The sequence below is a fragment of the Kribbella antiqua genome, assembly GCF_004345665.1.
GTDB classification, from domain to species: Bacteria; Actinomycetota; Actinomycetes; order Propionibacteriales; family Kribbellaceae; genus Kribbella; species Kribbella antiqua.
On sequence record NZ_SLWR01000008.1, the window covers coordinates 391,951 to 441,048 of the forward strand.

A 49,098-nucleotide genomic window follows, 5' to 3' on the forward strand; every position below is an offset into this window, starting at 1 on the left:
ACGAGTTCGAGTTCGGGGTCGTGCGGGATCGACGGGTCGCCGTCGATGATGACGTGCGCCCGCGAGCGAGTGGCCTGCTCGGCGAAGTGATCGCGCTCCCAGCGCATCCACTCGAGCCAGTGGTCCCGCAACGCCTCGCCGTCGCGGGCGATGCCGCGCTCGAGGCGGATCTCGTTCGACGTCTCGATCCAGAGCCGCAGCGACTGCCAGCGGTCGGCGTCCTGGTCGCAGGAGGTGACACCTTCGACGATCAGGAGCTCGACTGTCACCGGTACGACGTGGAGTTCGGCGTACGCACCGAGATGCCAGTCGTAGCGCCGGTAGCGTCCTTCGCGGCCGTCGGCGATCCGCTGCAGCACGTGGTCGCGCAGCAGGCCGAATCCGCGGACGGCACCGGCCCAGCCGTCGTACAGGTCGTCCATGTGCAGGACGAGGGTGTGGAGTCCGCGGGCCTCGGCGCGGGCCGCGACGTTCGCGGCGAGGGTGGACTTGCCGGAGCCGGCGGGTCCGTCGATGCTGATCAGCCGGGTCCGGCCGAGCCGCGGTGCGGTCGCCTGGACGTGGTCCAGCAGGGAGTCGATGGTCAGCGGGGCAGTGGTACCGGTCTCAGTTGATTCCATGGCGCTTCAGGATGTCCTCGATCTCGTCGAACTCCGACGATTCCTGCTGCTTCGCCTTCGACCCCTTTGTCGGCTTGGCAGCTTTGGCGGGAGCGGCCGAGGCGGGTGCGGGACCCGTCGCGGTCAGCTCACCCGCGGGCGAGGCGGGCTTCTTCTTCGCTGTGTCTGGTTCCCCACGGCGGCCCCGGGCAATCCCGGAGACGACGTACAGCACGACGGAGACGCCGAACAGCGCGACGCCGGCCCACACGGTCGGGGAGAAGATCAGGTGCGTGACCCAGCTGACCGCGGAGCGTACGACGTCCCAGACCAGCTCCAGCAGACCGGTCAGGTACAGCGAGACCGGCAGCAGGGACCAGGCCACGCCACGCACCCCGGCCGCAGCCCCGCGGCGCCGCCAGGCGGCCCACGAGCCGATAAGCCCGAGCAGCGTCAGGCCCACACAGAAGGGCAGCAGCGTCAAATCGTTGAAGTCAGGCACATACCCAGGCTCGCACAGTCGCAGGAGGAACCAAGCCGGGATCAGCCCTGACCCCACCCTGAAACCCAACTCCGGGCGAGCTGCGGACCGCCAGGCCATCACAACGGGAGCGGGACCGGTCGGGCGAGCCTGACGGCGGCCTGACTGGCGCGATTGTGATGGGCTGGCGGTCCGGACCCCACCACTCACCAACCTCCGCCTTCACGTCGCGGGTGGGCTTGGGTGAGCGTGGGGTGCGTCGGTGCGGCCCGGTTGGTGAGTGGGGGAGGTCCGCAGGAGAGAATGCCTGCGTGCAACCAGAGCGGCGCCTTGCTTTCACCGGGTTCGACAACGACGACGGGTCGGCGGATCCCGCGCTGGCCCGGGCCCTCGCGGAGGGTGACGAGGGCGCGACGCTGGCCGCGCTGACCAAGGCGCGGCTGCTGGTGCCGGTGGTCGCGATGCTCGGCGAGATCGAGTACGACGAAAACGGCCTGGCCCACGACAAGACCTCGGACATGGCCGTTGCGCTACTGCAAGGGCAGGACGGCCGCAACGCCCTACTCGCCTTCACCAGCACCGAGAGCCTGGCCCGGTGGAGTCCCGAGGCCAGGCCCATGCCGGCCCAAACCCAGTTGGTCGCAACCGCCGCAGTCCAGGAAGGCGCGGCCGCCATCGTCCTCGACGTAGCCGGACCGGCCCCCGCCGTGATCGAAACAGAGGACGTACGCCGCCTAGCCGCCGGTCTCCAGGTCATCCGCCTGGAAGACGGCACCCACGCCTGGATCCAACCCGCCAACTGACCATCCCCGACCGGCTGATCCTCCGCTTTGCGGAAGATCACTGCCACGGAGCGCAAAGTTTGTTCCGGAAAGCGGGTGCGGTCAGCCCACCGGTGAGCTGAGGGCGTCCATGGGGGCGGGAGCGCATCGCGAGGCGGGCGGTGATTGCGGTGGTCGGGAGGACCAGAGCTCGCGGGGCGTGCCGTTGACGATCACCCGCACGCGATCACCCGGCTTCGACGAACCCACGAGCCGGTGAGCTGGACGGGTGCGTTCATCGGTCGGCCTCGCGGTGGTACGACTCGTGCTTCCACCAGACGAAGGCGACGATCGCACCGAGTCCGAGGTCGGAGAACAGCCACCATGGCCAGTCGAAGTTCCCGAAGGCAGCCATGGTCATCCAGACCACGAACTGCACGACGCAGCTGACCAGCCAGATGCCGGAGACGATCCGTAGGCCGGTAGTTAGGCGGCGGTCGGTGTCGCTGAGCTCGGCGTGGCCGGGCAACAGGACGGCGTTGAGGAAAGAGTTCATCGGAATCACCTGCTAATCACGGGAGTGTTGTGAAATAGCGTATGGATTGAACAGTTTCGGCGCCGGGAGTCCAGGACCCGTCTGTCCGGTGGTGCTAGCTCCCCTGTGTGTCGTCGTACGTACGCGAGGATGGAAGGTATGAGCGATGAGCTGCCGCCGGGGCTGGCGTTGTCGTGGGGTGTGCACCCAGTGCAGCGGCGCGGGCCCAAGCCGGCCCTGAGTGTCGAGCAGATCGTCGACACCGGGATCGAGTTCGGCGACAGCCAGGGGTTCGAGGCGATCTCACTGCAGAAGATCGCGGCTCACCTCGGCGTCAGCACCAACGCGATGTACCGGTACGTGCGCTCGAAGGACGAGCTGATCGTGCTCGTCCAGGACAAGGCGTTCGGCTTGCCACCTGAGCTGCCGGAAGGGTGGCGGGAGGCTGCGACCGCGTGGGTGCATGCTCAGGTCGAGCGATTCACTGAGCGTCCGTGGCTGCTCGACGTACCGATTCGTGGCGCGCCGGTGACGCCCAACTCGTTGCGGTGGGTCGAGGTCATGCTGCAGGCGCTGGAGAGCACCGGGCTGAGCATGCACGACAACCTCGGGTGCCTGCTGCTCCTGAACGGGTTCGCCCACAACTATGCGAGCCTGGTCCGCCAGCTCGGGGCCAGCGATGACATGGCTGTCCAGGCGGAGGCGGTCGGGCGGTTCCTCGTACCGCGGCTGATTGACGGCGACTACCCGATGCTCACCGCGCTCTACACCAACCAGGAGTACGAGGACGGCATCGACGACGACCTCGAGTTCGGACTGGCGCGCATCCTCGACGGAATCCAGGTCCTGATCGACTCCCACTGACCTCTTACGTCCGAAGAAGTGTGGCCGATAGGCCTCAGTTCTTCGGACGCAACGGGGGTTGCTAGGGCAAGGCGATCCTGACCGGGCCGTCGGCGCGGGCGGCGACCCATTGCAAGTGGAATTCGCTGCCTGGGGCAACTTCCGGACGCCGCTCCGGCTGCGTGCGGAGGTTGATCGGCGCGGTCAGCGTGCTGGCCGGCTGTCGCTCTATCCCGGTCGATCGACAGGAGGCGATCACGTCGGCGAGCGCTTGTGCAGCCGGCTTGCGCTGGTGGTCGACGGTGAACAACCCCAGGTCGTACTCACGGTCCGGAAAATCCAGCAGCCGACGGTCGATGTCATGCGACGACCACCAGGTCACACCCCACAACGCCGGATTCCCGAGCACCAACTCGACCGTACGGCGCGTGAACTCCGCCTGCAGCTCCACCGGGATATCGGGCCCCGGTACGCCGATCTCCTGCAGCCACACGGGTCGCGCCGGGTCGAGCGAGGTCGCCGCCGCCAGCTCGACCAGGTAGTCCGCGTGGCTGAGCGTGGCCGGCCCAAGAGGACCGTCCACTCGTGAGACCCCGTTGAAAACCCACGAGTGGACAGTGCTCAGATCACCCAGCTCCACGACGTCAACGGGGTGGAACGGGTGGTCGTCCTTGTACCAGGCGTCGTCGAACACCGAGTGCAACGCGAGTACGCCGGGCGCCGCCTTCTTCGCCGTGGCCAGCAGGTCCTGCGCCCAGCTCGTCGAACTCTCGAAGCTGGTCGAGCTGTCCGGCCAGAGGTTGTTCACCTCGTTCCCGAGCGTGATCGCGAAGACGTTCGGCTTCGACGCCACCGCGCGCGAGACGCCATCGACGTACGACGTCAATCCGTCGCGGACGGCCGGATCGGCGAAGAGGCTCGCCTTGTGCCAGGTCAGGACCCACGACGGCAGGAAGTCGAAGCTGGACAAGTGGCCCTGGATCAGGTCGACCGCGACACTCAGCCCGTGCTCGGCGGCGGCGTCGATGGTGTCCAGCAGGTCCTCGATCGCCCGGTCCCGGATGATCGCCCGGTTGGGCTGGATCCACGGCCAGATCGGGAACACCCGGACGTGGTCCAGACCCAGCCCGGCCAGGTCGGCGAAGTCCCGCCGGACCGCGGCGCCGTCGTAGTCGAGCCAGCTGTAGAACCAGCCGGCCGAGGGGACGTAGTTCGCGCCGAACCGGGGCCGGGCGGGATCGGAAGACATGCGCACGATGCTAAAACGGTTTAGGCCGCTACGCCAAACGACCCCCACGCCCCACCCCTCACCCCGGCCCTCCCACGTTTGGTGGGTCCACCAGTCAAATGGTGGGTTCGCCGCCTGCATTCGGGTGGGGAACCCACAAGCTGATGGGTGAACCCATCGAATGGGACGGTGGAGAGGGCGGGGGCGGAGGGGATCCCGCGGGTTGGGTGGGTCAGGCGGGGCGGGGTGGGGGAGCGGTGGACTCGCGGACCGTGAGGACTGGGTCCGGCGTACGGCGGTTGATCACCTGGGCGGGAGCGGCGATCGTCTCGAGCAGGACCTCGGCGGCCTGGCGGCCGAAGTCGAAGGTGTCCCGGGACAGTGCGGTGAGCGCCGGGTGCATCAGCTGGGTCAGGATCGAGTCGTCGAACGCCACGATCGACAGGTCGCCCGGCACCGAGACGCCCATCTCCATCGCGACCCCGAGCCCGGCCACGGCCATGACGTCAGAGTCGTAGACGATCGCGGTCGGCCGCTGCGCCTGGGACAGCAGCTTCCGGGTGATCGCGGCGCCTTCCGCGTCGCTGAAGTCCGTCGGCAGCGACGGCGAGTCGACCAGGCCCAACCGTGGTGCTGCGTCCCGGAGGGCCCGGATCCGGCGCTGGGTGTGCTGGAAGTTCGGCGTACCGGCGACGTGGGCGATTCTGCGGTGCCCGAGCGCGGCCAGGTATTCCACGATCGAGAGCATCGCCTCGCGGTCGTCGGCCCAGACCGACGGCAACGCGCCCTTCCCGCCGCGGCCGCCGATCACCACGGCCGGCAGCTCGAGCGCCTTCAGCTCATCGATCCGCGGGTCCTTGACGGTCAGGTCGACCAGGATCACGCCGTCCACCCGGTGCTCCGAGGCCCAGCGCCGGTACACCTCGATCTCGGCCGCGGTGTCCTCGACGATCAGCAGTTGCAGCGAGATCGACTCCGCGGACAGCCCCGACTGCACGCCGGACAGCAGGTGTGCGAAGAACGGCTCCACGCCGAGCGTCCGGGCCGGTCGCGCGATCACCATGCCGACCGAGTCCACCCGGGATGCGCCGAGTGCGCGGGCGGCGCTGTGCGGCCGCCAGCTCATCTGCTCGGCGATCCGCAGGATCCGCTCCCTGGTGGCATCGCTCACCCCGGGCCGTCCGTTCAGCGCGAACGACACCGCGCCCTTGGACACCCCCGCCCGGTTGGCGATGTCCGCGATCGTCGGTCTGACCACGTCGTACCTCCCCTTGCCCTTGACAGCGGATTCTACGATCCCGGATAGTGCAGGAGCTATACCGGTTTATCAAACCCAGGAGATTTCCATGCGTAGACGTCGTCTGGCACCGGTGGCAGCTCTTGCCGCCGCGGCACTCACTCTCGCCGGTTGCGGCCTCGGGTCGGACGGGTCCGGCAGCAGCGCCGCGACCCCGACCGTCGACGCGAACGCGAAGGTGACCGGTGAGGTCAGCTTCCAGACCTGGGCGCTGAAGCCGAAGTTCACCTCGTACGTCGAGAACCTGATCAAGGAGTTCGAGGCGAAGTACCCGGGTACGCACGTGACCTGGCTGGACCAGCCCGGCGACGGCTACGACAAGAAGGTGCTGAGCCAGGCCTCGGCCGGCCAGCTCCCGGACGTGGTGAACCTGCCGCCGGACTTCGCGCTCCCGCTGGCCAAGCAGCAGATGCTGCTCGACGTCGGCGCCGCCGATCCGAAGATCAAGGACGAGTACGTCGAGGGCGGCGTACAGGCGTATCAGTACCAGGGACTCAACGGCACGTTCGGCTACCCGTGGTACCTGAACACCGACATCGACTACTGGAACGCGACCAAGTTCGCCGCGGCCGGACTGGACGTGAAGAACCCGCCGAAGACCTTCGACGAGTTGCTCGCGGCCGCCAAGGTGATGCACGACAAGACCGGCGGCAAGGAGTACCTGATGAGCCGGCTGCCCGGCATCGGTGACTTCACCAACGCCGGAGTGAAGATCCTGTCCGACGACGGCAAGAAGTTCGTCTTCAACACCCCCGAGGCCGCCGCGCTGCTGGACAAGTACCGCGACGCCTACAAGGCCGGCTACCTGCCCCGCGACATCCTGACCCAGGAGTACCTGGGCAACTCCAAGCTCTTCACCCAGGGCAAGGTCGCCTGGACCACCGGCGGTGGCAACGCGATCCAGGACTTCGTCAAGGACAACCCGTCGCTGAAGGGCAAGGTCGTCCCGTCGCCCGCGCTGGACACCCCGCCGCTGTACGTGCAGGGCCTGTCGGTGTCGGCGAAGACGAAGAACCAGGCGGCCGCGATCGCGCTGGCCCGGTTCGTCACCAACGCCGAGAACCAGGCCGCGTTCGCCAAGATCGTGAACATCTTCCCGTCCACCAAGGCGTCGGCTCAGGACCCGTACTTCTCCAAGAGCGACGGTACGCCGGAGTCGGACGCGAAGGTACTGGCGTTCGAGTCGCTGGCCAAGGCGAAGGTGCTCACCCCGCCGATCATCAGCGGTGCGACGAACGACTTCATCGGCCAGCAGATCTCGCTCGCCATCTCCGGCAAGATCTCGTCGCAGAAGGCCCTTGACGCCGCGGTGGCCAAGGCCAACGAGCTGCTCACCCAGTAATGCGCTACAACCGTTGGTTCACCCCGTGGGTGCTGGTGATTCCAGCACTCGCCTGGTTGATGGTGTTCAACCTGTGGCCGTCGATCAACACCGTGATCCTGTCGTTCACCAACGCCAGGCCGATCGGCGGCGGTACCTTCGTCGGGCTGCGGAACTTCGAGCGCCTGCTGCATGACGATCAGCTGCGCTGGGCGTTGCTGAACAGCGTCATCTACATGGTGGTCTGCCTGCCGTTCCTGACCATCCTGCCGCTGCTGCTCGCCGTACTGGTGGAGAAGAAGTTGCCCGGCATCACCTTCTTCCGTACGGCGTTCTACACGCCCGTGGTGGCGTCGGCAGTGGTGGTGGCGCTGATCTGGCAGTGGATCCTGGACGACCGCGGTCTGGTCAACGGGCTGGCCGAGAAGCTCGGTGTCATCTCGGGGCCGTTGCCGTTCCTCAGCGACCAGTGGTTGTTGTTGCTGAGCGCAATCAGTCTGACGATCTGGAAGGGGCTCGGGTACTACATGATCATCTACCTGGCCGCCCTCGGGAACGTCGGCCGCGACCTGCACGAGGCAGCGGCGGTCGATGGCGCGGGGCCGTGCCGGCGGTTCGTGCACATCACGATTCCGGGAGTGCGCGGGACGATGATCCTGATCTCGATCCTGATCTCGGTGTCGGCGCTGCGGGTGTTCTCCGAGCTGTTCATCCTCAGTGGCGGCAAGGGCGGTCCGGGCGGCCGGGACAACTCGGTCGTGATGCTGATCCAGCAGTACAGCCAGGGTTTCGAGGGCAACCTCGGGTACGCGTCGGCGCTGTCGATCGTGCTGTTCTTCGTCACCGTCGTACCGATGCTGGTGCTGGCCAGGCTGAATCGTCGTGGAGCTGAAGCATGAACGAGCGGAGCGAGTTCATCATCAAGCACAGTGTGCCTCGTGTCTCATCCGCGCCCGGAGCGAAGCGAGGACGTGGATGAGCATAGTGACCGATCCGGCCCGGCCGGCCGTGGCTCCTGAAGCCCCTCCGGCTACACGGCGGAAGGGTTCTTTCGGGTTCAACACCATCTCGACGCGCGAGAAGGTGGTTCGTTACGTCCTGCTGGTGTTCGTGCTGCTGATCACCATCGGGCCGTTCCTGTGGCAGCTGTCCACGTCGCTGAAGGGATCCGGGGAGGACATCTACACCCGGATCCCGCGGCTGCTGCCGGCGCAACCGACGCTCGACCACTACGGCGCGGTGGCCGACACCATCCCGGTCTGGGACTATGCGAAGAACTCGCTGGTGGTCGCCGTACTGGTTGTCGGCGGCAACGTTCTCGGTGCGTCGCTGGCCGGGTTCGCGTTGTCCCGGTTGCAGTTCCGCGGCCGGCGGATCGTGCTCGGGCTCTTTCTCGCGACGCTCGTACTGCCCGGTGAGGTGACGATCATTTCGCAGTACGTCACCGTGCGGGAGTTCGGTCTTGCGAACACACTGTTCGGGGTCGCGCTGCCCGGCATGATCGGCGCGTTGAACGTGCTGCTGATGTACAACGCGTTCCGGGCGCTGCCGATCGAGGTCGACCAGGCCGCGATCGTGGACGGCGCGAACGCCTGGCAGCGGTTCGTCTACATCGGCCTGCCGTCGGTGCGGGGGACCATCAGCGTGGTCGCGATCTTCGCATTCATCGGCGCCTGGGACGACTTCCTCTGGCCGCTGATCGTGCTCACCGACCCGAACAAGTACACGCTGACCGTCGGCCTGCAGTACCTGTCCGGCACCTTCAGCAACAACCCGCGGCTGATTGCCGCGGGCACCATGATCGCGTTCGTACCGATCGTGATCGTGTTCGCGACCCTGCAACGCTTCTTCTTCAAGGGCGTGGAGGAGGGTGCCGTCAAGGGCTGACTGGTCGTGGCATCGATTGACAATCGATAGGTAGCAGTTGATAGTCGATTCATGTCTGTCGTGAATCGGGTGGTGTGGCCGCTCAGGGTCCTGCTGGTGATGCTGTTCGCCGGGCTGATGGTGGCACAGGTGATGAGCATGCCGGGTCAGTTCGCGTACATGGCTCGGGAGAACCCCGACCTGGCCTATCTGCGCTGGCCGCTGACGATCTGGTCGATCCTGGAACTGCTGTGCGTCCAGGTCGTCATCGTCTGCACGTGGAAGCTCCTCACCCTCGTCACGTCCGACCGCATCTTCAGCGAGCAGTCCTTCGCTTGGGTCGACGCGATCATCTGGGCCCTCGGTGCGGCCTGGGTGCTGTTCTTCGGGGTGTTCCTCTACCTCGGGTTCCTGGCGAACGACCCGGGCTTGCCGATCTTGATGTTCGGCATGGTGCTGGTCGGCGGCGTACTGGTGCTGCTGGTGGTCGTCCTGCGAGCCCTGCTCCGGCAGGCGACCACGCTGCACACCGACATGGAAGCAGTCATCTGATGCCCATCGTCGTACGCATCGACGTCGAACTGGCAAAGCGCAAAATGTCTGTAGGCGAGTTCGCCGAGAAAGTCGGCCTCACCCCCGCCAACATCGCCGTCCTCAAGAACGGCCGAGCCAAAGCCGTCCGCTTCACCACCCTCGAAGCCATGTGCCGAGTCCTCAACTGCCAACCCGGCGACCTCCTCGAATGGGTAGCCGACGAGTAGTGGCTTCCTTCGCGCTGGTCGCGGGCGGAGAATGGCAACAGTCGTCGTCGTTGGGGGGACCATGGGCGTCGGGTCTCAGTCGACCGTTGCAGGCCGAACCAAGTTGCTCGGTCAAGGCGTCGTGCGCGGCCTGAGCGCCTTCGTAGCTGGATTCCAAGCCACTGCCTGGGATCAGAAGGCGGATGCGGAGACCGACGCCTTCCTCCGCGAGGTCAGCGAGTTGCGCTCCCTGGCGGACGCGGACAGCCCGCGGATCGAAGCGCTGCTGAAGACCAGGCGAGAGTTTCTCCGCTCCCAGTTCGCGGTGCAGATGATCGCGAACCGGCTGACGCTGATCCTCGGCATCGCGGCCGTGTTCGTGCCTGGACTGGTCGTCGCACTCGAGGCTCCGCGAGGTGATGAGAACCCGGTCTGGGTCTTCGTCCTCATGCTGCTCGGGCTCTCGATCATCGCGACTTGGCCCGCCGTAGCTCTTGAGACGCTGACCGGCCGGGAGCGAGCCGGGCTGATCTGGATGGCGCTGGTGCTGTCGACGTACAGTGCGGTCGCCGTCGTGAACGTGGCGGCGCCGGACCGCAGCGATCCTGAGATCACAATCCGCTTCCCCTTCGTCGCTGCGGTCGCTGCCTGGACGGGGTTGGCCATCGTGATCGTCGCGCGCGTGTACGTCGTCGCCTGGAATCGAGCGGAGCTCAACCGGGTCTGGACGGAGCAGCGGGTCGAGGCGGCCGTGGTCATGAAACTGCTCCGCGTCCTTCAGATCCTCGAACACGCGACCGAGGCCGACGACAACGCCAGTCGGCCGATGAAGTCAACGGGTGCGGCCCGGGCGTTGCTGGCTGACGCGGCGCAGGCGGTGAACGACTATCTGCCCAGGCTGATCGACGGCCGTCGCGCGTACGGCGCCGACGCCAGGACGATCGCCCGCGAAGCGGCGGCGGCCCTCCTCGGCCTGAGATCCGCGGTCACGCTCCCGGGCGGCTGCGTCCGTGACGAGGACCTCCAACGGGTGAAGACTGCCGTCGAGGCCTGGGCCATCGGCAGCCTCGCCGATCTGCCGCGAGAGGCACCACCCGAGGGCGAGTCCATGGAGTACGAGCGCCGGCGCTCGGGCCTCCGTCACGTCACGCGCACCCTCGCGCTGGGCGCCGTACCGCTCGTCCTCATGGTTGTGGTGACGCTCCTGCCGCTCGAACTGTCAGGAGCCGTGTCCGACGCTCTCACCCCATTCGCCGTCACCTGGCTCCTGTTGTCCGTCGCCGCCGTCTTCGCCCCCGCGGACGTCAAGCTGGACAGCAAAACCCTCTTCAATCGCTGAAGGCGCCCCCCGGGGGAGTCACATCGGCGCCGCGTCGGGGCTCATAGGGGTGTGCGAACGACGTACCTGTTGAGGAGGACCTGATGCAGTTCGTGTTGGTGACGCGGCCGCGATGCCAACAGGTGGGATGTGGCGGTCGTCCCGGTCGGCGATCGTTTAGCGTCGGCGTGGCTCACGGGCTGATCGCGACCGTTTCGTCGTACGAACCAGAAGGATGACCGCGTCTGATGAAGACCACTTCGCAGCAAAACTACGTGGGCTACCTCTACGCGCACTTCAAGCGCGAGTCTCCCGATGGTGAGCAAATCTACTTCGCGTTGAGCGACGGCAACGACCCACTGCACTTCGACGATCTCAACGGCGGCAAGCCGGTCCTGTACTCCACCCTGGGCGAATGCGGCGTCCGCGACCCGCACATCGTGCGTTCCCCGGAGGGCGACCGGTTCTACCTGGTCGCGACCGACCTGCGCATTTACGCCAGCCGCGACTGGGAGCGGCACCAGCGGCGAGGCAGCCGCTCGATCATGGTCTGGGAGTCGGAGGATTTGGTGAATTGGGGCGACGGCAGACTCGTCGAGGTCGCGCCGCCCGAGGCCGGCAACACGTGGGCGCCGGAGGCGGTCTGGGATCCCGAACAGGATGCCTACCTCGTGCACTGGTCCTCGACGCTGTACGACAACCCGGAGCACGAGGGTGAGAGCTACAACCGGATCATGGCTGCGACCACCCGCGACTTCCGCGAGTTCTCCGAGCCGCGCGTCTGGATCGACCGAGGGTGGCAGACGATCGATGCCACGGTCATCGACCACGAGGGCGTCTTCTACCGCTTCCTGAAGGACGAACGCGGCCGTACCGGCGACGCACCGCACGGCAAGTCCATCTTCTCCGAAACCTCGACCTCGCTGACGGCCGCCGACTGGAAGCCGCTGGCCGAAGGCATCGGCCTCGGCCCAATCAGCCAGGGCGAGGGCCCACTGGTGTACAAGTCGAACACTGAGAACAAGTGGTTCCTCTGGATCGACGAGTTCACCCCGGACCGCCGCTACGTCCCCTTCGAAACAACCGACCTCACCACCGGCGAGTGGACCCCCTCCCAGGACTACCGCCTACCACCAGATCCCTGCCACGGCGTCGTACTCCCGATAACCGCCGAAGAGTACTCACGCCTCCGCACGACTTGGACCTGAGTCGCCGACCCAGAGGCGCGCCCGGAACGGCTTCAGATGTCAGGCTCTGATGATGTCTTGCGGTAGCGCGCGTGGGTGGGGAGTTACCTGTTGGCGGCGGAGGGGTGGACTGGGCCGGTGTACTTCTCGCCGGGGCCGGCGCCTGGGTCGTCGGGGATGGACGAGGATTCGCGGAAGGCGAGTTGGAGGGAGCGGAGGCCGTCCCTCAGAGGCGCGGCGTGGTGGTGGCCGAGGGAGGGGGCGGAGGCGTCCAGGAGGCCGGCCAGGGCGTCGATGAGGGAGCGGGCCTCGTCGAGGTCCTTGTGGTCGGGGAGGTCTTCGGCCAGGCCGAGGTTGACCGCGGCGGCGCTCATCAGGTGCAGGGCGGCGGTCGAGATGATCTCCACGCTGGGTACGTCGGCGATGTCGCGGGACACGGTCGACAGCGGGTCCGGCCGGGTGCCGTCGGAGGGGCCGGACTGCGAAGTGGAGAGTTCGTCGGTCATGCTGCTACTCTTGCATGGCGACCGACCCGGTCCGTTGGTGACCCCTGAGCGGAATACTCGAGGGTCACCGGTGGTTCAGGTCAAAGCGGAGGGCCACCTCCCACCCAGTCGATGAACAGTCGGCGGGTCCCGGTCACGCCGAAGCTCCGGAGCAGTCCGGTGCCGAGGCGAACGTACGGCGTCCCACCCGGAGGGGTTGGAGCGTCGTCGATCTGGGAATTGGGCCTTCGTGTGAATCGCACGAGGGCCTTTGTCGTTTCCAGGTCCAAGAGCGAGGTGGCACCGATACGAGCACAACCCAGGAGGACCCATCACCATTGAACTGCGCGTCAACGAGCGCATCCGCGTTCCCGAGGTGCGACTGGTCGGACCGAACGGTGAGCAGGTAGGCATCGTCCGGATCGAGGACGCACTTCGGCTGGCACAGGAGGCCGATCTCGACCTGGTCGAGGTCGCGGCGACCGCCCGGCCTCCGGTCTGCAAGCTGATGGATTTCGGCAAGTACAAGTACGAGACCGCGCAGAAGGCGCGCGAGTCCCGCCGGAACCAGTCCAACACGGTCATCAAAGAGATGAAGCTGCGGCCGAAGATCGACCCGCACGACTACGAGACCAAGAAGGGTCACGTCGTCCGGTTCCTGCGTGCCGGGGACAAGGTCAAGATCACCATCATGTTCCGCGGTCGTGAGCAGTCCCGGCCGGAGCTCGGCTTCCGGCTGCTGCAGCGGCTGGCCGAGGACGTCAGCGAGCTCGGCTTCGTCGAGTCCTCGCCGCGGCAGGACGGCCGGAACATGATCATGGTGCTCGGACCGCACAAGAAGAAGTCCGAGGCGCGCGTGGACGTGGAGGCCGAGAAGGCGAAGAAGCAGGCCGAGCGTGAGGCCGAGCAGCAGGCGGAGCGTGCGGAACGCGCCGAGCAGGTTCAGGCACACGAAGCCGAGCGCGCCGCCGGTTCCACGAAGAAGCCGAAGGGTCCGGCAGACAACCTCGACCCGGAGTGACGAACAGCTCCGGCGTTGAGACAACCAAAGCCGCCGGAGCACCGTCACACCGAAGATCGAGTCAACGAAGAAACTCAGGAGCACAACAGCTATGCCGAAGATGAAGACCCACTCGGGGATGAAGAAGCGCGTCCGCGTCACCGGCTCGGGCAAGATCCGCCGCGAGCAGACCGGCAAGCGTCACCTCGCCGAGGCGAAGCCGACCAAGCGCAAGCGCCGCCTGTCCGGCACCGTCGAGGTCGCGTCGACGCACGTGAAGAAGGCCAAGAAGCTTCTCGGCATCTGACGTCCCTTCAGGCCGCCGCCCCCATCCCGCCCTTCCCCGAACACCCCCGCCGAGTGGGCACCATCTCTCTTCGGCGCAGAAGCACAAGGAGTAACACCTCATGGCACGCGTGAAGCGGGCAGTCAACGCCCACAAGAAGCGCCGGGTCGTACTGGAGCAGGCCAGCGGTTACCGCGGCCAGCGCTCGCGGCTGTACCGCAAGGCCAAGGAGCAGGTCACCCACTCGCTCGTCTACGCCTACCGGGACCGCAAGGCGCGCAAGGGCGACTTCCGCAAGCTGTGGATCCAGCGCATCAACGCCGCGGTCCGCGCCGAGGACCTGACCTACAACCGGTTCATCCAGGGCCTGCGGCTGGCCGAGGTCGAGGTCGACCGGAAGATCCTCGCCGACCTGGCCGTCAACGACCCGGCCGCGTTCTCCGCGCTGGTTCAGGTGGCCAAGGCTGCCCTGCCGGCCGACGTGAACGCGCCGAAGACCGACGCGGCCTGAGCGACACCCCTGAAGTAAGCAAGCACCTCAAGTGGCGAGCCCTGGTCTGCTGACCGCGCAATCCGTGCGGATCAAGCAGGCCAAACGGCTCGCCACTCGTGCGTTCCGGCGCAAGTCCGGCCGCTTCCTGGTCGAAGGCCCGCAGGCCGTCCGGGAAGCCCTCGAGCACCGCGAGCTCGTCATCGAGGTGTACGCCGAACCCGACGTCGCCACGCGGCATCGCGACCTGCGCGACCTCGCGACGGTCGCCGGCGTCCGCTGGTTCGAGGTCGACCGCGCCGCGATCGAGGCCCTCAGCGAAACCGTCACCTCCCAAGGCGTCGTCGCGGTCTGCTCACTGGTCGACGTCACCTTGGATCAAGCAGTACGACGTACCGCCCGGCTGGTCGCGGTTGGCGTACAGGTCCGGGACCCCGGCAACGTCGGGACGCTCATTCGGACGGCGGACGCGGCCGGAGCCGATGCCGTCGTACTGTCGGCCGAGTCCGTCGACCCGCACAACCCGAAGGCGGTCCGGGCCAGCGTCGGCAGCATCTTCCACGTGCCGATCACCACCGACGTCGATATCACGGCCGCGACCAAGTCCTGGCGCGACCAAGGTCTGCAGGTACTCGCGGCCGACGGCTACGGCTCCACGGATCTCGACAGCTGCATCGACGACGGCACGCTGGCCCAGCCGACCGTCTGGCTCTTCGGCAACGAGGCGCACGGCCTCCCGGACGGGTACGACGCCATCGTCGACCGCTCGGTGAAAGTGCCGATCTACGGCCGGGCCGAGTCGCTCAACCTCGCGACCGCCGCCGCCATTTGTCTGTACGCGTCGGCGCGGGCGCAGCGGCGATGACGGACCTGCCGTTCGACCTGCCGGGGCGGTTCTGGCGAGGGAATCTGCACACGCATTCGAACCGCTCGGACGGAGCGTTGTCGCCTGCGGACACCGCCCGGATCTATCGGGAGGCTGGCTACGACTTCGTGGCGATCACCGACCACTTCCGGCCGGAATACGGCTTCCCGGTGACGGACACGCGGGAGTTGCGCGCCGACGGGTTCACCACGTTGGTCGGCGCCGAGTTGCATGCGCCGCGCACCGAGGCGGGACAGTCGTGGCACATCGTGGCGGTGGGGTTGCCGCTGGATTTCGCGGCGCCGGGGGAGACGGAGACCGGGCCCGAGCTGGCCCGGCGCGCGCGGACCGCAGGCGCGTTCATCGGGATGGCCCATCCGGCGGCGTCGCTGCTGACGGCGGCCGATGCCGAGAGCCTGGACGCGGCCCACTCGGTCGAGGTCTACAACGCGCTCGCCGACCGCGAGAACCGTGGCAACAGCTGGCACCTCACCGATGTCTTGCTGAACCGCGGTCACCGGCTGACGACGTACGCCGCCGACGACGCGCACCTGCAACCCCAGGACCCGCCGCCCTGCCAGGCCTGGGTCCAGGTCCGCGCCGAAACACTCGAACCGGACGCGCTCCTGACCGCGCTGAAGGCCGGCCACTTCTACTCCAGCACCGGCCCCGAGCTGTACGACGTACACACCGAAGACGACGTCGTCATCATCCGCTGCTCACCCGCCACAAAGATCCTGCTCACTGGCGGCACCCCCGGCGCAGAGGTTGCCCAAGGCACCGACCTCACCGAGTGCACCTTCCCCCTGACCATGTTCCACAACACCCACTGCCGCATCACCATCGAAGACGCCACCGGCCACCGCGCCTGGACGAACTCGATCTACTGACTACTTCCTAAGGCGGGCCTCGAGGCCCTCGAGGACGGTGTCGAGGCCGAAGGCGAAGGACTCGTTGTAGATGCTGGCCATGTCGCGGCCGGTGTAGCGCTCGACGGACTCACGCATCTCGGGGTGGTCCGCGATGACGGTTCGAGTCTGTTCCAGCACCTCGCCGGCCCAGTCGTCGACCGAATCGCCGCGCTTGCGGGCCTCCGTGCGTACGGCGGCCTCGGCGCTGACCGAGCCGAGTACGTACGACATCACGCTGCTCATCGCGTGGTCGATGTCGCGGCCAGTGAAACCGGCGGCGCGGAACAGGGCGATGCCGCGCCCGCCGAGTGACATCGCGTTCGGCCCGAGGCTCGGCCGGGAGTAGATGACCTCGGCCAGCCAGGGGTGCCGCAACACCGCGGCGCGCAGGCTGTGGCCGAACAGCAGGGCGCCGGACCGCCAGCCGGCCAGGTCCGGATCCGGTACGTCGACCTCGCCGTACACCTCGTCGATGACCAGCTCGATCAGGTCGTCCTTGGTCTGGACATGCCAGTAGAGGCTGGTCGCGCCGGCGCCGAGCTTGGCGGCGAGCTTCCGCATACTCAGGCCGGCCACGCCCTCCTCGTCCAGGGTCGCGATCGCCGCCTGCACGATTTGCTCCCGGCTGAGCGTCTCCCGGGCCGGGGCCGCGGCTCGCGACCGGGTCCAGATCGATTCCTTCATGACGCCATCCTAATAACCACTCGCACACTGTGCGAGTGTGTCGTACAGTGTGCGAGTGACTAGTACACCGTTCGAGTCCACCGCGACCGGTCATCCGCGACGCTGGTGGATCCTGCTGATCCTGTGCCTGAGCCTGATGGTGCTGGTGGTCGACAACACCGTGCTCAACCTGGCCATCCCGTCCCTGATGCGGGATCTGTCCGCCACCCCTGCCGACGTGCAGTGGATCATCGACGCCTACATCTTGGCGTTCGCCGGCCTGCTGCTGACAGCGGGCAGCCTGTCCGACCGGTTCGGCCGGCGGAAGATGCTGATCCTCGGTCTGGTCCTGTTCGGCGCGGCGTCGATGCTGGCCACGCTGGCCGAGACGCCGTGGCAGCTGATCCTCTGCCGCGGGCTGATGGGCGTCGGCGGTTCGCTGCTGATGCCCAGCACGCTGTCGTTGCTGTTCACGGTGTTCCCGCCGGAGGAGCAGCGCAAGGCGATGGCCGGCTGGTCGATGGTCGCGATGCTCGGTGTCGTGGCCGGTCCGACCGTTGGCGGCGTACTGCTGAACCACTTCTGGTGGGGTTCGATCTTTCTGATCAACGTGCCGATCGCCGTACTCGCGATCATCGGGGCGCTGGCGCTGATACCGGAGTCGAAGGGTCCGGCGCGGGACGTCGACCCTGCTGGTGCGGTGCTGTCGATCATCGGGATGGCGGCGATCGTCTGGGCGATCATTTCGATCCCGGCCGACGGATTCGGCTCGGCGAAGGTGCTCGGTGGGTTGGCTGTCGGTGTGGTGGCGCTGACCGGGTTCGCCTTGTGGGAGAAGCGGAGTGAGCATCCGATGGTGCCGCTCGCGCTGTTCCGGGATCGGCGATTCAGTGGGACGAGCTTCTCGATCGTGCTGCTGTCGTTCACCGCCGGTGGGTTGCTGCTGGCCCTGACGCAGTACCTGCAATTCGTGCTCGGGTACAGCCCGCTGAAGGCCGGTCTGGCGTTGATCCCGTACGCCGTTTCCGCCGTCGTCTTCAACGGACTCGGGGCGACGCTGGGCAAGAAGATGGCGGATCGCACGCTGATCGCGATCGGCCTGGTGATCATCGCGGGCAGCTTCGGCATCCTGACCCAGGTCTCCGACTCGACCGGCTACGGCCTGCTGATCATCGGGCTGCTGGTCATGGGTGTCGGCGGTGGTCTGGCCGGTCCGGCGGCGTACACGCTGCTCATGCAGGCCGTTCCGCCGGAGCACCGGGGTGTCGGGTCGGCGATGAACGACACCGTCCAGCAAACGGGTGCCGCGCTGTCGGTCGCCGTACTGGGCAGTGTGCTGGCGGCGGCGTACTCCTCGTCGCTGCCGGACTCAGTGCCGGAGGCCGCCCGCAAGTCGATCGCGGACACGCTCGCTCTCGGCCCGGACTTCGTGGCAGCGGCCCGGCATGCCTTCACCGACGCGATGTCCATCTCGATGCTGGTCGGCTGCATCGGCGCGGTGGCCGGTGCCGTGGTCGCCCTGGCCGTGCTGCCTCGCAAGGCGGCTGAGGATGCGGAGTTGGTCGACCAAACGGTTAATCAGTAATGGTTTTCATTTCTGTTAGGCTGCCTCCTCTTGAGCGGAGGAGGCAGCACAGATGTCCAACGAGCACGGTCATGGGCACGGTCATGGTCATGGGCACGGCCACGGGCACGATCACGAGCATGGGGTCGTCGCCCGCTGGCTGGGCCGGGCCGAGCAGCGGCTGAACGACAGGTTGAAGAGCGGCCGGGCCAAGCGGCTGACCGCGCTCGGGCTGAAGGCGGCGGCGGTCACCATCCGGGCCGCCGCCTTCGTCGTCTGCCCCGGCGACGACATCGCCGCGGCCGCGATGCCCGCGGTCGGTCACTTGGCCGGCCATGATGACCAGCATCACCACGAGGAGTACGCCGTACTGCCGAAGCAACCTGTGGTCGTCGCGAGGCTCCCGATGGATCGTCAGGTGGGCGGCCCTGACCCCGGATCGAACCCTCTGCCAAGCAAGCCGGTCGACGCGGACCCGACCGGCTGGGACGTCGCGAACCTCTACCAAACCTTCGTCGTGGAAGGCATCGCCGCCCCAGGCTCAACGGCTCCCGCCACCCCGGATCACCGCCAGCCACCACCCCCAGCCAACCGCGCCCGGGTCGGCCCCGAAACAACCCGCTGACCGGGGAGCGCCACCCACCTGTTTCGGCAGGCCAGACTCCCCAAACCGGCCAGACCGAGGAACGAGCACGGGTTCTGCTGGTTCGCGGACGGTTTCCTCCCCAGGACGGGTGGCGCGGGCCGGGCGGCATCACCCGGGACTGTGCAGATCGACAGGACATATACGCCCACTGGCTGGGTTGCGGCCGATGGCGTGAGCGTAGGTGCGCCTGCCGAACGCAGACACGTCCTGTCCAAATGTCCCCTGCGCTCAGAGCATGCGCCCACAGCGCCACAGACCAGTCAGAAGTGCCGGTTACCCACTCAGGTTCCGAGGGGGTAAACCTTCCAGTTCAGGGGTCAGCGCACGAGCTTGCGGGCTGCGGAGGGAGAATCTGGGTCCGCAACCGACGAGCGGGAGGGTCGGCGCCTGGGGTTGCGCGAGCGGACGGGAGCCGGGGTGTGTGGATGGCCGATTCACGGTTGGGGGCTGGACCTTCCTAGACTGCCTTGAGCAGTTTGTGGAACCAGCACCCGAGAGCGAGCCAATGTCCGGTCCCAATACGCAGTACGACCCGGTCGAAGTGACACCGTTGCATGCCGAAGAGGTGGAGCGGACCCGGGACGAGGCGCTGAAGGCGTTTGCCGAGGCGGCCGATCTGGCTGCCCTGCAGGAGGCGAAGGTCGCGCATCTCGGGGAGAAGTCGCCGATCGCGCTGGCCAATCGGGAGATCGGCGCGCTGCCGCCGCAGGGCCGGAAGGAAGCCGGTCAGCGGATCGGCGCCGCCCGGAAGGCGATCAACGAGGCGTTCGCTGCCCGGCTCGCCGTACTGGAGGCCGAGCACGAGGAGCGGATGCTCGCCACCGAGCGGGTCGACGTGACGCTGCCGTGGCACACGCCTGAGCTCGGCGCGCGGCACCCGCTCTCGCTGATCTCCGAGCAGATCGCGGACGTCTTCACCGCGCTCGGCTGGGACGTCGCCGAGGGTCCCGAGATCGAGGCCGAATGGCTGAACTTCGACGCCCTGAACTTCCAGCCGGACCACCCGGCCCGCCAGATGCAGGACACCTTCTTCGTGGAGCCGGCCGGTTCGGGCAAGGTGCTGCGGACCCACACCTCGCCGGTGCAGGCGCGGTCGATGCTGACCCGCAAGCCGCCGATCTATGTGATCTGCCCGGGCCGCGTGTTCCGCACCGACGAGCTGGACGCGACCCACACCCCGGTCTTCTACCAGGTCGAAGGCCTGGTTGTGGACGAAGGCATCACCCTCGCGCACCTCAAGGGCACCCTCGACCACTTCGTCGTCTCGATGTTCGGCGAGGGCCTGGAGGCGCGGCTGCGGCCGAACTTCTTCCCGTTCACCGAGCCGTCCGCCGAGGTCGACCTGAAGTGCTTCGTCTGCCGCGGCGCGTCCGTCGGCAACCCCGACCGCCCGTGCCGGACCTGCGGTAGCGAAGGCTGGATCGAGTGGGGCGGCTGCGGCGTGGTGAACCCGCGCGTCCTGCAGGCCTGCGGCATCGACACCGACCGGTACTCCGGCTTCGCCTTCGGGATGGGCCTGGAGCGGACGCTGATGTTCCGCAACGGCGTCGAGGACATGCGGGACATGGTCGAGGGTGATGTGCGGTTCAGCCGCCAGTTCGGGATGGAGATCTGATGCGGGTCCCACTGTCATGGCTTCGTGAGTACGTCGACCTGCCGGCCGGCGTGACGGGTCGCGACGTCGCGGAGAAGCTGATCCGGGCCGGCCTCGAGGTGGAGACCGTCGAGGAGTCGGACCTGACCGGCCCGCTGGTCGTCGGCAAGGTGCTCACGTACGAGAACGAGCCGCAGAAGAACGGCAAGACCATCCGCTGGTGCTCGCTGGACATCGGCAAGGACGAGCCGCAGTGGGTCGTCTGCGGTGCGCACAACTTCGAGGTCGGCGACCTGGTCGTGGTCGTGCTGCCAGGCGCCGTCCTGCCGGGTGGCTTCGCGATCTCCGCGCGGAAGACTTATGGGCACGTCTCGAATGGCATGATCTGCTCCAGCTCGGAGCTCGGCCTTGGTGACGACGGTACGCACGGCATCGTCGTACTCGAGCCAGGTGAGGCGACGCCGGGTGACGACGCGATCGAGCTGCTGGCGCTGCGGGACGACGTACTCGACATCGCGGTCACCCCCGACCGCGGCTACTGCCTGTCCATCCGGGGTGTCGCCCGCGAGGCCGCGACGGCGTACGGCGTAGCGCTGAAGGATCCAGCGGATCTCGACGTCAACGGAAATCGAAGCGGCGGCTACCCGGTCCGGGTGGACGACGCCGAGGCGTGCAGCGTGTTCGTCACGCGAACGGTCACGGGCATCGACGCGAAGGCGCAGTCGCCGCGCTGGCTGCAGAAGCGGCTGCTCGCGGCGGGCATGCGGCCGATCTCCATCGGCGTGGACGTGACCAACTACGTCATGCTCGAGCTCGGCCAGCCGATCCACGGCTACGACAAGGCCCGGCTGTCCGGCGAGATCGTCGTACGGCGGGCCAACGCCGGCGAGAAGCTGATGACGCTGGACGACCAGACCCGTGAGCTGGACGCCGAGGATCTGCTGATCACCGACGACTCCGGCGCGATCGGCATCGCCGGGGTGATGGGTGGTGCGACCACCGAGATCTCGGACGCGACCACGGATGTGGTGATCGAGGCCGCGCATTTCCACCCGATCGTGATCGCCCGGGCGTCGCGGCGGCACAAGCTGTCGTCGGAGGCGTCGCGGCGGTTCGAGCGCGAGGTCGACCCGCTGCTGCCGCGGTACGCCGCTCAGCGGGTGGCCGACCTGCTGGCCGAGCTGGCCGGCGGCACGATCCTGGCCGACGAGACCATCGTCGACACCCACGCTTTGCCGGAGCCGGTGACGATCCGGGCTGACCACGCGGCCCGCGTCGCCGGTGCGCCGATCACGATCGAGGAGACGGTCCGCCACCTGGAGTCCGTCGGCTGCACCGTGGCTCCGGCTGAGCACGGCGCGCGCCCCGCGTCGCTGGCGGCGGGCGTGCACTCACCGGCCCTCGTCGTGGAGCCTCGCGCCGGGGCAGCCACCGGTGGTGGCGCGGCGCTGGCCGGGGACGACCTGATCACCGTGACGCCGCCGTCGTGGCGGCCGGACCTACGGGACCCGAACGACTTCGCCGAAGAGGTCATCCGGCTGTTCGGCTACGACAACGTGCCGTCGATCCTGCCGCCCGCGCCGGGTGGTCAGGGCCTGACGGTGTCGCAGCGGCGCCGCCGCCGGATCGCGACCGCGCTGGTCGGCGCCGGTCTGACCGAAGTCGTCTCGTACCCGTTCATCGGTGCGGCCGACTTCGACGCGATGGGCCTGCCCGCCGAGGACCCACGTCGTACGACGGTCAAGCTGGTCAACCCGCTGTCCGACGAAGAACCGTCGATGCAGACCACGCTGCTGCCGACGCTGCTCCGGACGGCCGAGCGCAACGTCGGCCGCGGCGCATCCGACCTGGCGATCTTCCAGACCGGCCTGGTCTTCCTGCCCAAGCCGGAGTCGAAGCCCGCGCCGCTGCCGTCCGTCGCGCAGCGCCCGAGCGACGCCGAAGTCCAGTCCCTGTACGACGCTCTGCCGGACCAGCCGCTCCACCTCGGTGTGGTGCTGACCGGCTCGAGCACGCCGACCGGCTGGTGGGGCAAGGGTCAGCCAGTCGGGTGGGCGGACGCCGTCCAGCTGGCTCGGACCGTTGCCACCGCAGTCGGAGTCGAGCCAGTCGTCAGGAACACAGAGCTGGCGCCCTGGCATCCGGGCCGGTGCGCCGAGCTGTCCGTGGATGGCAAAGTGATCGGTCATGCGGGCGAGCTGCATCCGAAGGTGTGCCAGGCGTTCGGTCTACCGGCCCGCTCGTGTGCGGCCGAGCTCGATCTCGACGCCTTGATCGCGGCCGGTCCGTCGTCGATCACGGCCGAGCCGTTCTCGTCGTACCCGGTCGCCAAGGAGGATGTGGCGCTGATCGTCCCGGCCGAGGTCGCCGCGGCGGAGGTCGAGGCGGCGCTGGTCGAGGGCGCGGGCGAGCTGCTCGAGTCGATCCGGCTGTTCGACCTCTACACCGGCGAGCAGATCGGCGAAGGCAAGAAGTCGTTAGCGTTCGCGCTCCGCTTCCGGGCCGCCGACCGGACGCTGAAGGAGAACGAGGTCGCCGACGTCCGCCAAGCAGCCGTCCAGGTAGCAGTCGACCGCTTCGGCGCTGTCCAGCGGGTCGGCTAAGACATGAACGGCGGGCACCCGCGAGTGGCGGTCGCCGCGCCCAACGCAGCAGCAGCTGAGGCCGGCGTTCGCGTCGCGGCCGAAGGTGGGAACGCGGTGGATGCCGCGATCGCCGCGACGTTGGTGACGATGGTGAACGAGATCGGTGTGGTCTCGCCTGCCTCCGGCGGGTTCGTCACGCTGCAGGTCGCCGGTGGTGAGGCGGTCACCATCGACGGCTGGGTCGAGATGCCCGGCCGCGGCCTGTCCACCGACCAGTTCGGCCGCGGGGTCTGGGACGTCACCACCGACTACGGCGGCGGTACGACGACAACCGTCGGCCACGGCTCCGTCGCGACCCCCGGCGGGATGAAGGCGCTCGACCTCGCGCACCAGCGTTCAGGCAAAGCGCCCTGGCGCGAGGTCGTCCAGCCCGCGATCGACGTCGCCCGGAACGGCTTCCCGCTGAGCCGGACCTCGGGCTACTACCTTGGCTACACCCACGAGATCATCTTCGGCTGGCATCAGCCGAGCCACCGCGTCGTGCACGATCAGGACGGCGTGGTGATCAAGGCCGGCAGCACGATCGTGATCCCTGAGCTCGCCGAGGCGCTCGAGCTGATCGCCCGCGAAGGCGCCGAGACGATGTACACCGGCGACCTCGCCCAGCTCCTGATCCGCGACATGGCCGAGAACGACGGCATCCTCACCGCGGAGGACTTGGCCGCCTACGAGGCCGTCGTACGCCCGGCGCTGGTCGTGAAGCAGAACGGGTGGCGCCTCGCCACGAACCCGCCGCCGGCCGTCGGGGGAGTGGCGATCGCGGCCATGCTCGCGCTACTGGACGGCGTACCGGCGGATGGCAGCTGGACTCCGGCCGAGCTCGACCGGCTCGTCGAGGTGCAACACGCCGTACTCGGGCAGCGGCTGGCTGAGCTCGATGAGGAAGACGTACGCGCGCTCGAAGGCCAGAAGCTGCTGGACCTAGCCTCGGCTGGCGATCTGAGAGCGCTGACTTCACCTAGTACGGCGACTGTGTCGGTGGTGGACGACGAAGGCGACGCCTGCGCGATCACGGTCTCGTCCGGCTACGGCTCCGGCGTACTCACGCCAGGCACCGGCATCTGGCTGAACAACGCGCTCGGCGAGCAGGAGCTGCTGCACGGCGGCCCGCACAGCCTCGCGCCCGGGACACGGCTGACGTCGAACATGGCGCCGAGTGTCGCCCGCCGCGAGACCGACGGCGCCGTACTCGCGATCAGCTCCCCGGGATCGGACCGGATCCCGACCGCGATCGCGCAGGTCTACGCCCTCTACACGCACGGTGGGCTGCCGCTCGCGGAGGCCGTCGAGCACCCGCGGCTGCATGTCCGGGTGCGGCAGGATGTCGTGGTCGACTACGAGGACGACCTGCCCGTGTCCGGGTCGACGTCGCTGCCGACACGCCCGATGCCGCCACACTCGATGTACTTCGGTGGGGTCGCCGCCGCGTTCTGGGATCCTGCTGACGGATTGCGAGCAGTCGGTGACCCACGTCGTACCGGAGCTGTTGCAATTTCGCCTTGAGCCTGATCCGAAACACAACTCGGCTGTGCGCCGAGTACAGTCATTGACGCCTCAGAACTGTTACGCCTGAACTGGAAGGTCTGCGCACCATGCGGGAAACGGCCCCCGAGCTCTCCGTCGTTGTTCCGATGTACGACGAAGAGGAAGTGCTGCCGATCTTCTTCGAGCGGATGCACCCGCTGCTCGACGGCCTCGGCATCACCTACGAGCTCCTGGTTGTCGACGACGGAAGCCGCGACGCGACCGCGGCGATGCTGCTGAAAGCCGCCGAGGACTGGCCGGAGCTGCGGGTCGTCCGGCTGCTGCGCAACAGCGGTCACCAAGCCGCCCAGTCGGCCGGCTTCCGCCGCGCCCGCGGCCAGTACGTCGTCACCATCGACGCCGACCTGCAGGACCCGCCGGAGGTCATCGCGGAGTTCATCGAGGCGGCCGAGAAGGAGGACGTCGATGTCGTGTACGGCGTCCGGTCGGACCGCACCAGCGACTCCTGGGCCAAGCGCACCACGGCCCGGGGCTACTACCGGCTGATGTCGCGGCTGGTCGGCAAGCAGATCCCGTTCGACGCGGCGGACTTCCGGCTGGTGTCGCGCCGGGTCGTCGACGCGGTGAATGCGCTGCCGGACGACGGCCGGGTGTTCCGCCTGGTCATCCCGTGGCTGGGCTTCCCGAGCACCCAGGTCAAGTACGTCCGCGCCGAGCGAGCCGCTGGTACGACGAAGTACAACCTGAGCAAGATGCTCCGGCTCACCTTCGACAGCATCACCGCGTTCTCGGCGGCGCCGCTGCGACTGGCGACCTGGCTCGGACTTCTCGGTGGCACGCTGTCCGCGCTGTTCGTGGTGGGTGCGCTGATCGTCAAGCTCTCCGGCCGGGGCATCCCCGGTTGGACGTCGACCGTGCTCGCCGTCAGCGTGATCGGCGCGATCCAGTTGCTCTGCCTCGGCCTGCTGGGTGAGTACGTCGCTCGGTTGTTCCAGTCGAGCCAGCGGCGGCCGCAGTTCCTCGTCGGATACGACAGCCTCGAAGACCACGGACACCAGGAACCGGTACACCATCAATGAGGCGGGCTTTCCCGTGGCTGCTGCCCCTGGCAGTCGCGGTCTACGGTCTCGCCTCGGTGGATGTCTCAGCAACACCCATCCTCAAGTACTTCGGGTACTTCGCCCTGGGCGTCGCCCTGCCGGGAATCCTGCTGCTGCGGGCGGCCTGGCGTAGTACGGGCAACTGGGCCGAGGACTTCGGCCTTGGTTCCGTCGTCGGTGCCGCCTGGCAGATGATCGGCTGGGCGATCTTCACCGCCGTCGGCGTGCAGCGGTGGTTGATCGTCTGGCCGGCGATCGTGCTGGTTCTGTTCGCCGCGGTGCCGACGCTGCGTCGGCACTGGCGGATCGAGCGACCGAACCCGCTGCCGGTGCTCTGGAGCTGGGGAGTCGCGATCGCGTGTGCGGTGGTGCTCGGGGGAACCACCCTCGGGGTGATGGCGTACCACCTGATGCCGCCGGAGGGAAACGCCTACTACCAGGACCTGCTCTACCACCTGTCGATGCTGAACGAACTGATGCGGGCGGTGCCGCCGGAGCTCCCACAGGTGGCGGGCCTGCGGTTGGACTACCACTGGTTCGCCAACGCAGACATGGCCGGCGCGGTCGACATCACCCGGCTCTCGCCGGCCATGGTGCTGTTCCGGCTGTGGCTGCTGCCGTGGCTGGTCGTCGTACTGCTGACGTGCGCGACGCTGGCCCGGACGGTCAGCCGTACGTGGTGGACCGGCGTACTCGCGGCTGGTGCGCTCGCGGCGCCGCAGTTGTACCTGTTCTTCGACACGACCGCGAACCTGTCGGCGCCGCTGAACTTTCTCAGTCCTTCGCAGACGTTCTGCATGACCGCGTGCCTCGCCGCGGCCGTGTTCCTGATCGAGTTGCTGTTCAGGGGTGCGAGTGGCGGGCTGTGGGTGGTCACGCTGGCCGTGGTGCTGCTTGGCGGTGGTTCGAAGCCGACCGTGCTGCCGCTGCTGGTCGGGGCTGTCGGGTTGTCGGCGGTTTTCCTGCTCTTTCATCAGCGCCGGTTCCCTTGGCGGGCTGTTGTCGCCGGAGCGCTGCTGGTGGTGGCGGGCGTCGGCGCGTTCCTGACGGTTGCCGGCAGCACGAATGGGTCGGGTCTGCAGTTCCTCGCCATCCTCAAGTCGGCCGGCGAGTACTTGCCGGCGACCGGAGACCGCACTCCGCCGGGGGAGGGTGGGCTGGTCCTGCCCGCGCTCGAGCACGGCGCTTATGTCGCCGTGACCGTACTGTTCTTGCTGCTGTTGATCAGTCAGGCAGCGGCGGTCGCGGGCTTCGGGCTGTTCGGCAAGCTACGGCGTGATCCGGCGGCCTGGTTTCTGCTCGGCGCGCTGATCGCGGGCTGGGCCGGCTATCTGCTGATCGACCATCCGTCGCTGAGTGAGGGCTATTTCGTCCACACCGCCATGCCGTTCAGCATCGCGGCCGCGACCTGGGTTGCTGCGAACGCCGCCCGTACGGCGAAGCAACCGTGGGTGCTCTTGGCAGTCGGCGTGGTGGTCGCCACCGGCTATGCCGCCGTACTGATGCTGACCGATGCCTACGAGGTCGGGACGCAGTCGCAGAAGTTGTGGCTGGTCGCCCGGCCGCTGCTGCTCGCGATCGGTATGACCATCGTGCTGGTCCTGCTCTGGCGTTTCGTCGTACGACGGCCGGGCGGCGTGATCATCGTCGTCGTGACCCTGCTGCTGCTCGGGTCGATCAAGTCGTTCGCGTACAACGTCGTGCATGGGGACACCGAACGGGCGCACGTCTTCAACGCGCCGCGTTGGTGGGTGTATCCGGACGAGGAGTCGGCGGCGATCTGGCTGGGGCAGAACTCCGCGCCGACCGACGTGGTGGCGTCGAACACCTGGTGCCGACCCGCCGGTTCGCAGGCGCCGGGGTGCGATGCGCGCGGGTACATCATCAGCGGGATCGCGGGGCGGCGGACGCTGATCGAAGGATGGGCGTACACGAACCAGGCGATGGCGCAGCAGGGGGTCGACGGCAAGCGGTACAACATGCAGCCGTCGCCGTGGCCCGACCGGGTCGCGATCACGAACGAGGCGCTCCGGCAACCGACGCCGCAGGTGTTGCAGCGGCTGCAGGACGACTACCACGTGCGCTGGCTGTTCGCCGACGGCCGCGACGGGGTCATCAACTGGCGGCTCGACAAGCTGGCCCGGCTGCGACACAGCGTCGGCGACGTACGAATCTACGAACTCGGAAAGTGATTAGCCCGTAACATCGAGTTGGCGTAGACCGTTACCTCTACGCTGGCCCGCCCGCCCCGTGGCCGACGCATGCGGAAACGTGAGTGCTCGGGAGGGCGGCAAATGCGGGCGACGTCCATGCTGCTGGTTGTCGGCCTGCTGTCGCTCGGCGCGGTCGACGCAGCCGCGTATCAGGTGCCTTCAGCACCTTTCGCGCAAGGTACGGCTGCGACGGCGATCATGCCTGGCTCTGGGCTGAAGCAGACGATCACGGTCACCGGGCAAACCGAGTTGCTGGATGCAACCACCGCGGGTGTGCGCGGCACCGGTCCGACCACCTACGCACCGCCGATCGCGCGTACGACGCCGGCCCAGGATCTCCTGGTCAACACCGGGACCTGTGCGTCCACCGGCAGTTGCGGTGACCGCGGCACCGTGACGATCGCCTTCTCCGAGCCCGTTCGCAACCCGGTCCTGCACTTCGCCGGCATCGGCGGCGCCGTCACTCAAACCGTGAGCGGCAACCCCACCGCCCAGTCCGAGCTGCACTCGGTGCTCAAGCTCACCACCGCCGGGTTGAGCCTCACCAAGGTTGGCCAGGGCAACAACCTCGCCGTCACCAGCGACACCGTGACCGCCGCCAATCACGACGCCGGCCCGAACTGCATCAACAACAAGATCGGCACCGGCCCAGACGCCTCGGCGACGGCCGCCTGCGGTTCGGTCCGCGTCAACGGCGTCGCCACCAAGATCACCTTCGACGTCACCGCGTTCTTCACCAAGCACCCGAAGCTCCCCGCCTTCAACACCCCGAGCTCCGGCGACGCGTTCTCGATCCTCGCGTCGACCGGCGAGGACTTCGGTGACGCACCCACGTCGTACGGCGCCGCCTGGTCGGTGCTCAGCGATCTTCGCCTCGGCAAGGACGCCACCGAGGACAACGCGACCGTTGCCAACGGCACCACCGGCCCGGCGATGCCCGACCAGGCCGACGACGGCGTCACCTTCAAGCCACTCCGAACCAACTCGACCGCTTACTCCGCCGAGCTGGCACTCACCGGCGCCTCGAAGGCCGGCCGCGCGTGCGCCTGGATCGACCTCGACCGCAACGGCTCGTTCCAGCCGGCCGAACGCGCCTGCGCCGGCTTCGCCGCCGGCCAAGGTGCCGTCACGCTTAACTGGTCGAAGTACTCGCGCCCGACGGCTGGAGCGTCGTACGCGCGGGTCCGGGTCGGCTACAACAGCGCGCTGGTCGAGAAGCCGACCGGTGCCGCCGACTCCGGTGAGGTCGAGGACCACGCGATCCTGATCGCGCCGCCGCCACCGCCGGTCCTGCTCGACGACACCGCGACCACCGCATTCAACACCGGCCTGACGGTTGATGTCCTCGGCAACGACAAGCCGGGCGATCCGAGTACGCCGCTCAAGCCCGGCTCACTGTGCCTGATCGGCGACGACGAGTGCGTGCCGATGGTGAACGTCGTCGGGCAAGCCAAGTACGTCGCCAAGCCCGACGGCAAGATCGACATCGAACCGGTGCCGGGCTTCGCTGGCCTGGCCAAGCCCGTCACCTACCTGGTTGCCGACAGCAACGGCACCACCGGCACGGCCACACTCACGCTCACCGTCGCACTCCCGGCCAAGCCGGTCGCGACGCCCGACACCGCGACCACCCCGCAGAACGTCAGCGTCTCCGTCAAGCCGCTCGGCAACGACCGCGCCGCGCCCGGCGTCACGCTGATCCCCGGCTCGGTCGTACTCCGCGACCCGGCCGACACCACCTTCAAGAGGAAGGTCGTCATCGCCGGCGAGGGCACGTACGCCGTCAAGCCGAACGGCGGCGTGGACTTCATCCCGCTGCGGCAGTTCACTGGCGTCGGCACCTCTCTCGGCTACCGCGTCACGGACAGCACGCAGCAGAACGCCGAGTCGACCTTGACCGTCACAGTCACGCCAGTGACCCCGAAGGCGAGTGGCGACTCGGTGTCGACGCCGTTCGACACGGACATCGTCGTACCGGTGCTGGACAACGTCCTGCCCGGATCGCCGGACGCTCCGCTGGATCCAGCGAGTCTGCGACTGGTTGATCACGGCAAACTTGTCGACAAGGTGACCGTGCCGCGGCAGGGCACCTTCTTGATTGCCGACGGCAAGGTGACGTTCCGGCCGGTGCACGGGTTCAAGGGAGTCGCGACGCCACAGACCTATCAGGTGGCCGACCTGAACGGGACGCCGGCGCGAGCCGAGCTGACCGTGTCCGTCGACGCGCCCGGTCCGCCGGTGGCGAACCCGGATGCGATCACGACGCTGCAGGGTGGTTCGGTCCTGATCGGCGTACTGGACAACGACAAGCCTGGGCCGACCGGGTCCGCGCTGGTGCTGGACAGCGTGCGGCTGATCGCCTCGGGCAAGCCAATGCCGACTCTCAGCGTCGCGGGACAAGGCAAGTACACGGCGAAGCCTGACGGTCAGGTCCTCTTCGAGCCGCTGCCGGCCTTCAGTGGTACGGCGACGCCGGTCAGCTACCAGGTTGCTGACGGCAACGGGGCGATCGGGAAGTCGACGCTCGCGGTCCAGGTGACCAAGGTGCAGCCGGATGCGTCGGACGACACGGCGCGAGCGTCCTATGACGCGACCATCACTGTCGCCGTGCTGACGAACGACAGTGCGGGCGATCCGGCGGTGCCGCTGGTGCCGAGCAGCGTGCGGGTGCTCGACCCGAAGACGCAGGAGCCGAAGACCAAGGTCGTCGTCGACGGCGAGGCGTCGTACACGGTGACGCAGGAGGGGAAGATCGAGGTTGATCCGCTGCCGACCTACACCGGTGTCGCGGCGCCGATCACCTACCGCGTCTCGGATGTCAACGGCACGCTGGCCACTGCGACGCTGACCGTCAACATCGCGAAGCCGGACCCGCCGACCGCGAAGCCCGACACGGCCACCGGCAAGCAGAACGTCCGGCTGGTCCTCGATCCGCTCGCCAACGACACGGCAGGCGAGGGCACGGGCCTCGACCCGGTCAGCGTGGTCCTGGTCGATCCGGCCGATGGCTCACTGAAGAAGCTGGTCAAGGTCGCAGGCCAGGGCAGCTACCAGGTGAATCTCGACGGCACCGTGACCGTTGATCCGCTGCCGGGCTTCACGGGTACGGCGACCCCGGTGACGTATCGCGTGTCGGACTGGTTCGACCAGGCGGCTCGGTCGACCATCACCGTCACCATCACGCCCATTACTCCGGTGGCGGCTGACGACACCGCGACGACGCCGTACGACAAGACTGTCAAGGTCAAGGTGCTGGCGAACGACAAGCCGGGTGACACCTCGGCGCCATTGCTACCGAGCTCGCTGCTGCTGACCGATCCGGCCGATGGGATGCTCAAGGCAACTGTGACGATCCCGAACGAGGGCGTCTACACCGCTGCCGGGGGAGTGGTGTCCTTCGATCCAGGCGCGACCTTCCGCGGTCCAGGGACTGTGCTGACGTATCAAGTGGCCGACAGCAACGGAACGTTGACGACCGCGACGCTGTGGATCACGGTCGGTCTGCCGCCGATCGCCGTCGCCGACTCCGCGTCGACGCAGCAGGACGTCCCGGTGACCGTGAACGTCCTGTCCAACGACAGCCCGGGCACGGACGCGAAGCTCGACCCGTCCACGGTTGGGCTGCTCGATCCCGCGGCCCGGACGGCCGGCTACTTGAAGAAGGTCACCGTCCCCGGGCAGGGCACTTACACCGTGCAGCCCAGCGGCGCGGTCGTCTTCGATCCGCTGCCGGCCTTCCGCGGCAAGGCGCTGGCGATCAACTACCGCGTCGCCGACTCGAACGACAACGTCGCCGCTTCCACGCTGACCATGCAGGTCACGCCGATCTGGCCGGTCACCGTCGACGACTCGGCGATCACGCCGTACAACCAGCCGATCGCGGTGAACGTGCTGGCCAACGACAAGCCCGGCGATCCGTCGGCGCCGCTGGTCCGGTCGAGCCTGGTGCTCAAGGATCCCGCGGGTGGTGGGTATCGCAAGAAGGTGACCCAGGCCGGTGAAGGCAGCTACGCCGCGGGCGACGACGGGTCGATCACCTTCACGCCGGTCAAGGACTACCAGGGCGTGACGACGCCGGCGACGTACCGGATCACGGACGACAACGGCACGACCGCAGAGGGCCTGCTCTTCCTGACCGTGGGCAAGGGCCCCGAGGCCGCGGCCGATTCGGGTACGACGAAGCAGAACGTCACCATGACTCTGGACCCGCTGGCCAACGACAAGCCGGGGACGGACGCCGAACTCGAGAAGACGTCGGTCCAGGTGTACGCGGGACAGTGGGGGCGGGCGGCAACAGTCTCGGGACAGGGCACCTTCACAGTCGACAAGGTCACCGGGCAGCTCAAGCTCGACCCGCTCGCGACGTTCCGCGGTGTCGCCTCGGTCGCCTATCGCGTGACGGACACGAGCGGCAACACGACCGCGTCGACTGTCGCGGTGACGGTCCAGCCGGTTGTTCCAGTCGTCGTGGATGACAAGGCGACTACGCCGTTCGAGACCGCGGTGACCGTGGCCGTGCTGGCGAACGACAAGCCTGGTGACGCGTCGGCGTCGCTGCACGAGGTGCGGTTGATCGACCCGGTGTCCGGTGATCCCGTGCCGTCGCTGGAGGTGGCGGGCGAGGGCACATACACCGTGCAGCCCGATGGCGGGATCCGGCTCACGCCTGTCGACGGGTTCGCCGGTACGGCGACGCCGGTCGGCTATCAAGTTGCCGACAGCAACGGGAGCATCGGGACGGCTGCGTTGACCGTGACCGTCCAGGCTCGGCCCGTGGCGACCCCCGATGCGGCGCGGACCAAGCAGCATCTGCCGGTGACCGTGGATCCGCTGGCGAACGACAAGCCGGGGCCTGGAGCATCGTTGGATCCGGCAACGGTCTTGCTCGTCGGCCCGTCGGGTCTCGTGGATCGCTTGGTCGCCGCTGGTCAGGGCGAGTTCGCAGTTGCCAATGGCAAGGTCACGTTCAGCCCGGTGCCGACGTTCACCGGCACCGCGCGGCCGGCGGCGTACGAGGTGAAGGACAGCAACCACAACGCGGCCCGCGCGACGATCACGGCGACGGTGGTTCCGGTGCGTCCGGTGGCCGTCGACGACAGCGCGCGTACAGGCTTTGGCAAGGCAGTTGTCGTTCAGGTGCTGGGCAACGACAAGGCCGGTGATCAGTCGGCGCCGCTCATGCCGGAGTCCGTCGTACTGCGTGATCCGGCGGACGGGCAGGACAAGAAGTCGGTGACCATCGCGGATGAGGGCCGCTTTGCGGTCGGCTCCGATGGTGTGGTCACCTTCACCCCTGCCGAAGACTTCAGCGGTACGACGAGATCGGTCGCCTACCGGGTCACCGACGCCAACGGCAGCGCGGACGCGGCACTGCTCGAGGTCACTGTCGCCGAGCCGATCCTCGCCACGGCCACTGAGGACACCGGCACCGGTACGCCGGGCAACCCGGTCGCGGTGAACCCGCTCCTTAACGACGGCGGCGGATCGCCGAGCACAGTCTGCCTCCGCACCGGCCCCGCCACCTGCACGAAGCAGTACGTCGACGCCGACGGCACCTGGAGTGTCGACTCCAACGGCACGATCAAGCTGGTCCCGGCGTCTGGCTTCACCGGCATGGCCAAGGTCACCTACGAGCGGACCGACGCGGAGGGCACGGTCGTCGCTGCCCCGGTGCGATTCCGGGTCGGCGCCCCACCGACACCGGACGTCGACGTCGTCGAGACCATCCCGGCCACCGGCGGCCCGCCTGCTGTCTTGCTGACTCTCGGCGCGCTGCTCACCGCCCTGGGCGCGACCCTGGCCGCCATCTCCCGACGCTCGCGCTGACCGGATTTCCAGCACTCACCAACCACGCACAACGCACCGAGCTGACGCTCAGCCGTCGGCTCCGACCAGCCGTCGGCGAGGGCCGGAAGTCGTGCCTACAGGCTTTTGATCAGGGTGATCTCGTCGCGGTAGTCGTCGTCGGCGAGGCGGATCGCGCGTGGGTGCCGGCCGACCACGTGATAGCCGAGTGGTTGGTAGAAGTTCTCGAGGCCGGTGCCGCCGCGGATCGTCAGCTGGAGCTGCAGCAGTCCAAGGTCGACGGCAGATCCGCGCAGCCCTTCCATCAGCAGCCGTCCCGCGCCGTTGCCCTGGTACGCCGGGTGGACCATCAGCCGGAGCACCGTGCGCCAATGGGCGCCTCGACTCACCAGCAGCCCCATCCCGACGTACCGCTCCCCGTTGTGCAGCACGCCCAGCAGGTCGAGCCCGGCGGCCACGCGCCCGAGCGCCGCGTCGAGCGCGTCGGCAACCTTCTCGACCGGCGCCGGTGCGGTGAACCCGACCGCGCCACCCGCATCGGTAGCCGCCACCCAGGTATCCAGCAGGTCCGCCCGCAGCCCAGGCGCCAACGTCTCGTCCGGTTCCACCACCAGGTATTTCACACCGCCTCCATCTGCGACTGAGTTGCAGATAGTCTACGGTCCGCCGAGGTGGGTACACCGGGCTACATGGCTACCGTCACACACAAAACCGTCAACGTCGGCGGCGTCGACATCTTCTACCGCGAAGCCGGCCCGCCCGACGCTCCCGTCGTACTGCTGCCGCACGGCTACCCGTCCTCGTCCTTCCAGTACCGCGCCCTCATGCCCGCCCTCGCCGACGAATGGCGGCTGCTGGCGCCTGACTTCCCCGGGTTCGGGTACAGCGAGGCGCCGGCCGATTTCGACTACAGCTTCGGCGGTTATGCGGACCTGCTTGACGGGTTCGTCAAGGCATTGGGGGTGGAGCGGTTCGCGCTCTATCTCTTCGACTACGGCTCGCAAGCCGGTTTCCAGCTCGCCCTGAAGGACCCGGCGCGCATCGTCGCGCTGATCATCCAGAACGGTGACGCCTACGAGGAGACACTCGGGCCGAAGTACGACGCGTTGAAGGCGCACTGGGCCAACCCGTCGGACGAGCTCGCGCAAGCCGTCAGTTTCGAGGGCCTTCGCGAGGAGGTGCTCGGCGAGGTGGCACCTGAGGTTGCCGAGCGGATCAGCCCTGACCTCTGGCAGCTCGCCTGGCCGCTGATGCGCGACCACCGCGACATCATGGTCGGCTTCTTCGCTGAAATCGCCGAGAGCGTACGGCGGTTCCCGGAGTACCAGGCGTATCTGCGCAAGCATCAGCCGCCGACGCTGATCGTGTGGGGACCGCAGGACGGTTACATGCCGGCAGAGTCGGCCCGCGCGTACCTGACCGACGTACCTGATGCTGAGCTGCACCTGTTCGAGGACGGCGGTCACTGGTTGCTGGAGACGCACCTCGACGAGGTCGTGGCGCGTCTCCGGCCGTTCCTCACTCGTGTGCGTGCAGCGGCGGGACCGTGGTGAGCTTGTCCGGGTTGCGGATGAGGTAGAGGTCGGTGATCGCGTCGTCGGTGGTCTCCATGAAGATCACCGTGTCCGGCTCGTCGTCGAAGTAGGCGATGTACGCGGACTGACCGTTCAGGGTCGACATCCGGATCTCGTAGCCTTCGTTCCGCGCCAGCACACCGAACAGCCAGCGGGCGATCTTGTCCGCGCCGTGGATCGGGCGCAGCGCCGCCTGCTTCTTGCCGCCGCCGTCGCTGATCAGGACCGCGTCCGGCGCGAGCAGCGACACCACCTGATGGAAGTCGCCGGATCCGGCGGCCGCCATGAACTGCATGGTGAGCTCGTTGTGCCGCGCCTTGTCCACCGGCCGCCGCGGCTGCCGCGCCTCGACGTGCGACCGGGCCCGGTGAGCCAGCTGCCGTACGGCGGTCTCCGACCGGCCGAGCGTTTCGGCGATCTCGTCGTACGGGAGATCGAACACCTCACGCAGGACGAACGTGGCGCGCTCGAGCGGCGTGAGGGTCTCGAGTACGACGAGCATCGCCATGCTGACCGAGTCCGCCAGCTCGACAGTGTCGGCGGGGTCGTCTCCGATGGGCGTCAGCGGCTCCGGCAACCACGGGCCGACGTACTGCTCCCGCCGCGCCTTCTGCTCGCGCAGCCGGTTGAGCGCGAGCCGGGTGGTGATGCGGATCAGGTACGCGCGGGTGTCCCGCACCTCCTCGTGATCCACCCCTGCCCACCGCAACCAGGCCTCCTGTACGACGTCCTCCGCGTCGCTCACGCTGCCCACCACCCGGTACGCCGCGCCAACCAGCACCGACCGATGCTCATCGAACTCACGCGCCAAGGTCTCTTCCGTACTCACGCCGGCCTCAGCTCGCAATGATCCTTGAAGCCTTGGCTGGTGAGACCGAGGGCGGCGTTGAACCGGGAGCGGTAGTTCTCCAGCGAGATCATCGCGGTGAGCTCGACCAGTTGCTCGTCGGTCAGGTCGCGGCGCAGACGCTCGACCTGTTCATCGGTGACCTCCGGCGGAGTCGCCGTCATCGCCTCGGCGTAGTCCATTACTGCGCGCTCCAGATCCGTGTAGACGTCGCTGCCCCGCCACCCTGGCACATCCCGCAGCTTCGCCGGGGCGAGGCCTTGGTGATGAAACTCCCAATACCCGAAGTCCATGCACCAGCTGCACCCGATCCGCGCCGACACCACCATCACAGCGAGCGCCTTCAGCACCGGGTCCACGGTGTTCCATCGCGCCGCCGACCCCTCGGTCAGCAGCATCGTCGTCAGCACCCGCCGGTTGTGCAACGCCATCTTCCCGGGATCCGGCACCTTGCCGTACTTCTTCCGGCTGCCCCACTCCACCAACCGCACAAACCAGGTCCTGTCATGCTCAAGCGCGATCCGGGCCATGTGAGCCTCCTCAAGTCGTCGTCACCCTCTCGGACACGCGCCGGGCCACCCGGCGTGACGTGACCTGGCTCACATCATTGGTTGCGGTCTTCTGCGTCGCTGTGCATAGCGGTCAGCTTGGTGTGTGGCAGGGCTCGGGGCATCAGTGGTTCTACGTGAGTGGATCGGGTACCGGCCCGCTGGTGGACTGGTTGGATATTTTTCCGGTTCATGGCATACTCATTCATATGAGTGTGAAGGTGGCGGTGGCCGGTGCCAGTGGTTATGCGGGGGGTGAGCTGCTCCGGCTGCTGAGCGGGCATCCCGAGGTCGAGATCGGCGCGCTCACCGCCGGCGGCAATGCCGGTACGGCGCTCGGCGCCCACCATCCACACCTCGTGCCGCTGGCCGGGCGCACGCTGGTCGAGACCACGGCGGAGAGCCTCGCCGGTCACGACGTCGTGTTCCTGGCCCTCCCGCACGGACAGTCCGCAGAAATTTCAGTGCAGCTCGGCGCTCTTGACAACACAGTCACCGTGATCGACTGCGGCGCGGACTTCCGGCTGACCGAGGCCGAGGCCTGGGTGGAGTTCTACGGCGGTGAGTACGCCGGCTCCTGGCCGTACGGACTCCCGGAGCTCCCGGGTCAGCGGGACAAGCTCCGCGGCGCGAACCGGGTCGCCGTACCGGGGTGTTACCCCACGGTGTCGACCCTCGCCCTGCTGCCCGCCGTAAAGAACGGCCTCGTAGACCCCGGCCAGTTGGTGGTGGTCGCGGTGAGCGGGACGTCGGGAGCGGGCAAGGCGCCCAAGCCGCACCTGCTCGGTGCCGAGGTGATGGGGTCGGCCACGGCGTACGGCGTCGGCGGCGTCCACCGGCACACACCGGAGATCGAGCAGAACCTTTCCCCCTACGCCGATCAGCCGGTGAACGTGTCGTTCACCCCGGTGCTGGTGCCGATGTCGCGTGGCATCCTCGCCACCTGCAGCGCGCCGGTTGCCGACGGCACTGATCTCGCGACGCTGCGGAAGGCGTATGAAGACGCCTACAGCAACGAACCGTTCGTGCACGTGCTGCCGGAAGGGCAGTGGCCGCAGACGCAGGCCACCCTCGGCGCGAACACCGTGCAGCTCCAGCTCGCCCTCGACCAGCGGACCGGCCGCGCCGTCATCGTGGCCGCGATGGACAACCTCACCAAGGGCACCGCCGGCGGCGCCGTGCAGTGCATGAACCTGGCCACCGGTCTCGACGAGACCCTGGCCCTTCCCCTCGTAGGAGTCGCACCGTGACGATTGCAGTCACGCCCGACGCCCAGGTCGATCGGAGCGCCGGCGTGACCGCGCCGGCCGGCTTCCGCGCGGCCGGGGTGAGCGCCGGGATCAAGCCCGCCGGCAAGCCGGACCTCACCGTCGTCGTCAACGACGGCCCGCACGACGTCGCCGCCGGCGTCTTCACCACCAACAAGGTGAAGGCGGCGCCGGTGCTGTGGTCCCAGCAGGTTCTTACCGCCGGTAAGTTGCGCGCCGTCGTGCTGAACTCCGGCGGCGCCAACGCGTGCACCGGGCCGGAAGGCTTTCAGGACACCCACAAGACGGCCGAGAAGCTGGCCGAGGTGCTCGGCGTCGGTGCGGCCGAGATCGGTGTCTGCTCGACCGGCCTGATCGGCGAGCGGCTGCCGATGTCCGCGCTCATCCCTGGGATCGACCTGGCCGTCGCCGCACTGGGCGCCGGTCCCGCGGCAGGCTTGGCTGCGGCAACAGCGGTCATGACGACGGACAACGTGCCGAAGCAGGCCGCGCTGACGCATCCGGACGGCTGGAGCATCGGCGGGTTTGCGAAGGGCGCCGGGATGTGCGCGCCGAACATGGCGACGATGCTCAGCGTCATCACCACGGACGCCGTACTGGATCAGCCGCATCTCGACCACGCGCTGCGGAACGCCGTCGGCAAGACCTTCAACCGGCTCGACGTCGACGGCGGTACGTCGACCAACGACACGGTGCTGCTGCTCAGCTCCGGCGCCTCCGGCATCACGGTCACGCCCGAGGCCTTCGAAGCCGCGCTGACCACCCTGGCTGCTGACCTGGTGAAGCAGTTGCAGGCCGATGCCGAGGGCGTCACCAAGCACGTCAGCATCACGGTGCAGGGCGCGGCCACCGAGGCCGAGGCCGTCGCCGCCGCGAAGATCGTTGCCGAGGACAACCTCTGCAAGACCGCGTTCTTTGCCTCCGACCCCAACTGGGGCCGGATCGCGATGGCCGTCGGCAACGCTCCCACCGCGTTCGACCCGTCGTTGCTCGACATCACGTTGAACGGGGCACCGATCTGCGTTGCCGGCGGCAAGGGTGTCGACCGGTCCGAAGCCGACCTGAGCGGCCTCGAGATCGACGTGGTGATCGACCTGCACGCCGGCCCGGCGTCCGCGACGGTGCTCACCACCGACCTGTCGCACGCGTACGTCGAAGAGAACTCGGCGTACTCGTCATGAGTATCACCACGACTCACGCGCAAGCCGTCGAGAAGGCCGCTGTTCTCACCGAGGCGCTGCCCTGGCTGAAGCAGTTCCACGGCAAGACCGTTGTGGTGAAGTACGGCGGCAACGCCATGGTGGACGACGAGCTCAAGCGCGCGTTCGCCGAGGACATCGTCTTCCTCAGGTACGCCGGTGTCCGGGTCGTCGTCGTCCACGGCGGCGGGCCGCAGATCAGTGACATGCTCGGTCGCCTCGGCATCGACAGCGAGTTCCGTGGCGGCCTGCGGGTCACCACACCGGAGGCGATGGACGTCGTCGGCATGGTTCTGGTCGGCAAGGTCGGCCGGGAGCTGGTCGGTCTGCTGAACGCTCATGGCCCGTTCGCCGTCGGCATGTCCGGCGAGGACGCCGGTCTGTTCACCGCGGAACGCCGTACGGCGATCGTGGACGGCGAGTCGGTCGACATCGGGCTGGTCGGCGACGTGGTCGACGTACGGCCGGAAGCGGTGATCGACCTGATCGACGCGGGCCGGATCCCGGTGGTGTCGACGATCGCGCCGGACGAGGACGGCCAGGCGCACAACGTCAACGCCGACACCGCCGCGGCTGCGTTGGCCGTCGCGCTCGGCGCGGAGAAGCTCGTCGTACTGACCGATGTGGCCGGGCTGTACCGGAACTGGCCGGACAGCGACGAGATCATCACCCAGATCGACGCCGCCGAGCTGGCCGAACTGCTGCCGTCGCTGGCGTCCGGGATGGTGCCGAAGATGGAGGCCTGCCTGCGCGCGGTCGAGTCGGGCGTCTCCCGCGCGACCGTGATCGACGGCCGGGTGCCGCACTCGCTCCTACTCGAGATCTTCACAGACGCCGGAAGCGGAACCCAGGTGATTCCCTCATGACCGAGCTATTGACCGTCGACGGCACGCAATCGGCGCTGTCGCAGCGGTACTCGAGCGCGCTGATGAACACCTTCGGCGCGCCCAAGCGGGTGCTCGTCCGCGGTGAGGGTGCGTACCTCTGGGATGCCGACGGCAACAAGTACCTCGACCTGCTCGGCGGGCTCGCGGTGAACTGCCTCGGTCACGCGCACCCGTTCGTGGTGTCCGCGGTGACTTCGCAACTTGCCACGCTCGGGCACGTGTCGAACTTCTTTGCCTCCGCACCCCAGATCGCACTGGCCGAGAAGTTGCTCGGTCTCTTCGATGCCCCGGGCAAGGTGTTCTTCACCAACTCCGGCACCGAGGCGAACGAGGCCGCGTTCAAGATCACCCGCCGTACCGGCAGGACCAAGATCGTGTCCACCGTCGGCGCCTTCCACGGCCGGTCGATGGGCGCCCTCGCCGTGACCTGGAAACCGGCGTACCGGGAGCTGTTCGCACCGCTGCCGGGCGACGTGGAGTTCGTCCCGTACGGCGATGCCGAGGCGCTGGCCGCGGCGGTCGACGACGAGACGGCGGCGGTCGTGCTCGAGCCGATCCAGGGGGAGAACGGCGTCGTCGTACCGCCGGCCGGATACCTGCAGGCGGCTCGGCGGATTACCTCCGAGCACGGCGCCCTGCTGTGGATCGACGAGATCCAGACCGGGATCGGCCGGACCGGGACGTGGTTCGCGTTCGAGGCCGAAGGGATCACGCCGGACCTGGTGACCGTCGCCAAGGGCCTCGGCGCGGGCATCCCGATCGGCGCTTGCATCGGACTCGGCGCCGCCGCCGACTTGTTGCAGCCGGGCAACCACGGGACGACCTTTGGTGGGAACCCGGTTGCCGCGATCGCCGGCCTTGCTGTGCTGACGGTGATCGAGCGGGACGGGCTGCTGGCTCAGGTGAATGCTGTCGGCAACCACCTCGCGTCGTCGATCATTGCCCTCGACCACCGATTGATCGCCGGCGTCCGGGGCCGCGGGTTGCTGCTGGCAATCGAGCTGACCCAGCCGGTGTCGGACCAGGTGGCGCAGCTGGCGCTGGAGGCCGGGTTCGTGATCAACAACCCGATCCCGAACGCGTTGCGGCTGGCGCCGCCGTACATCCTGAGCAAGGCTGATGCCGACAGTTTCGTCGCGGCCCTCCCGGGCTTGCTGGACCAGGTGGAGGCGGGATGACGAGGCATTTTTTGCGAGATGACGATCTGAGCCCGGTCGAGCAGGACGAGGTCCTGACGCTGGCTGCTCAGCTGGCGGCCGATCGGTACAGTCACCAGCCGTTGGCCGGGCCGAAGACGGTCGCGGTGATCTTCGACAAGACGTCGACCCGGACCCGGATCTCGTTCGCGGTCGGGATCGCCGAGCTGGGCGGCGCGCCGCTGATCATCGACGCGCAGACCTCGCAGATGGGCCGCGGCGAGCCGATCGCCGACACCGCCCGCGTGCTCGACCGGCAGGTCGCGGCGATCGTCTGGCGGACGTTCGCGCACACCCGGATCGAGGAGATGGCCGCCGCATCGCGCGTGCCGGTCGTGAACGCGCTGACCGACGAGTTCCACCCGTGCCAGATCCTCGCGGACCTGCTCACCGTCCGGCAGCACAAGGGCTCGACCGCCGGACTGAAGCTGGTCTACCTCGGCGACGGCGCGAACAACATGGCGCACTCGTACCTGCTCGGCGGCGTCACCGCCGGGATGCACGTCGTGGTGGGCTCACCGGCCGAGTACCAGCCGGATCCCGCCGTACTCGCGAAGGCTGCCGAGATCGCTGTGGAGACCGGTGGGTCGGCCGCGTGGACCGCTGATCCTCTCGAGGCCGTGGACGGTGCCGATGTCGTTGCCACCGACACCTGGGTGTCGATGGGACAGGAGGCCGAGGCATCGTTGCGGGAGGCACCGTTCGTCCCGTTTGCGGTGACCGAGCAACTGATGTCGAAGGCAAGCTCCGACGCGATCGTGCTGCACTGCCTGCCGGCCTACCGGGGCAAGGAGATCGAGGCAGCGGTCATCGACGGACCGCAGTCGGTCGTCTGGGACGAAGCCGAGAACCGCCTGCATGCCCAAAAGGCCTTGCTCTCGTGGCTGTTGGCAAGGAGTTTCGAGGCATGAGCATCGCAGTGCCGACGACGAAGACCGCGCGTCAGCAGCGCATTGTCGACTTGCTCGGCCGGCAGCCGGTTCGCTCGCAGACCGAGCTCGCCGACCTGCTCGCCGACTCCGGTCTGGTCGTCGGCCAGGCAACGCTGTCCCGCGACCTGGTCGAGATCGGCGCGGTGAAGGTCCGCGACGCCGCCGGCCAGCTGGTGTACGCCGTACCGGGTGAAGGCGGTGACCGTACGCCGCGAGCCGGTGAGGCGGCCGCCTTCGAAGCCCGCCTCGCGCGGGTCGCATCGGAGTTGCTGGTGTCAGCCGAAGGCAGCGCCAACCTGGTCATCCTGCGAACCCCGCCGGGTGCGGCCCAGTACTTCGCGTCGGCGATCGACCACGTGGGACTGGACGACGTACTCGGCACCATCGCGGGCGACGACACCGTCATGGTCGTCTCCCGGAACCCGACCGGCGGACCCGCACTGGCCGCCCGCTTCCTGTCATTGGCCGCCCGCGAACCCAAGTAAGGACTGTTGAAATGAGTACGGGAGAGAGTGCATCGCTGTGGGGTAGCCGGTTTGTGGGTGGGCCGGCTGACGCTCTGGCGGCGTTGAGCAAGTCGACGGACTTCGACTGGCGGCTGGCGCCGTACGACATCGCCGGCTCGAAGGCGCATGCGAAGGTGCTGCACCGGGCCGGGCTGCTGACCGACGAGGACCTGTCGGCGATGCTGGCCGGTCTGGACGGGCTGCTCGACGACGTACTCGCGGGGAAGTTCGTGGCGGCCGAGAGCGACGAAGACGTGCACACCGCGCTGGAGCGTGGGCTGCTCGAGCGGCTGGGCGCTGAGCTCGGTGGGCGGCTGCGGGCCGGGCGCTCGCGGAACGACCAGGTCGCCACGCTGTTCAAGGGGTACCTGCGTGAGCACGGCCGGATCATCAGCCGCCTCGTGCTGGACCAGGTGAACACGCTGGCCGAGCAGGCGGAGAAGCACCTCGGCGTCGCCATGCCGGGCCGCACGCACCTCCAGCACGCGCAGCCGGTCCTGCTCTCGCACCACCTGCTGGCGCACGCCTGGCCGCTGATCCGCGACCTCGACCGGCTGGCTGACTGGGACGCTCGGGTCGCCGAGGACTCGCCGTACGGGTCTGGTGCGCTGGCGGGGAGCTCGCTCGGACTGGATCCGCAGTACGTCGCCACTGAGCTGGGCTTCACCAACTCGTCGGCGAACTCCATCGACGGGACCGCGTCACGAGACTTCGTGGCCGAGTTCGCCTTTGTCGCGGCGCAGATCGGTATCGACCTGTCCCGGCAGGCCGAAGAGGTGATCATCTGGGCGACGAAGGAGTTCGGCTTCGTCGAGCTGGACGACGCCTTCTCGACCGGGTCGAGCATCATGCCGCAGAAGAAGAACCCGGACATCGCCGAGCTCGCCCGCGGCAAGGCCGGCCGGCTGATCGGCAACCTGAGCGGCCTGCTGGCGACGCTGAAGGCGCAGCCGCTGGCGTACAACCGGGACCTGCAGGAGGACAAGGAGCCGGTCTTCGACTCCATCGACACCCTCGAGGTGCTGCTGCCCGCGTTCACCGGGATGATCCGGACGCTGCGGTTCCAGACGGACCGGCTGGAGGAGCTGGCGCCGCAGGGGTTCTCACTCGCGACCGACATCGCGGAGTGGCTGGTCCGGCAGAAGGTGCCGTTCCGGGTGGCGCATGAGGTCGCTGGTGCTTGCGTGCAGGAGTGCGAGAAGCGGGGGATCGAGCTCTGGGACCTGACCGACGAGGATCTGGCTGCCATTTCGCCGTCGCTCACGCCGGAGGTCCGCTCGGTGCTGACCGTCGAGGGGTCGCTGGCGTCCCGGAACACCCGCGGCGGTACGGCGGCCGACCGCGTCACCGAGCAGCTCACGGAACTCCGCACCCGCGCCGCCAAGCACACCACCCGCTTGGGCTAGCACCTTTAGTTGGCTCGAGCCTGGGTCGCTTAGGGTGCTGCGCATGCCGTTACGCCGCTCGCTGCTCGCAGGTCCCGTCCTCGAGGTAGCCCCGAAGGTCCTCGGCAGGGTCCTGCGGTGCACCACCGACGAGGGCGTGGTCGCCGTACGTCTCACCGAGGTCGAGGCGTACGACGGCCCGAACGACCCCGGCTCCCACGCGTACCGCGGCCAGACGGCTCGCAACGCGGTGATGTTCGGCCCGCCCGGGTTCCTGTACGTGTACTTCACCTACGGCATGCACTTCTGCATGAACATCAGCGCCGGCCCGGACGGTCAGCCTTCGGCGGTACTGCTCCGGGCCGGCGAGATCGTCGAAGGTGCCGACCTGGCGAGGGCCCGCCGTGGCGCGGCAAACGGTCAGCAGGTCAAGTTCAACCAGTCCGGTGGGGTGAAAGCAGGGCGGTCGGCTGGGGTGCTGCCAGGGCCGGTCGCGAAGCGGCCGAACGGGAACCCGGACCGCGACCTCGCGCGCGGTCCGGCCCGTATGTGCGTTGCCCTCGGCATCGGCCGCGACGACAACGGCGCCGACCTGCTGTCGAAGGACTCCCACGTCCAGCTCCTGCCCGGCCCCGGCTTCGACGGCGAGCCCGCCACCGGCCCCAGAGTCGGACTCCGCGAGGCCGCCGACTGGCCGTGGCGGTTCTGGATCCCCGGTGAGCCGACGGTCTCGCCGTACCGCCCGCACGTGCCCAAACGGCGCGCCTAGCGCTTGGCCAGCTCCAGCACGTAGTCGAGCTGCGGCAGGCCGTGCTCCACCTCTGGGTCCGGGAACAGCCCGATGTGGTGCGCCCCGGCGGCTTCCAGCTTCGCGATGTGCGCGGCGGCGTCGTCCACTGTGCCGACGGCTCCGATCTCGGTCCACCAGTCGACCGGCATCCCGACCAAGCCGTCCACACCGGAGTCGTCGTACAGCTTCTTGAGGTCGTCGAAGAACGGCAGCGCCGTGAGCCCCGGGTGGTTGTCGTTGATCCGCCACTCGAGCCACGGCGCGGTCCACTCGTACGCCGCCTTGCGGTCACTCCGCACACAGAAGGCGCTGAACACCGCGACCTGGAAGCCTTCCGGCGAACCGGCGTACTCCACCGACTGACGCACGTACGACGGAGTGGCCGGCTCCGCGAGTACGACGCCACCGCCGACGCGTCCGGCGAGTGCCATCGACTTCGGGCCCATGACCCCGAGCAGGATCGGTGGTGGCTGGACCGGGGGAGCGTCGAGCTTCACGTCCTGCAGGTAGACGGTCTTGCCGTCGACGCTCACGTTCTCACCCGCGAGCAGCCGTGTGACGGCAGTGGTGACCTCTTCGAGCGCAGTGAGCGGCGACTTCGGCCGGACGCCCATCTGCCCCATCCACTCCTGCACTCCATGACCGATGCCGGGCAGGAACCGCCCTGGCGCCAGCGCGTCCAGAGTGGCGAACTCCATCGCCGTGACCGCGGCCGTCCGTGCCACGGCGGGCACGATGCCGAGGCCGACGGTGAGGCGTTCGGTGGAGGTCAGAGCGGCGGCGACAAGGGACGGACCGGCGGTGTAGAAGCAGTCCTCGATGATCCACAACTCGTCGGCACCACCTCCGTCCAGACGGCGGGCGACGTCGGTCACCAGGGCAGCGGGGAAGGTCCGCGGGAAGCACATCCCAAGAGCGGCAGAGGTCTGTGTCATGCGACGACCGTAGGTGCTGGCGCCGACAGTTCTCAAAGGACTTCCGGCAGTTGGGTAAAGGTCTTCCCAGGGCGTGGGCCTGCAGGCATAGCGGACCTGGCTACGGGTAGGTTTCGAGCATGGCCCGTCCGCACTACTCGTCCCGTCTCGAGGACTGGTTCAACATCGGGGTGCAGGCGATCCTGCGGCGTCGCGGCTGGCGAGAGCGGATCATCCCGCACGTCGGCTACGGCACTACTGAGTCTGTCCGCGTGCTGGCGCGCGTCGTACTGAGTCGTGACCCGCGCAACCAGCCGCGGTACGACGAGGACCAGGTGGTGCGGGGCTGGCGCGTCTTCGTCACCGCACCGGCCACCAAGGTGCCCGTGTCGGTCACTGTGGGCGGCGAGACCTTCGAGGCCGTCACGGACCGCGGCGGCTTCATCGACCTCACCGTGCCGGTGGCGCTGCCGCCGGGGTGGCACGAGATCAACCTGGGGGTGCACGGCGAGCGGCAGGCCCGGGCGCGGGTGTACGTCCCGGACCCGGACGCGACCTTCGGTCTGGTCAGCGACATCGACGACACGGTGATGCTGACGATGCTGCCGCGTCCACTGATCGCCGCCTGGAACACCTTCGTCCGCGACGAGCAGGCGCGTCGCGTCGTACCAGGGATGGCCGAGCTGTACGCCGCTCTGCTGGCGGACCACCCAGGAGCGCCGATCTTCTACCTTTCCACGGGAGCCTGGAACACAGCACCTACCCTGACCCGCTTCCTGGCCCGGCACGGCTACCCGGCCGGCCCGCTGCTGCTCACGGACTGGGGGCCGACCAACACCGGCTGGTTCCGCAGCGGCCGGGAGCACAAGCGCACCGCGCTACGACGGCTGGCAGTGGAGTTCCCAAACGTCCGGTGGGTGCTGATCGGTGACGACGGCCAGCACGACCCCCAGCTGTACGGCGACTTCGCGCAGACGCATCCGGACCACGTGCGAGCCATCGGCATCCGCCAGCTGACTCCGGCGGAACAGGTCCTGTCTCACGGCCTCCCCGTCCCAAACCCGGACCCTGGTGCTCACGACCCACACCGCCCGACCGCCGCCACAGTCCACGCGCCGGACGGCCACGCGCTCCACCCGCAGTTGCGGGCAGTCCTCACCCGCCCCGACCCTGCTTGAGGCCCATACAGGACACTTGTAGCTGACCGACGTACTCGAGGAGAGACAAGTGACCGACAGCGGGACCGTAAGCCGCACCCAGGTGCTCGACGAGCTGGAGAGCCGTGGCCTGATCGCGCACTCCACCGATCCCGACGCGCTGCGGGCCGCTATGGCGGCCGGACCGATCACCTCCTATGTCGGCTTCGACCCCACTGCGCCCAGCCTGCACATGGGCAACCTGCTGCAGCTGCTGACGCTGCGCCGCCTCCAGCTGGCCGGCCACAACCCGATCGGCCTCGTCGGTGGCGCCACCGGTCTCATCGGCGACCCCAAGGAGTCGTCGGAGCGGGTGCTGAACCCGAAGGACGTCGTACAGCAGTGGGTCGAGAAGGTCCGCGGCCAGGTGGAGAAGTTCATCGACTTCGACCCAGCGCTGCCGAACCCAGGGCGCATCGTCAACAACTACGACTGGACCAAGGACCTCAACACCCTCGACTTCCTGCGTGACATCGGCAAGCACTTCCCGGTGAACCGGATGCTCGGCCGTGAGGTGGTGAAGGCGCGGCTGGAGCAGGGGATCAGCTACACCGAATTCAGCTACGTGCTGCTGCAGTCTCTGGACTACCTGGAGCTGTACCGCCGCCACAACTGCACGCTCCAGACAGGCGGCAGCGACCAGTGGGGCAACCTCACCGCCGGCGTGGAGCTCATCCGCCGTACTGAGGCCGGCAAGGCGCACGCACTGGCCACTCCGCTGGTGACGAAGGCTGACGGGACCAAGTTCGGCAAGACGGAGTCCGGCACGGTGTGGCTGGACCGGGAGCTGACGTCGCCGTACGCCTTCTACCAGTTCTGGTTCAACACCGACGACCGCGACGTGATGCAGCTGGTGCGGTTCTACACCTTCCGTACGCCGGAGGAGATCGCCGAGCTGGAGAAAGCGACAGCGGAGCGCCCGCAAGCCCGGGAAGCCCAGCGACTGCTCGCAGAGGACGTCACCACGCTGGTGCACGGCTCGGAGGAGACAACGCGGGTCCAGGAGGCATCCAGAGCGCTCTTCGGCCAGGGGGAGCTCGCATCCCTCGACGGCTCCACACTGGTCGCCGCACTCCGCGAAGCACCCCACGTCGAACTAGGGGCTGGCGAACCGATGCCGACGTACGGCGACCTGCTGGTGAAGTCAGGTCTGGTCGCCAGCAAGTCGGCGGCCCGGCGCACGGTCGCCGAGGGCGGTGGCTACCTCAACAACGAGAAGGTCAAGGACGCCGAGTACGTGCCCGGCTCCGATGACCTGCTGCCGGGGGGAGTGCTGGTGCTGCGCCGCGGGAAGCGTTCGTTTGCAGGGGTTCTGGCGTCGTCGGCTCTCGGCTGACGGCAGGGACTCCACTCCCACAAACGGGCTCCTGAGGGCAAATTACAGCCATGTGATCCTGCCCACCGGGAACCGATTTGACCGGCTACCTGGAAGCCACGTAATGTTCTTCTTGTTGGAGCGAGGCGCGGGACGCGAAAGCGGCCGGTCGCTCCGAACCCCCTAAGGCTAGCTGAGCCGAACCGCGTCGTCTGACTCGGGCCGGTAGCTTAGGCGCGGGTGGAGGGTCAGAAAATTGGGTCTTGACTCAGTGGATCTGCTCCGGTAGAGTAACGTAGGTTGCCCCGGAATCCTGGCCGAAAGGTCGAGATGCGGTGTGCGTCCGATTCTTGAGAACTCAACAGCGTGCCGAAAGTCAATGCCGAAATTTAAGTTGTATCCCCGTTCACAGGCATTGGTCGACTCTCCTAGCCCCTGGTCTTTGACTTTGGGTGGTGGGTTGTCTGTTGTTCTGTGGCGGATTCCTTTGAAATATTTTTGATTCAAGTCAGTTTGATTTGTTTCTGATTCAAAGGATCACTCGATGTGTCGACTCACCAGTTTTCTGGTTTGTCATATTTTTCAACGGAGAGTTTGATCCTGGCTCAGGACG

45 protein-coding genes (2 of these 45 cut by a window edge) are annotated in these 49,098 nt (G+C 67.9%); 34 read left to right on the forward strand and 11 right to left on the reverse strand.

The genetic code is table 11. The features are described from left to right. Window position 1 carries a 1-nt sliver of a class I SAM-dependent methyltransferase gene (locus tag EV646_RS24225; protein WP_132152288.1) on the forward strand. Its footprint begins 806 nt before the window's first position, so a 1-nt sliver of its 807-nt coding sequence is all that appears in the window; its start codon lies off the left edge, out of view; its stop codon straddles the left edge of the window (only 1 of its three bases is visible, at window position 1). Here the strand turns inward: EV646_RS24225 and EV646_RS24230 are convergent. Both EV646_RS24230 and EV646_RS24235 read right to left on the reverse strand, forming a co-directional pair. Then, a protein-coding gene (locus EV646_RS24230; RefSeq protein ID WP_132152290.1) for a uridine kinase family protein crosses the window boundary here: on the reverse strand, window positions 1-620 show its 5' portion. Its footprint begins 46 nt before the window's first position; only the first 620 of its 666 coding nucleotides appear in the window; the start codon lies at window positions 618-620; its stop codon lies beyond the left edge, outside the window. The genes EV646_RS24225 and EV646_RS24230 overlap by 47 nt on opposite strands. Continuing rightward, window positions 607-1,101, reverse strand: a complete 495-nt coding sequence (locus EV646_RS24235; RefSeq protein WP_132152292.1) for a hypothetical protein — start codon at window positions 1,099-1,101, stop codon at window positions 607-609. The genes EV646_RS24230 and EV646_RS24235 overlap by 14 nt, the downstream gene beginning before the upstream one ends. A gap of 290 nt (window positions 1,102-1,391) precedes the next feature. Here EV646_RS24235 and EV646_RS24240 point away from each other — a divergent pair, with 290 nt between their 5' ends. Further along, entirely contained in the window at window positions 1,392-1,883 is a 492-nt protein-coding gene (locus tag EV646_RS24240; protein ID WP_241996290.1) for an SseB family protein, read from the forward strand. 253 nt (window positions 1,884-2,136) lie between these two features. On the opposite strand, the gene EV646_RS24245 is transcribed toward EV646_RS24240, so the two are convergent. After that, window positions 2,137-2,397, reverse strand: coding sequence for a hypothetical protein (locus EV646_RS24245; RefSeq protein WP_132152296.1), 261 nt, complete (start codon window positions 2,395-2,397; stop codon window positions 2,137-2,139). A gap of 138 nt (window positions 2,398-2,535) precedes the next feature. On the opposite strand from EV646_RS24245, the gene EV646_RS24250 reads away from it, so the two are divergent. Beyond that, window positions 2,536-3,240 carry a TetR/AcrR family transcriptional regulator gene (locus EV646_RS24250; RefSeq protein WP_132152298.1) on the forward strand — a complete coding sequence of 235 codons (705 nt, stop codon included), beginning with the start codon at window positions 2,536-2,538 and terminating at the stop codon, window positions 3,238-3,240. 61 nt (window positions 3,241-3,301) lie between these two features. On the opposite strand, the gene EV646_RS24255 is transcribed toward EV646_RS24250, so the two are convergent. Both EV646_RS24255 and EV646_RS24260 read right to left on the reverse strand, forming a co-directional pair. Further along, window positions 3,302-4,468, reverse strand: a complete 1,167-nt coding sequence (locus tag EV646_RS24255) for a glycoside hydrolase 5 family protein (RefSeq protein WP_132152300.1) — start codon at window positions 4,466-4,468, stop codon at window positions 3,302-3,304. A 211-nt stretch (window positions 4,469-4,679) separates the two neighbouring features. Then, on the reverse strand, window positions 4,680-5,705 hold the full coding sequence (locus EV646_RS24260; RefSeq protein ID WP_132152302.1) for a LacI family DNA-binding transcriptional regulator: 1,026 nt from the start codon (window positions 5,703-5,705) through the stop codon (window positions 4,680-4,682). Window positions 5,706-5,793: 88 nt separating this feature from the next. Between EV646_RS24260 and EV646_RS24265 the strand changes: the two genes are divergently transcribed. The 7 genes from EV646_RS24265 (at window position 5,794) to EV646_RS24295 (ending at window position 12,197) form a co-directional block, all read left to right on the forward strand. Next, a complete protein-coding gene (locus EV646_RS24265; RefSeq protein ID WP_132152304.1) occupies window positions 5,794-7,086 on the forward strand; it encodes an ABC transporter substrate-binding protein in 1,293 nt (430 codons plus the stop codon). Beyond that, entirely contained in the window at window positions 7,086-7,964 is an 879-nt protein-coding gene (locus EV646_RS24270; protein WP_132152306.1) for a carbohydrate ABC transporter permease, read from the forward strand. The genes EV646_RS24265 and EV646_RS24270 overlap by 1 nt, the downstream gene beginning before the upstream one ends. A 76-nt stretch (window positions 7,965-8,040) precedes the next feature. Continuing rightward, window positions 8,041-8,952, forward strand: a complete 912-nt coding sequence (locus tag EV646_RS24275) for a carbohydrate ABC transporter permease (RefSeq protein ID WP_132152308.1) — start codon at window positions 8,041-8,043, stop codon at window positions 8,950-8,952. 51 nt (window positions 8,953-9,003) lie between these two features. Beyond that, entirely contained in the window at window positions 9,004-9,483 is a 480-nt protein-coding gene (locus EV646_RS24280) for a DUF2975 domain-containing protein (protein ID WP_132152310.1), read from the forward strand. Next, window positions 9,483-9,692, forward strand: coding sequence for a helix-turn-helix domain-containing protein (locus EV646_RS24285; RefSeq protein WP_132152312.1), 210 nt, complete (start codon window positions 9,483-9,485; stop codon window positions 9,690-9,692). The genes EV646_RS24280 and EV646_RS24285 overlap by 1 nt, the downstream gene beginning before the upstream one ends. Window positions 9,693-9,753: 61 nt before the next feature. After that, on the forward strand, window positions 9,754-11,010 hold the full coding sequence (locus tag EV646_RS24290) for a hypothetical protein (protein WP_132152314.1): 1,257 nt from the start codon (window positions 9,754-9,756) through the stop codon (window positions 11,008-11,010). Window positions 11,011-11,237: 227 nt separating this feature from the next. Continuing rightward, window positions 11,238-12,197 (forward strand): glycoside hydrolase family 43 protein, encoded by a 960-nt coding sequence (locus EV646_RS24295; RefSeq protein ID WP_132152316.1) that lies wholly within the window; start codon window positions 11,238-11,240, stop codon window positions 12,195-12,197. Between the two features lie 83 nt (window positions 12,198-12,280). On the opposite strand, the gene EV646_RS24300 is transcribed toward EV646_RS24295, so the two are convergent. Further along, the gene (locus tag EV646_RS24300) at window positions 12,281-12,682 is read right to left on the reverse strand and encodes a DUF1844 domain-containing protein (protein ID WP_241996291.1); all 402 of its coding nucleotides are present in this window, start codon (window positions 12,680-12,682) and stop codon (window positions 12,281-12,283) included. A gap of 310 nt (window positions 12,683-12,992) precedes the next feature. On the opposite strand from EV646_RS24300, the gene infC reads away from it, so the two are divergent. The 5 genes from infC (at window position 12,993) to EV646_RS24325 (ending at window position 16,192) form a co-directional block, all read left to right on the forward strand. Further along, the gene (gene infC / locus EV646_RS24305; protein WP_422386726.1) at window positions 12,993-13,682 is read left to right on the forward strand and encodes a translation initiation factor IF-3; all 690 of its coding nucleotides are present in this window, start codon (window positions 12,993-12,995) and stop codon (window positions 13,680-13,682) included. A 91-nt stretch (window positions 13,683-13,773) separates the two neighbouring features. After that, entirely contained in the window at window positions 13,774-13,968 is a 195-nt protein-coding gene (gene rpmI, locus EV646_RS24310; RefSeq protein WP_132152320.1) for a 50S ribosomal protein L35, read from the forward strand. A gap of 100 nt (window positions 13,969-14,068) precedes the next feature. Next, window positions 14,069-14,458 (forward strand): 50S ribosomal protein L20, encoded by a 390-nt coding sequence (rplT, locus tag EV646_RS24315; RefSeq protein ID WP_131296281.1) that lies wholly within the window; start codon window positions 14,069-14,071, stop codon window positions 14,456-14,458. Between the two features lie 31 nt (window positions 14,459-14,489). Then, on the forward strand, window positions 14,490-15,302 hold the full coding sequence (locus EV646_RS24320; protein WP_132152322.1) for a TrmH family RNA methyltransferase: 813 nt from the start codon (window positions 14,490-14,492) through the stop codon (window positions 15,300-15,302). Further along, window positions 15,299-16,192: a CehA/McbA family metallohydrolase gene (locus tag EV646_RS24325; RefSeq protein WP_199237151.1), complete on the forward strand. Its 894-nt coding sequence runs from the start codon at window positions 15,299-15,301 to the stop codon at window positions 16,190-16,192. Before EV646_RS24320 ends, EV646_RS24325 begins: the two co-directional genes overlap by 4 nt. Here the strand turns inward: EV646_RS24325 and EV646_RS24330 are convergent, their stop codons facing one another. Beyond that, window positions 16,193-16,897 (reverse strand): TetR/AcrR family transcriptional regulator, encoded by a 705-nt coding sequence (locus tag EV646_RS24330; protein WP_132152324.1) that lies wholly within the window; start codon window positions 16,895-16,897, stop codon window positions 16,193-16,195. Between the two features lie 55 nt (window positions 16,898-16,952). Here EV646_RS24330 and EV646_RS24335 point away from each other — a divergent pair, with 55 nt between their 5' ends. The 8 genes from EV646_RS24335 to EV646_RS24370 all read left to right on the forward strand — a co-directional run bounded on the left by EV646_RS24335 (window position 16,953) and on the right by EV646_RS24370 (window position 33,949). Continuing rightward, a complete protein-coding gene (locus EV646_RS24335) occupies window positions 16,953-18,461 on the forward strand; it encodes an MFS transporter (protein ID WP_241996293.1) in 1,509 nt (502 codons plus the stop codon). Window positions 18,462-18,513: 52 nt separating this feature from the next. Further along, window positions 18,514-19,065, forward strand: a complete 552-nt coding sequence (locus EV646_RS24340) for a hypothetical protein (protein ID WP_132152326.1) — start codon at window positions 18,514-18,516, stop codon at window positions 19,063-19,065. Window positions 19,066-19,591: 526 nt separating this feature from the next. After that, a complete protein-coding gene (gene pheS / locus EV646_RS24345) occupies window positions 19,592-20,701 on the forward strand; it encodes a phenylalanine--tRNA ligase subunit alpha (protein ID WP_132152328.1) in 1,110 nt (369 codons plus the stop codon). Continuing rightward, window positions 20,701-23,283 (forward strand): phenylalanine--tRNA ligase subunit beta, encoded by a 2,583-nt coding sequence (gene pheT / locus EV646_RS24350; RefSeq protein ID WP_132152330.1) that lies wholly within the window; start codon window positions 20,701-20,703, stop codon window positions 23,281-23,283. Before pheS ends, pheT begins: the two co-directional genes overlap by 1 nt. 3 nt (window positions 23,284-23,286) lie before the next feature. Next, window positions 23,287-24,828, forward strand: coding sequence for a gamma-glutamyltransferase (locus EV646_RS24355; RefSeq protein WP_132152332.1), 1,542 nt, complete (start codon window positions 23,287-23,289; stop codon window positions 24,826-24,828). An 89-nt stretch (window positions 24,829-24,917) separates the two neighbouring features. Beyond that, window positions 24,918-25,889 (forward strand): glycosyltransferase family 2 protein, encoded by a 972-nt coding sequence (locus EV646_RS24360; RefSeq protein ID WP_132152334.1) that lies wholly within the window; start codon window positions 24,918-24,920, stop codon window positions 25,887-25,889. Next, window positions 25,886-28,102: a hypothetical protein gene (locus tag EV646_RS24365; RefSeq protein WP_132152336.1), complete on the forward strand. Its 2,217-nt coding sequence runs from the start codon at window positions 25,886-25,888 to the stop codon at window positions 28,100-28,102. Before EV646_RS24360 ends, EV646_RS24365 begins: the two co-directional genes overlap by 4 nt. Before the next feature lie 102 nt (window positions 28,103-28,204). Continuing rightward, on the forward strand, window positions 28,205-33,949 hold the full coding sequence (locus EV646_RS24370; RefSeq protein ID WP_241996294.1) for an Ig-like domain-containing protein: 5,745 nt from the start codon (window positions 28,205-28,207) through the stop codon (window positions 33,947-33,949). A gap of 95 nt (window positions 33,950-34,044) precedes the next feature. Here EV646_RS24370 and EV646_RS24375 read toward each other — a convergent pair whose 3' ends face one another. Then, window positions 34,045-34,551, reverse strand: coding sequence for a GNAT family N-acetyltransferase (locus tag EV646_RS24375; RefSeq protein ID WP_132152340.1), 507 nt, complete (start codon window positions 34,549-34,551; stop codon window positions 34,045-34,047). A gap of 66 nt (window positions 34,552-34,617) precedes the next feature. On the opposite strand from EV646_RS24375, the gene EV646_RS24380 reads away from it, so the two are divergent. Continuing rightward, window positions 34,618-35,481, forward strand: coding sequence for an alpha/beta fold hydrolase (locus EV646_RS24380; protein WP_132152342.1), 864 nt, complete (start codon window positions 34,618-34,620; stop codon window positions 35,479-35,481). On the opposite strand, the gene EV646_RS24385 is transcribed toward EV646_RS24380, so the two are convergent. Both EV646_RS24385 and EV646_RS24390 read right to left on the reverse strand, forming a co-directional pair. Then, window positions 35,447-36,331, reverse strand: coding sequence for an RNA polymerase sigma-70 factor (locus EV646_RS24385; RefSeq protein WP_132152344.1), 885 nt, complete (start codon window positions 36,329-36,331; stop codon window positions 35,447-35,449). The two genes, EV646_RS24380 and EV646_RS24385, sit on opposite strands and share 35 nt — an antisense overlap. Next, window positions 36,328-36,879 carry a carboxymuconolactone decarboxylase family protein gene (locus EV646_RS24390; RefSeq protein WP_132152346.1) on the reverse strand — a complete coding sequence of 184 codons (552 nt, stop codon included), beginning with the start codon at window positions 36,877-36,879 and terminating at the stop codon, window positions 36,328-36,330. The genes EV646_RS24385 and EV646_RS24390 overlap by 4 nt, the downstream gene beginning before the upstream one ends. Window positions 36,880-37,106: 227 nt before the next feature. Between EV646_RS24390 and argC the strand changes: the two genes are divergently transcribed. The 8 genes from argC to EV646_RS24430 are packed head-to-tail and all read left to right on the forward strand — an operon-like array spanning window position 37,107 to window position 45,039. After that, on the forward strand, window positions 37,107-38,147 hold the full coding sequence (argC, locus tag EV646_RS24395) for an N-acetyl-gamma-glutamyl-phosphate reductase (protein ID WP_132152348.1): 1,041 nt from the start codon (window positions 37,107-37,109) through the stop codon (window positions 38,145-38,147). Then, window positions 38,144-39,346, forward strand: coding sequence for a bifunctional glutamate N-acetyltransferase/amino-acid acetyltransferase ArgJ (gene argJ / locus EV646_RS24400; RefSeq protein ID WP_132152350.1), 1,203 nt, complete (start codon window positions 38,144-38,146; stop codon window positions 39,344-39,346). Before argC ends, argJ begins: the two co-directional genes overlap by 4 nt. Beyond that, window positions 39,343-40,230, forward strand: a complete 888-nt coding sequence (gene argB / locus EV646_RS24405) for an acetylglutamate kinase (protein ID WP_132152352.1) — start codon at window positions 39,343-39,345, stop codon at window positions 40,228-40,230. Before argJ ends, argB begins: the two co-directional genes overlap by 4 nt. Further along, window positions 40,227-41,429: an acetylornithine transaminase gene (locus EV646_RS24410; RefSeq protein ID WP_132152354.1), complete on the forward strand. Its 1,203-nt coding sequence runs from the start codon at window positions 40,227-40,229 to the stop codon at window positions 41,427-41,429. Before argB ends, EV646_RS24410 begins: the two co-directional genes overlap by 4 nt. After that, entirely contained in the window at window positions 41,426-42,358 is a 933-nt protein-coding gene (gene argF / locus EV646_RS24415) for an ornithine carbamoyltransferase (RefSeq protein WP_132152356.1), read from the forward strand. Before EV646_RS24410 ends, argF begins: the two co-directional genes overlap by 4 nt. Beyond that, window positions 42,355-42,864, forward strand: coding sequence for an arginine repressor (locus tag EV646_RS24420; protein ID WP_132152358.1), 510 nt, complete (start codon window positions 42,355-42,357; stop codon window positions 42,862-42,864). The genes argF and EV646_RS24420 overlap by 4 nt, the downstream gene beginning before the upstream one ends. A gap of 11 nt (window positions 42,865-42,875) precedes the next feature. Further along, a complete protein-coding gene (gene argH / locus EV646_RS24425; protein ID WP_132152360.1) occupies window positions 42,876-44,291 on the forward strand; it encodes an argininosuccinate lyase in 1,416 nt (471 codons plus the stop codon). A gap of 43 nt (window positions 44,292-44,334) precedes the next feature. Beyond that, a complete protein-coding gene (locus EV646_RS24430; protein ID WP_132152361.1) occupies window positions 44,335-45,039 on the forward strand; it encodes a DNA-3-methyladenine glycosylase in 705 nt (234 codons plus the stop codon). Here the strand turns inward: EV646_RS24430 and EV646_RS24435 are convergent. Continuing rightward, a complete protein-coding gene (locus EV646_RS24435; RefSeq protein ID WP_241996295.1) occupies window positions 45,036-45,995 on the reverse strand; it encodes an LLM class flavin-dependent oxidoreductase in 960 nt (319 codons plus the stop codon). The two genes, EV646_RS24430 and EV646_RS24435, sit on opposite strands and share 4 nt — an antisense overlap. A gap of 119 nt (window positions 45,996-46,114) precedes the next feature. Here EV646_RS24435 and EV646_RS24440 point away from each other — a divergent pair, with 119 nt between their 5' ends. Together EV646_RS24440 and tyrS are read left to right on the forward strand one after the other, a co-directional pair. Beyond that, window positions 46,115-47,152 carry an App1 family protein gene (locus tag EV646_RS24440; protein WP_132152363.1) on the forward strand — a complete coding sequence of 346 codons (1,038 nt, stop codon included), beginning with the start codon at window positions 46,115-46,117 and terminating at the stop codon, window positions 47,150-47,152. Window positions 47,153-47,201: 49 nt separating this feature from the next. Next, entirely contained in the window at window positions 47,202-48,506 is a 1,305-nt protein-coding gene (gene tyrS / locus EV646_RS24445) for a tyrosine--tRNA ligase (RefSeq protein ID WP_132152365.1), read from the forward strand. Window positions 48,507-49,098 lie beyond the last annotated feature (592 nt).

What these genes read in the sequence shown, in the direction of transcription:
- EV646_RS24245 (WP_132152296.1), bottom strand. Translation starts at nt 2,397, where the DNA reads ATGAACTCTTTCCTCAACGCCGTCCTGTTGCCCGGCCACGCCGAGCTC.
- EV646_RS24250 (WP_132152298.1), top strand. Translation starts at nt 2,536, where the DNA reads ATGAGCGATGAGCTGCCGCCGGGGCTGGCGTTGTCGTGGGGTGTGCAC.
- EV646_RS24255 (WP_132152300.1), bottom strand. Translation starts at nt 4,468, where the DNA reads ATGTCTTCCGATCCCGCCCGGCCCCGGTTCGGCGCGAACTACGTCCCC.
- EV646_RS24265 (WP_132152304.1), top strand. Translation starts at nt 5,794, where the DNA reads ATGCGTAGACGTCGTCTGGCACCGGTGGCAGCTCTTGCCGCCGCGGCA.
- EV646_RS24270 (WP_132152306.1), top strand. Translation starts at nt 7,086, where the DNA reads ATGCGCTACAACCGTTGGTTCACCCCGTGGGTGCTGGTGATTCCAGCA.
- EV646_RS24275 (WP_132152308.1), top strand. Translation starts at nt 8,041, where the DNA reads ATGAGCATAGTGACCGATCCGGCCCGGCCGGCCGTGGCTCCTGAAGCC.
- EV646_RS24280 (WP_132152310.1), top strand. Translation starts at nt 9,004, where the DNA reads ATGTCTGTCGTGAATCGGGTGGTGTGGCCGCTCAGGGTCCTGCTGGTG.
- EV646_RS24285 (WP_132152312.1), top strand. Translation starts at nt 9,483, where the DNA reads ATGCCCATCGTCGTACGCATCGACGTCGAACTGGCAAAGCGCAAAATG.
- EV646_RS24290 (WP_132152314.1), top strand. Translation starts at nt 9,754, where the DNA reads ATGGGCGTCGGGTCTCAGTCGACCGTTGCAGGCCGAACCAAGTTGCTC.
- EV646_RS24295 (WP_132152316.1), top strand. Translation starts at nt 11,238, where the DNA reads ATGAAGACCACTTCGCAGCAAAACTACGTGGGCTACCTCTACGCGCAC.
- EV646_RS24300 (WP_241996291.1), bottom strand. Translation starts at nt 12,682, where the DNA reads ATGACCGACGAACTCTCCACTTCGCAGTCCGGCCCCTCCGACGGCACC.
- rpmI (WP_132152320.1), top strand. Translation starts at nt 13,774, where the DNA reads ATGCCGAAGATGAAGACCCACTCGGGGATGAAGAAGCGCGTCCGCGTC.
- rplT (WP_131296281.1), top strand. Translation starts at nt 14,069, where the DNA reads ATGGCACGCGTGAAGCGGGCAGTCAACGCCCACAAGAAGCGCCGGGTC.
- EV646_RS24325 (WP_199237151.1), top strand. Translation starts at nt 15,299, where the DNA reads ATGACGGACCTGCCGTTCGACCTGCCGGGGCGGTTCTGGCGAGGGAAT.
- EV646_RS24330 (WP_132152324.1), bottom strand. Translation starts at nt 16,897, where the DNA reads ATGAAGGAATCGATCTGGACCCGGTCGCGAGCCGCGGCCCCGGCCCGG.
- EV646_RS24340 (WP_132152326.1), top strand. Translation starts at nt 18,514, where the DNA reads ATGTCCAACGAGCACGGTCATGGGCACGGTCATGGTCATGGGCACGGC.
- pheS (WP_132152328.1), top strand. Translation starts at nt 19,592, where the DNA reads ATGTCCGGTCCCAATACGCAGTACGACCCGGTCGAAGTGACACCGTTG.
- pheT (WP_132152330.1), top strand. Translation starts at nt 20,701, where the DNA reads ATGCGGGTCCCACTGTCATGGCTTCGTGAGTACGTCGACCTGCCGGCC.
- EV646_RS24355 (WP_132152332.1), top strand. Translation starts at nt 23,287, where the DNA reads ATGAACGGCGGGCACCCGCGAGTGGCGGTCGCCGCGCCCAACGCAGCA.
- EV646_RS24360 (WP_132152334.1), top strand. Translation starts at nt 24,918, where the DNA reads ATGCGGGAAACGGCCCCCGAGCTCTCCGTCGTTGTTCCGATGTACGAC.
- EV646_RS24365 (WP_132152336.1), top strand. Translation starts at nt 25,886, where the DNA reads ATGAGGCGGGCTTTCCCGTGGCTGCTGCCCCTGGCAGTCGCGGTCTAC.
- EV646_RS24370 (WP_241996294.1), top strand. Translation starts at nt 28,205, where the DNA reads ATGCGGGCGACGTCCATGCTGCTGGTTGTCGGCCTGCTGTCGCTCGGC.
- EV646_RS24380 (WP_132152342.1), top strand. Translation starts at nt 34,618, where the DNA reads ATGGCTACCGTCACACACAAAACCGTCAACGTCGGCGGCGTCGACATC.
- EV646_RS24390 (WP_132152346.1), bottom strand. Translation starts at nt 36,879, where the DNA reads ATGGCCCGGATCGCGCTTGAGCATGACAGGACCTGGTTTGTGCGGTTG.
- argC (WP_132152348.1), top strand. Translation starts at nt 37,107, where the DNA reads ATGAGTGTGAAGGTGGCGGTGGCCGGTGCCAGTGGTTATGCGGGGGGT.
- argB (WP_132152352.1), top strand. Translation starts at nt 39,343, where the DNA reads ATGAGTATCACCACGACTCACGCGCAAGCCGTCGAGAAGGCCGCTGTT.
- EV646_RS24410 (WP_132152354.1), top strand. Translation starts at nt 40,227, where the DNA reads ATGACCGAGCTATTGACCGTCGACGGCACGCAATCGGCGCTGTCGCAG.
- argF (WP_132152356.1), top strand. Translation starts at nt 41,426, where the DNA reads ATGACGAGGCATTTTTTGCGAGATGACGATCTGAGCCCGGTCGAGCAG.
- EV646_RS24420 (WP_132152358.1), top strand. Translation starts at nt 42,355, where the DNA reads ATGAGCATCGCAGTGCCGACGACGAAGACCGCGCGTCAGCAGCGCATT.
- argH (WP_132152360.1), top strand. Translation starts at nt 42,876, where the DNA reads ATGAGTACGGGAGAGAGTGCATCGCTGTGGGGTAGCCGGTTTGTGGGT.
- EV646_RS24430 (WP_132152361.1), top strand. Translation starts at nt 44,335, where the DNA reads ATGCCGTTACGCCGCTCGCTGCTCGCAGGTCCCGTCCTCGAGGTAGCC.
- EV646_RS24435 (WP_241996295.1), bottom strand. Translation starts at nt 45,995, where the DNA reads ATGACACAGACCTCTGCCGCTCTTGGGATGTGCTTCCCGCGGACCTTC.
- EV646_RS24440 (WP_132152363.1), top strand. Translation starts at nt 46,115, where the DNA reads ATGGCCCGTCCGCACTACTCGTCCCGTCTCGAGGACTGGTTCAACATC.